Raw genomic sequence first — 55,331 nt, 5'->3', positions numbered from 1 at the left:
CGCGGTACTGACGCCACTGCCGCAGCAGCTCGTCGTGACGCCTGCCGGCCAGCACCCGCGACAGACCGATCTCCTCCCCGCTGCTCATCTGGAGCACATACAAGCTCACCGCCGCGTCCGGCGTCGCCTCACCCCGCTCCGCTTGGGCCTGCCGGAGAACAGCCCACGACACCGGCACCGCCACGATCCCGGTACACAGCACGGCTACGAGCGAGAGCACCACCCAAGGCCAATGGCGCGGCGATCGAACCAACGGCCTGCCCGGCGCCGCCCGGCGACCCGGCAGAACTGGTCCGTCTCCTGGCCCCATAGAAGGCAACATATGCCTCTCTTGGGTGCCTAGCTAGCGTCGGCAGCCGGTCGCCCCGAGAGCGGCGGCCCGGCCTATCGGGCGAGTGCGCTCTGTTCCATGTCTCCGTACCCTGACCGAATGGCCCAGCTCGTCGACACCGCCCGGCAGACGGCTCGCATCAAACTTGAGGTCGCGTTGCCGCGCCGGTGGGGCCACGTCCAGGCGGTGGCCGTCAAGGCCCGCCAGGTCGCCGCCGCCGTGCCCGAGGAGGACCGAGACATCCTGGTTGCTGCCGCCTGGCTGCACGATGTCGGCTACAGCCCAGACCTGGTCGACACCGGCTTTCACTCGCTGGATGGCGGCCGGTGGCTGAGGCGAGAGCACTTCGACGAGCGGATCGCGGCCTTGGTGGCGCATCACTCATGCGCCTGGTTGGAAGCCGAGGAACGGGGACTCGATGAGACCTTGGCGCAGGAGTTCCCCCGCGAGGAATCGGCGGTGGCCGACGCTCTCTGCTTTGCGGACATGACCACCGGGCCAGACGGTCAGGACTTCGAGGTGTTGGAAAGGCTGGAAGAGATCCGGTCACGGTACGGGCCGGACCACCTCGTCACGCGCTTCATCATTCGAGCGGAACCCGAGATGGTGGCGGCCGTGCGGCGCACGCAGTCGCGACTCCACGGCCGGGTTCCTCAGCCGATGTAGGGCTCTCGGCGGTCCTCGTAGCCGTGCTGAATGCGCAGCTGCGTCGACGGGTGAATCGAAAGCGCCGGCAGCTCGTCAGGGCTCAGCCACCGCACGTCGGATGACTCGTCACTCGTCGTCAGCGTGCCGCCGCGAGGCTTCGCCCGGAAGCAGAGGGAGAACTGCTGGCGCACCTCGCCGTTTGAGTACTCGATGACATGGCCCGGGTCGGAGTAGACGCCGACAATCCCTGTCACCTCGACGTCGACCCCGGTCTCTTCTCGGGTTTCCCTGACAGCTGTTTGCGCAACTGTCTCGCCGATCTCCTGGCCACCGCTGGGGAGCGACCACAGGCCGTTGTCCGTGCGGAGGATCAGCAGCACTCGTCCGCGGTCGTCCCGCACGAACACCGAGACGGCCACAACGATGCTGTTGGCCTTCGGTGCATTGGGGTCGTGGTAGTGCTCGATCCTCGCCACGGTTCTAGGCTGCCACCTCTTCACGCCCGATTGGGTACGAGACCATCACAGCCCGGTCGAAGCTGTCGGCGTAGGTGCTGAACAAGTCTCCGCCGGACAGCCGGCGGAGGTGCATCACGGGCGCGTGGGGTGCCGGGAACCCGAGGACATGCATATTGACCAGCATCTCGTCATCAAAGCGGTAGATCGAGTTGTACAGGGTGGTGTCGTGGTACCTGACCTCTACGCCCTGCGTGCCTTCGAGGCGGTCGTAGTACTGCCTCACCTGCCGAATTTTGGCGGCCATGACACCGGGGGCGCCCTCCTCGACGCTCTTCCGCTCAATTGCGGGCCTGTCGGGGTCCCCTAGCAGGATCCTGATGGACACCCCGTCGAGCGCCTTCTGCCGCAGGGTGTCGATGAGCCGTGGGTCCTGTTCGACGAGGAAGAGCCCCGCGTACGCGAGGATGTCGATCCTCTCCTGAGCCATGTCGATCATACGACGCCAGAGCTCGTAGGGCACCGACGACCTACGCGAGTAGAGCTGGACGACCTCGTTCTGACCGAGCCGCGATGCCTTCTCCGGAGTCACCGCACCCGGCCACAGGTACGACTCGCTCTCGCGAACGACAGCAGCAATGGCATGCCGGTGGCGTGGGTATGGCGTTCGGTCCTGCGTGATCCACCGCTCGACCGTTTTCGGATCAACTCCGATCTTCTCCGCTATGAGGGCCGGCGTCATGCCGTTGCGGAGGATGGCGTCACGCAGTCGGTCGTTAGGCATCAGCGCCTCCAAGGGACGGCTAGGACGCATTCAAGATAACAAAGACGTCCCTAGTTGTCCACCTCGTCGGGTGGCTTGTCCTGTCCATTGCGGAACCCTCATTGGCAGAGGTCACGAGCAAGAGTCCACCGGGGACGCGCTCAATCTGACCCGAGACACAGGAGGTCTGTTGTGAAGCTGTACGTGGACACCCAGAGCAAGCAGGTCCAGGTGACGAAGGACCCGGAGCCGAAGAACGACCAGAACGGCAACCAGCGGTCGGAGAAGAACACTGGCCGGCCCATGTGGTCCACCCAGGTCTTCGTTCTCGACGAGACTGGCGGCGAGATCATCACTGTCACCACGGCGGGTGAGAAGCCGGGCGTGACGGTGGGACAGCTCGTCGCTGTCGAGCAGTTGGAGGCCATTCCGTGGGCGACCAACGGGCGCAACGGCGTCGCGTTCCGCGCCATCTCGCTGAAGCCGAAGGCTGGTAACTCGGCGGCGAAGTAGGTCCCTCGCTCACCGCGCTGTGTGAGCCTCTGGTGTCCGATGAAGCGGCCTGATGGTCCGCTGACCTGAGATCCACCGGTCCGGGAGTGGTTCCGACTCCTACATTCCCGGCCCGCCGCCACGAACGGTGGTGGCATCCCCGCAAGAGCTGGCGCGGGGTCGGTCCGACTCCTACATCTGCCGACCCCGTGCCCTCCAACTCATCCACCCCAACTCGCGATTGGGAGGACTCGTCATGTCCAAGCCTACCCGCCCGAGCGGCCTGCCCACAGGGCTGCACCTGTTGCAGGCCGTTGCCGGGTACAAGTCCGCCTACACGTGGGCCGACCACGAGAAGGCCGGCCTGCCGATGGTCGTGGCCTGCACCGCCTGCCAGACGACCATGCTCGGCGCTTCCGCTCTCATCGATTCCAACGGCTACTGGTGGTACGCCGATTGCGGCGACATTCGGAGCGCGTCATGACCAAGCCGACTGCACGCCGCCCCTTCGGCGGAAGGTCCACCGGAACGGTCACGGTCATCGAGGCCAAGGTCCACCGTTCCTCGGCTCGGAACGCCCGGCTGGCGTTCATCCTGACGGCGGTCATCGTCGGCCTTCTCTCGGCCGTGGTGGCCGCTTCCTACATGCACCCGATCCTCGCTCTGTTCGTCGGCGCTCTCATCGGCGCACCGACCGGCGGCATCGTGTGGGTGCTGGTCCGGATCTGGCCGGTCCTGCGGCTGCTGTGGTGGTGGAGCACCGAGATCGTGCTCACCACCGGGGTAATCACCTTCTGGGTGCAGCTGGCCAACCACACTCCGCTGCCGGTGACCCTCGTGGTTGTCGCCCTGGTCGTCGGCGTCCCGGCTGCCCTGCCGGTCGCCCGCCGCGTCCTGATCGCCTGGACCTGGTGCCTCGTGGTCCGGCACCGGCTGCGCGTGTGCTTCGCACAGTTCATCATCGCCAACCAGTCCGGCAGCCTCCCGCTGATCCTGTGGGCCAAGCCCACCCCGGTCGGGGAGCGCGTCTGGGTCTACCTGCGCCCCGGCCTGTCCCTCGCGGACCTCGAAGGCCGTCTCGACCGCATCGCGGTCGCCTGCCACGCCGCCACCGCCCTCATCGAACTGGCCTCCGACGGCAACGCCGCCTACCTGCGGTTCGACATCAAACGCCGTGAGGTCCTGACCGCCACGGTCGCCTCTCCGCTGGTCGACGTCATCACCGGCGACACCCCGGCCACCGACCGGCCCACGCCGGTCATCCCGACGGCCCTGGACCTGCCCGACGTCGACGCACCCGTCATCACCCTGCCGGTGCAGAAGAAGCCGGCCAGCACCGCCAACGGCAGCAAGCCCGCGGCTTCGTCCTCCGCCCCTGAGGACGACGTTTCCGACTGGATCTGACCCACACCCAACCGGACGCGAGGAGCCCTGCGGGCTCGTTCGTGTGGCTCCTCGCGCCCACCAACGCCCAAGGAGGGCACCCATGACCACCACGACACCCGCCCCTGCTGCGGGGATTCCGGTGGGGCCTGGCCTGTCGATGTTCGACCCCATCTTCGTCGGCATCGACGAGTTCGGTCAGCCCGTCTACATCACCCTCGCCTACCGCAACCTCCTCGCCGGTGGCGAACCCGGCGGAGGCAAATCCGGCCTGCTCAACTGCATCGCCGCCCACGCCGCCCTCAGCGTGGATTCCCGCCTCGTGCTGCTGGACGGCAAGCTCGTCGAACTCGGCCAGTGGGAAGACTGCGCCGACGCGTTCATCGGCCCCGACATCACCGAAGCTCTGACCGTCCTTAGGCGGCTTCAGGTCGTGATGAACAACCGCTATGCCTGGCTGCGGGCTCATGGGCGCCGCAAGCTGACCGCCCTCGACCGGCTCTCGGTCATCACTGTCCTGGTCGACGAGATCGCCTTTTTCAGCGCGACGGTCGGCAGCAAGCAGGAGCAGGAAGAGTTCGTCGCTCTCCTGCGCGACCTGGTGGCTCGTGGCCGCGCTGCCGGCATCCCCGTCGTGGCCGCAACCCAGCGGCCTAGCTTCGACATCATCCCCACGAGCCTGCGGGACCTGTTCGGCTACCGGGCCGCGTTCCGGTGCACTACCCCGAACAGCTCGAACATCGTGCTCGGTCACGGCTGGGCCGAGCAGGGCTACTCCGCCACCGATATCCAGCCCACCAACCAGGGCGCGGCCTACCTCATCGCCGAAGGCGGCGTCCCGCGCCGCATCAAGGTCGCCTACCTGTCGGATGCCCAGATCGCCGGCATCGCCGACTACGCGGCCTGGATCCGCCGACCCGGCGGACTCACCAGCCCTACCGACGCCCCTGCCGACTTGGGGTTGGCGGCATGACCATCCCGGAGCACGACTGCGCCGATCACCTCGACGTCATCGACGCCGAAATCGACACCGTCACCGGCAACACCTGGAAGTCGCTGCGCTGCACGTCCTGCGGCCACCGCTCCCACCAATGCGACCAGGGCGGCTCCGACAGCCTCCAGCCGATCCCCGACACCGCCGTCTTCTACACCGACCCCGGATGGGAGCCCTCGTCATGACAACCCGAGAGCGCACCTACGCCCGCGCCAACAACCAGCGGATGGCGCAGTACGCCGAGCTGTGGATCATCGCCCGGCCGCAGGAGATCGAGGCCATGGTCCAGGCCGCTAGCGCCAGCGGCCGGCTCGTCTACCTGTCCCCACCCGCCCTGATGGGCGGCGACGACACCCGGCAGCGCCGCTACCTGCGGCTGCGCACCAACTAGCACGGCCGACAGGACCGGATCTGCCTCGCAAGCTCGCCGGTCCTGCCGACCACCAACCAACAGCCCTACCGAAAGGACGTGGCTGCCATGAAGGCTACCCAAGACCCGACCACCGAAGTCCAGGTCACCCCCGCTGACCTGCTGCGGATGGCTGCCCTCTACCTGCGCCGGCACGGCTGGCACCAGGGCACCTACTACTGCACCGACGTCCCCGCCGACTACCCCACGCCGCCGGCCTGCGCCGTCGGCGCGATCGGCATCGCCTGCGCCGGACACCGGGTCAACCACTTCTCCGACCTCAATCCCGACGACCGGCACGCCTACCTCGACGCCATCGCCGTCCTGACCGACTACCTCGACGACCACTACCCCATCCACCTGTTCGACGACGACGGCAACTACCTCGACGACCACACCTCCCCCTACTCCTGGAACGACGACCCGCTCTGCACCGCCGAGCACGTCATCACCGCCCTCGAAGGCGCGGCACAGGAATGGGACCGCCTCCACCACCAGGGAGGCGAAAACCGATGAGCACCGTCAAGAAGTCCTTGACGCCGTTCGGGCAACAACTGAAGCACCGGACGGTCGTGGAGAACGACGAGTTCGCGGCCTTCGCCCGCCGCATCATCCGCGCCCACGGCCGCCGCGTCGCCACCGGCGACGTCGAAGCCCTCCGCGACCTCGTCGCCCTCTCGACCAACCTCGACGACGCCATCGGCGACGCCGTCATCGGTCTTCGCGCCTTCGGCTACTCGTGGGCGGAGATCGGCCAGCGCCTCGGCATCACCCGGCAGGCCGCCCAGCAGCGCTGGGGAGGCCAGCAATGACCACCACCACCCAACCGACCGGGCTGGCCGTCGAGTTCTACGACCCGGCCGGCACCCGCTACGGGTTCCCCACCTTCCCCTACCTCGACGCCCCGCAAGGGCTGGCCACCCGCCGGCAACTCCGCGCCGCCGGCCTGCGCCCCGGAGGACATGACCCGGTCGCCCAGATTCTCTGGCGGCGTGGCAAGCGCGTCGCCTACCTCTACCGCCTCGACCTCGCTGCCCCCAAACGGGTCGCCACGCCCGCGCAGCGGGAGGCCATCGCCAAGGCGCTTCGCGCTCGCCGCACCTGCCGTTCCTGCGGCCTCGTCCAGCCCTACTACATCCCGCGCCGTACCGGTGCCTGTCTCGACTGCATCCCCGGAGGTGCCCGATGACCACCGCCATCACGAACCTCGCCGCTCAGGAGCGGATGACCGTGGATGACTACGCCGTCAGCGCCCTCGCCAGCTTCTTCGCCGCCCGCGGCCCCTTGTCCTTCGAGCGGTTCCTGTCCGGCTACTACGCCGAGTCGATCCGCCTTATCCAGGAAGCCCACCTGGCCGACTGCACCGTCGGCGACGGCGACCACTGCGCCACCTGCGACGGCATCCGTGTCGGCCTCGTCGGCCTGCTCGCCGAACAGCGCACCGTCATCTCCACTCCTGAGGAGGTGACCGGCCATGGCCAGCCCTGACCGGAACGCCACCGGCCCCCGGATCGAGGGCGTCGTCCTGGTCCTCATCCTGCTCACCGTCGCCGGCTTCGCCGGAGCGGCCTCCTTCACCCACGTCAAAGACTGGACCCTCGCCAACTCCCCTGCTGGCACCGGGGAATGGTTCGGCTGGGCCAACGCCGTTATCTCCGAACTCGTCCCCATCGCCTCCCTCCTGACCATCCGCCGACGCCGCCGTGCCGGCGCTCCGATCGGCTACCCGCTGTTCCTGCTCATCGCCGCCGCCGGCCTGTCCCTGGCCGCGCAACTCGCGGTCGCCAAGCCCAGCCCGTCCGGGTGGCTCCGCTCGGCCGTCCCGGCGCTGGCGTTCATGGCCCTGGTCAAGCTCGTCCTCGCCCCGGCACCGACGCCGGAGCACACGCCGGCCGCCGAGCCGGTGGAGCCGATCCACGTCCAGGTGGCCGAGCAGGTCACCACCCAGCCGGCACCGCCGGCCGCCATCACCCCGGCCCCCGAGCCGACCCCGGCTGCTGAGCCGGTCGACATTCCTACCCACCTGCTGCCCACCGCCCGCTTCGCCGCCGTGCAGCACGAACAGACCACCGGCCAACCCATCACCGCCACCGAGCTGGCCGACCGGCTGAGCATCGCCCCGACCGTGGCCGGGCAGCTCCTCACCACCATCGCCGGTGGTGCCCGATGACCATCGTCATCGTCGACATCGAACAGTTCACCCACACCTGCCCCAACCATCCCGAGGGGCACCCGTTCGACATCCGCCGGACCGTCGTCGACGTCATCCCCGGCGGACCCTGCCGGGCACCGGTCACCGTCCGCTGCGGCGCACAGACCGTCCAGGTTCCCTGCCACCAGCACGAGCCGGCCAAGCGCCAGTGCGGCGCCTGCCGGGTCATCGTCACCGAACGCACCATCACCACCCACCACCTCGACGCTGAGGTTGCGGCTTGATGGCCTCGACGCTGGACCTCACACCCCGAGCCACGGCCCGGGGTGTGGGCTCGAACGCCGACACCATCCCGCCCGTCTACGGCTACACCGCCGCCGGCTCCGCCTTCGAACGCGCCACCGGACCCGACTACTTCGGCTGGCTGGAACACGTGCGGGCCGCCGCCGGCTGCACCCGACCCATCCGCCTCGCCGGCAGCCTCTACACCGTCGAACCGCTGACCGGCCGGGTGCTCGACCAGCGGCACACCGACGCCATGCCTGACGCGGCCATCTACACCGCCTGCGGCAACCGGCGGGCCACCGTCTGCCCGTCCTGCGCCCAGACCTACCAACGCGACGCATACCAGCTGCTCCGCGCGGGCCTGGTCGGCGGTAAGGGTGTCCCCGAGTCGGTGTCCCGGCACCCGGCGGTGTTCCCTACCTTCACCGCCCCGTCCTTCGGCGCGGTCCACGTTCGGGCCGTCAAGCGGCACACCTGCCGGAATCGGAAGCGCTGCGACTGCCGACCCGACCCCTGCCACGCCCGCCGCGACACCGGCCTCTGCCAGCACGGCCGACCCGCCGTCTGCTGGGCTCGCCACGAAGCGGGGGACCAGGTCCTCGGGCAGCCGCTGTGTCTGGACTGCTACGACCACGACCACCAGGTCGTCTGGAACCTCTTCTCCGGCGAGTTGTGGCACCGCACCAAGCAAGCCGCGGAACGCCACCTCGCCAAGCTCGCCCGCCGGCGAGGCATCCCCCGCGTCCAGATCGTCACCGCCACCGGCAACACCCGCAAGGTGCCACCGGTCCGGCTGTCGCACGGCAAGGCCGCGGAGTTCCAGGCACGCGGGGCGGTCCACTTCCACGCCCTGGTCCGCCTCGACGGCGTCGACCCAACCGACCCCACCGCCGTCGTCCCCCCACCGGCCGGCTTCACGATCGCCGACCTGGAAGACGCCCTCCGGCACGCCGCCGAGCAGGTCCGATTCCACACCCCCGGCCACCCCGACCGGCCCGAGGGCTGGCCCATCACCTGGGGCGAGCAGGTCGACATCCGCCCCATCTCGCTCACCGGTCGCGGTGAAGTCACCGACAGCATGGTCGCCGGATACCTTGCCAAGTACGCCACCAAAAGCACCGAGGTAACCGGGCACCGCTCCGTCCGGCTCGACGCCGACACCATCGGCGACTACGCCGACCCCGACGGCGACCACACCGCCCGCCTCATCAACGCCTGCTGGCGCATCGGCCGACCCACCGGTACACCCGTCCCGCTCTCCCACCGGCCCCTGGACCACCGGCCCCGGCCGGGCTTCGTCGAGCCGTGGGAGTGCCCCGACTGTGGCACCCGCACCCGTTACGCCGCCTGCCCCGTCTGCGTCGCCCACCGTCAAGCCACCCTTGACGCCCAACCCACGAAACCGCCGACGGGCAACCCTTACGGCCGGCTGCGTCGGTGGGCGCACATGCTCGGCTTCGGTGGCCACTTTCTCACCAAGGCCCGCCGCTACACGGTGACCTTCCAGTTCCTGCGGGAGACGCGGGTCGCCTTCCGCCGGCACGAGAATCAGGGCGACGAGCACAGCGGCACCGTCCAAGCGGCCGACCACCTCGATGACGACACCACTCTCATCGTCAGGACCCTCACCTTCGCCGGGGTCGGCTGGCACACCAACGGAGATGCCCTCCTCGCCAACACCGCCGCCGCCCTCGCCCGCGAACGACGAACCACCGGCCGCGAAGAACTCGCCCACGAACTCGGAAGTACAGCTGCCGGCCCCGTGCCGGTAGCCGCGTAATCACAACGAGAAGAAGGGACCATTCGGTGTCAGAGAGGTACCTTTCCATCCCGGAAGTAGCAGAGAGGCTCGGAACAACAGAGCGTTTTCCTCGCCGCCTCATCGAGGAGCGCCGGATCGAGTTCAAGCGATTTGGCCGCCATGTGCGTATCGCCGAGAGTGTTCTCAACACCTACATCGATAGCTGCACGGTTACCCCCATTCAACGACCGAGCAGGAGGAGGGCAGCCTAGTTGGCAGGCAACGCAAAAGGACGAAAGCGCCGTTTCGGTAGCGTTCGCAAACTTCCGTCCGGCGCTTGGCAGGCGAGGTATACCGGCGCGGATGGTTTGCCACGGAAAGCGCCGACCACCTTCGACACGAAGCGGTCCGCCGAACAGTGGTTGGTGGAGATGGAGGCGGAGCTGCTTCGCGGCGAGTGGCTCGACCCCGACGCAGGAAAGGTCACACTGGCCGCCTACGCGGACCGCTGGGTGCGCGAACGTGACCTCAAGGCCCGCACGCGTGAGGAGTACGTGCGGCACCTACGGCTCCATGTCCAGCCGTACCTCGGCGAGCGGGCCCTCAATAAGGTGACCGCAGCGCACGTCCGCAGCTGGCGATCAGATCGGCTAGCAGCTGGCGTCGGCAAGCCCACCCTGGCCAAGACCTACCGCATCCTTCATGCCGTCTTTGCCACGGCCGTCGACGATGACCTGATCCGTCGTAACCCCTGCCGAATTAAGGGAGCCGGACAGGACAAGACGCCAGAACGTCCGACCGCAACTCTCGACCAGGTCTTCGCCATCGCCGACTCGATCCAGCCGCGTTACCGCCTACTCGTACTCCTCGCTGCCTTCGCGCAACTTCGGTTCGGCGAATTGGTGGCGCTTCGCCGAAGGGATGTGGATCTCGCGCAGATGGAACTGCGCGTCCACCGCGCCACCGCTGAAATGCAGGACGGAACACAATTGGACGACGATCCCAAATCGGCGGCGGGCACCCGCCCGATTAGCCTTCCACCGGGCCTTCGCGTCGACATAGAATCGCACCTTGCTCGCCACGCCCAAGCCGGCCCCAACGGACGCCTTTTCGTTGGTCCGCTCGGAGCGATCCCTCGTAGGCGCAATTTCAACCGAGTGTGGCGCGAGGCTCTACTCGTCGCTGGCATCCCGGACTCGCCCGGACTGCACCTGCACGACCTTCGGCACACAGGCAGCACCTGGTCGGCGCAGAGCGGGGCCACGCTCAAGGAACTCATGGCGCGCATCGGCCACTCCAGCACTCGGGCTGCAATGATCTACCAGCACGCGACGCGTGACCGAGACCACGCCATCGCCGCTGCCCTGGATGCGCTCATCGAGGAAGCGAGAGGACGCCCCGGCACATGATCTGGCATGGATCTGGCATCTCGACCGAGCAGAGGGCGAGACGACGAACGCCCTGGCCTTCACCGTATCGGTGTTGACCAGGGCGTTTGTATCGCCTGCTTCAAGGGTGGAGCCGAGGGGACTCGAACCCCTGACCCCCACACTGCCAGTGTGGTGCGCTACCAGCTGCGCCACGGCCCCTTGCTGTCGTCCCGGTCGCCCGGGCACGCAGAGAACTATACACACGCCGGTCGGCATGGTCATCTCGCGGGGGGCCCCTGCGTGGGGCTCAGTTGAGGGCCACGTCCGGGGGGAAGTGGGCCACCGCCGCCATCATGCCGCCCTGCCGGCGCAGCACCATCGGCCACAGGTCGTCCGGCCGGTCGACGAAGGCGTCGCCGGGCAGCGCGTCGAGCAGGAACCAGGAACCCTCCTCGATCTCCCGCTCCAGCTGGCCCGCGCCCCAGCCCGAGTAGCCGGCGAAGACCCGGATGCCGCCGACGGCGTCCCGCAGCCGCTCCGGGTCCACCGAGAGGTCGATCGTGCCCACCGCGCCGGAAACCCGGTGGAAGCCCTTCACCGGCTTGATCGGGTGCCGCATCCGGGCCAGGCAGATGGCCGAGTCCGGCTGCACCGGGCCGCCCTCGAAGAGCACTGCGGGGTGGCGGGCCAGGTCACTCCAGTCCCCGAGGACGTCGGCGACCGGCACCTCGGTGGCGCGGTTCAGCACCACACCGAGGGCGCCGCCGGGCTCGTGGGCGACCAGCAGCACGACCGTACGGTCGAAGTTCGGGTCCTTCAGCGTCGGAGTCGCGACCAGCAGCCGTCCGGTCATCGACTCCATGGCCCGACCACCGATCGCCTGCCCCTCCTGCATGTCGGACATTCGTCACCCGCACGCCGGGACAGGGGGCCCGACGCGGTGGACCGTCCGCGCTGTCAACGCCATGCCTGGCACCATAGCCTGCGCCCCGCACGCTGGCTAAGGTCTGACGGGCGGGTGATCGAACATGACTGAGGGAGTTTCGATGGGGCCGACGGCCGAGCTGGCGGTGATCGGTGGGTCGGGGCTCTACGCCCTGCTCGACGGCGCCACCGAACACGTGCTGGAGACGCCGTACGGGGCTCCGTCGGGCGCGATCACGATCGCCGAGGTGGGCGGTCGCCGGGTGGCCTTCCTGCCCCGGCACGGACGCGACCACCGCTACCCACCGCACCTGATCCCCTACCGGGCCAACCTCTGGGCGCTGCGTTCCCTCGGGGTACGCCAGGTGCTCGCCCCCTGCGCGGTCGGCGGCCTGCGGCCGGAGCTCGGCCCGGGCACCTTCGTGGTGCCGGATCAGCTCATCGACCGGACCAGCGGGCGCGCCCAGACCTACTACGACCGGGGGGCGGTGCACGTCTCGTTCGCCGACCCGTACTGCCCCACCGGCCGCCGCACCCTGCTGGACGCGGCGGCGGGCCGGGACGTGCCGGCGGTCGACGGGGGGACGGTGGTGGTGGTCGAGGGGCCGCGCTTCTCCACCCGGGCCGAGTCCCGCTGGTTCGCCGCGATCGGCGGGTCGGTGGTCAACATGACCGGCCACCCGGAGGCGGTGCTCGCCCGCGAGCTGGCCCTCTGCTACACCTCGATCGCGCTCGTCACCGACCTGGACGCGGGTGTGGAGAGCGGCGAGTCGGTCACCCAGGAGGAGGTGTTCCGGGTCTTCGCGGAGAACACCGACCGGCTGCGCGGGGTGCTGCTGGACGCGGTGGCCGCGCTCCCCGCCGAGCGGGACTGCCCCTGCGGCCACGCGCTGGACGGGATCAAGCTGCCGTTCCCGCTGCCCTGACGGCCGGTGCCCCCGCGAGACCTAGGAAGTGCCCGAAAAGACCGGCCCGCCCCGATAGATTCGGCTGGTCGGGGGACTGATCACGAGCCGTCTCCGGCGCCGCAACAACAGACGGAGGCAGCCGGCGATGGCAACGGTTCGCGACACCACGTACGACCTGCTGCGCGAGCTGGATCTGACCATCATCTTCGGCAACCCCGGCTCCACCGAGGAGCCCTTCCTGCAGGGCTTCCCGGCCGACTTCCGCTACGTGCACGCCCTGCACGAGGCGTCGGCGATGGCCATGGCCGACGGGTACGCGCAGGCCACCGGGAGGCCCGCCCACGTCAACCTGCACACCGCCCCGGGCACCGGCAACGGCATGGGCAACCTGGTCACCGCCTGGCACAACAAGACCCCGCTCATCGTCACGGCTGGCCAGCAGAACCGGGAGATGCTGCTGATCGAACCCCGGCTGGCCAGCCGCCGGGCGGCGGAGCTCACCCAGCCGTACGTGAAGTGGGGCTACGAGCCGGTCCGGGCGCAGGACATCCCGGCGGCGTTCATGCGGGCGTACGCGACTGCCGTGCAGCCCCCGGCCGGGCCGGTCTTCCTCTCGCTGCCGCTGGACGACTGGGACCGGCCGGCGGACCCGTCGCCGCAGGTGCGGGAGGTGGCCACCCGGTACGCGCCGGACCCGGTGCGGCTGCGCGACTTCGCCGCGGTGCTGGCGGCCAGCCGCTCCCCGGTGCTCGTGCTCGGCGCGGCGGTGGACCGGGCCGGCGCCTGGCCGGCGGCGGTCGCCCTGGCCGAACGACTGGCCGCGCCGGTCTGGTCCGCCCCGGCGCCGGAGCGGGCCGTCTTCCCCGAGGACCATCCGCACTACCGGGGCGTGCTGCCGTACGCGATCGGGCCGCTGGCGGAGGCGCTGCGCGGCCACGACACGGTGCTGGTGGTCGGCGCGCCGGTGTTCCGCTACTACCCGCACGTGCCGGGCGACTACCTGCCGGTCGACGCGCGGCTGCTGCACGTCACCGACGACCCGGACGAGTCGGCCCGGGCCCCGATCGGGGAGAGCCTGCTCGGCGACGCCGGGCTGGCCCTGGCGGGCCTGCTGGACCTGCTGCCGGCGACGGACCGCCCCGCCCCGGGCGCTCGCCCCGAGCCGGAGCCGCCCGCGGAGTCGAGCCCGCCGAACGCGGACGCCCTCTTCGCCGCGCTGGCCCGGCACTGGCCGGCCGACGGGGTGCTGGTGCAGGAGTCCCCGTCCAACCTCGCCGCGCTGCGCCGCCGGCTGCGGATCACCCGACCCGGGTCGTACTTCACGATGGCCAGCGGTGGGCTGGGGTTCGGGCTGCCGGCGGCGGTGGGGATCGCGCTGGCGGAGCGGGACACCGGGCGCGGCCGGCCGGTGGTGGCGGTGATCGGCGACGGCTCGCTCCACTACTCGGTGCAGGCGCTCTGGACCGCCGCCCAGCTGCGGCTGCCGCTGCCCGTGCTGGTCCCGGTCAACCACCAGTACGCGATTCTCAAGGCCTTCGCCGAGCTGAAGCACACGCCCGGGGTGCCCGCGCTCGACCTGCCCGGGCTGGACGTCGCCGCCGTGGCGCACGGCTACGGCTGCGCGGCGGAGGTGGTGGACCCGCTCGACCGGCTCGGCGACGCCCTGGGCGCGGCCCTCGCCGCCGACCGGCCGACGGTCCTGCCGGTGCCGATCAGCACCGAGGTGCCGCGCATCATGTAGCCGTCGCCGCCCTGGGGCGGGTCAGCGCGGGCCGACCACCAGCGGCGCGCCGGTGAGCACGTCGAGCACCGGTCGGACGCCCAGCGGGGCCCGCAGCGTGACGGTGACCGGATGGATGAGCAGCTGGTCGGTGCAGCCGCCGGTCGAGCGGGTGACGCCCCCGCCGACCACCACCACGTCGTCGCGCTCCAGCACCAGCGGGGTGATGCCGGTGTCGCAGGCGCCGACCCCGAGCCGGTAGGTCAGCCGCGCGCCCTCGGCGGGCGCCGCGAGGTCCTGCGTACCGACCACGCCGTCGGGCGCCGGCCGGGTCGGCGCCACCCCCTCCGGTACGGCGGCGACCGCGCTCGGCGCGACGGCGAGCCGGGCCACCGGGGCCTTCAGCTCCGTCACGGTGAAGAGCCAGGCGGGCACGTCGGCGACGCCCCGGCTGGTCCGGACGGGGGCGGTGCCCAGCCGTACGGCGGTCACGGTCAGCGGGATGCAGGCGCCCGGATCTGCGGGGCTGCTGACCGAGCCGTCCGGCCCGGGTTCGATGGTCGGTCCGTCCTTGGGCCGCCCGGGTTCCTTCGGCCGACCGTCGCAGGCCGGCGGATCGCCCTGGTCCAGCTGGGCGTACGCGACGGCGGCACTGACCAGCGGCACCCGTAGCGTCCCGTCCGGGAACCGGACGGTGCCGTCGCCCGGCTTCGCGGTGGGCAGCGCGATCTGGTCGCGGTACCAGCCCGCCCGGAACGCCGCCTCCGTGTCGGGGCCGAAGCCGGGGTCGCCGGTCAGCACCGTGGCGTCCTGCAGCGGGACGTACCCGGTACGCCACGCCGGGCCGGGGCGCCAGGCCTCGGCCACCTCGCCGGCCCGCTGGTCGAATGCCTCCCAGCGGTGGTCGGGGCTGCCGGCGGAGCGCCCGCCGCCGGCCGGGCCGGAGCCGGCCGGGGCGCAGCCGGCGGCGACCAGGAGGGGCAGCCCCAGCAGGGCGATCGTGCGACGCATGCCTCTTGGACGCCACGCCCGCCCCACCGGTTCCGCCCACGTCCCCGGGCATCGACGGGCCGGGCCGGCCCGGACCAGGCACAGCGAGGGACCCACGCTCAGGTCTCCCCGCCCAGGTCGGCCTCGTACGCCTCCCAGAGCAGGTCGGCGCCGCGCTGCCGGTGCCGGTGCAGCGCCCGCAGGAGCTGTCCCGCCCGCCCGCACAGCTCCTCGTCCGGCACCCCGGGCAGCTCGGCGACGTGCTGGAGGGCGGTGATCGCCGTGGCGATGGCGGCGTGCTCCCGGGTGAGCAGGCGGACTCCCCGGTCCAGGCGCGGGGCGTGGTGCAGCAGCTCCGCGTAGAAGCCGGTGGGTCCCTCGGTGACCCGGACGTGCTCGGCGAAGCCCTGCCGGACCGGGTCGAGGCGGGTGATCAGCCGCTCCCGCCAGCGGGGTTCTCCGGCCGGCGCGGCGAGCGCCCGGGCGAGGGCGTGGATGTCGCCGAGGTGGGTGGGCCGGTGCTGGCGCGCGGGCGGACGGGCCGCCGCGACAACGGTGGACGGCTGCTGGATCGGACCGGTGACCATGGGCACCTCCCGCACTGCTGCGCTACCGCGTACAGCGATGGTGAACCCGGCCGACGGCCCTGTCCAGGGCCGGGGAACGCCTCATCTGCCCCATCCGCCCCACCGGCCCCAGAAGTGCTCACAGGCCCAGCGGGTTGCCCGCCATGGTGCGGAGCTGGCCGGCGAGGACGTGCGCGTCGGCGTCCCGGCCGCCGGTCGGACGCCCTGCGGTGATCGCGTCGGCGAGCGCCCGCAGCTCGTACGGTGGGAGCGTGGCCAATCCCATGCCCTGCAGCGGGATGGTGACCCGGCGGCCGGTCCCCCGGTCGCGGGCGACCACGGTGGGCACGCGGACCACCGACTCGTCCCCGATTCGCTGGGCGACGGCCCCGGCGGTGACCTCGGCGGTGGCCAGGTCGACGGTGCGGGTGCCCAGGGCGCCGCGGACCGAGGCCCGGGTCTCCTCCAACCAGGCGGCGGTGCGCAGCACCCGCAGCACGAGGTAGAGCCCGAGCAGCACGAACGGGACGCCGCAGAGGCCGATGAGCCGGCCGGGTCCCGGCGTTTCGGTGCCGCCGGCGAGGTCCGGCGGGAGCATGCCGGGCGGCAGGTCCCGCGCCTCGTCGTACGACGGGAGCGGGTCGCCGAAGCCGGTGAGCCGGCCGAGCAGCCGGTCGGCGAGCACGGGCAGCAGCACGAAGACCGTGCCGAAGCCGGCGAAGAGGACGCCCACCACCGCCGCGAACACGCGTTGCCCGGGCGCGGCGCCCACCGACAGGCGGAGCTTCTCGTTCGTCACAGGGGGCAGCCTAGGCCGGCCGGGCAACGGGGGTGGACCGCCGGGGGTGGGGTCCGGAGACGACTGTGCGCCCCGGTCCAGGTGGACCGGGGCGCACAGTTCAGGTGGTGGAGGTGCCGGGAATCGAACCCGGGTCCTTCGCCGGTTTGTCAGGGCTTCTCCGAGCGCAGCTCGCTGTGCCTCTACTCGGCCCCACCGCTCACGCGAGCAAGTTGGTGTGACGGGCCCAGTCGCTGATTAATCTCGCCGCACGGACCCCGCGACCGGGTCCGGTTGGCCAGCCTTCTAGCTGATGCCGGCTAACTGGGTCGAAGGCGCTCCCAGGCCGACAGACTCACTACTCGCCTCAGGCGGCGAGAGCGAAGTCAGCGCGATTGTTCTTGGCGCTTATTGGTTTCCGACGAACGATTCTCGAGACGACGTCGGCTTCCTCGGCTCGCTTCCCCTGCCGCAACGTACGAAGTCGAAACCAGTCACCCCCTCGACGGGCCACCTTCGTGGTGGCACTGACAAGCCTAACGCCTGCCGCAACGGGTTTCATCCCGAGCCCCGGGCCGGGCGTGCCGACCGGGACATAGCGGACAAATCACTCATCCATTCCCTTGCCACGCCGGCCGGCCACCCGGGCGATCTCCCGGTCCGCGTCCCGCTTGGCGAGGTCCTGCCGCTTGTCGTACGACTTCTTACCCTTGGCCAGGGCGATCTCCACCTTGGCCCAGCCGTCCGAGAAGTAGACCTGCAACGGCACCATGGTCAGGCCGCCTTCGCGGGTCTTGCCGATCAGCCGGTCGATCTCCAGCCGGTTGAGCAGCAGCTTGCGGGTACGCCGGGGCTCGTGGTTGGTCCAGGTGCCCTGGGTGTACTCCGGGATGTGCATGGCGTGCAGGTAGAGCTCGCCGTTGCGCTCCTGGGCGAACGCGTCGACCAGCGACGCCCGCCCGGCCCGCAGCGACTTGACCTCGGTGCCGGTCAGCGCCATGCCCGCCTCGTACGTGTCGAGGATGGCGTAGTCGTGCCGCGCCTTCTTGTTGGAGGCGACCACCTTGCGACCCTTTTCCCGTGGCATCGGCGCCACCCCCTTCCGAATGACCCACGACCGGTGGCCGGCCGCGGGGCGGAGATCATGCTACCCGAATGACAAGGACCCTCCCGCGCCGTTTATTCCAGGCGCGGGAGGGTCCTCGGAGAGCCGGTGTGCGACTAGACGCGCAGGTAGAACCGGAGCGTGACCCAGGCGGTGATGGCGCTGACCAGACCACCGACGCCCGCCATGAACGGGAACATCAGGAAGATGTCCCCCCACGAGACCGGCGTGATCAGGCCCTCCAGGGCCTGCATCGACCCGCCGCTGGCGAAGACCTTCAGGGCGGCCAGCGCGACCAGGCCGAGGATCGAACCGATCAGGCCGGCGACCACGGCCTCCAGCACGAACGGCGCCTGGATGAACCAGTTGGAGGCGCCGACGAGCTTCATGACCGCGACCTCACGCCGCTTGCTGTAGGCGGCCACCTGGATGGTGTTGGCCACCAGGAGCAGCGCGGCGATCGCCATCACGATCGCGATGGCCAGCGCGAAGTTCTGGATCCCGGTGAGGACGCCGAAGACCTTGTCGAGCAGTTTGCTCTGGTCGACGATCTCGTCGACGCCCTCGGTGTCCTTGTACTGGTCGTAGATGTTCTTGTACTGCTCGGGGTTGTTCAGCTTGAGCCGGAACGACTCGGGCAGCTGGTCCGGCTTGACCGCGTTCACCAGGTCCGGAGCGTCGGCGTACATCTGTTGGAACCGCTTGTACGCCTCCTCCTTGTTGACGTACGTGGAGTCCTTGACCAGCGGATCGCTACTGAGCTTGGCGTCGAGCGCGTCAACTTGCGGCTTGCTGACGTCGGTCTTCAGGAAGATCGAGACCTCGATGTTCTCGTAGTAGAGGTCCTTCATGTCGCCGACCTTCTGGAACAGCAGACCGCTGCCGCCCAGCATGAACAGTGACACCGCCAGCGTGATGATCATGGCGATGGTCATTGTGACGTTGCGCCACAGTCCGACCAGTACCTCGGACAGGACGTATTTCACGCGCATCGGGAATTCCTCCGGCTCTCCGGCATGAGGTGTTCGTCGTCAGGGTCTACGGCTCGCGGCCGAGCGCCGGTTCAGCCGTAGACGCCGCGGGCCTGGTCGCGCACGATGCGGCCGCTCTCGATCTCGACGACGCGGCGGCGCATCTGGTTCACGATGTTCGAGTCGTGCGTGACCATCACGACGGTGGTGCCGGTGCGGTTGATCCGGTCCAGCAGGCGCATGATCTCGATCGAGGTGTCCGGGTCCAGGTTTCCGGTCGGCTCGTCCGCCAGCAGGATCAGCGGACGGTTCACGAACGCCCGGGCAACAGCGACCCGCTGCTGCTCACCACCGGAGAGCTCGTGCGGGTAGCGGTGCTCCTTGCCACCGAGCCCGACCAGCTCCAGCACCTCCGGCACGACCCGGCGGGCGACCGCCTTGGTCTTGCCGATCACCTCGAGGGCGAACGCCACGTTCTCGTACGCGGTGCGGTTGGGCAGCAGCCGGAAGTCCTGGAAGACACAGCCGATGGAACGCCGGAAGTGGGGTCGCTTCCAGGAACGCATCGAGGTGACGTCCTTGCCGTTCACGACGACGCGCCCCTTGTTGGGGCTGACCTCGTGGAGCAGCATCTTGATGATCGTGGACTTGCCGGAGCCGGATGGACCGATGAAGAAGACGAACTCGCCCTTCTCGATCGAGACGGACACGTTGTCGAGCGAAGGCCGCGACGCCTTCGGGTACGTCTTCGTCACTTGCTCAAGCTGAATCACGGGTCGAGAGTCTACGCGGTGTAACCGGAGAGCCAAGCCCCCCGCCCCCTCAGGAGCGAGCGCGTCATCCATTTACCGCCTGACATGGAGATCGATGACGCGCTCCGCCCTCAGGCGATCACGCAGTGTCGCCGGCCATCTGCTGCTGCTTGCGCCAGCGGATGCCCGCCTCGATGAAGCTGTCCAGCTCGCCGTCGAAGACCGAGGACGGATTGCCCGTCTCCTGCTCCGTACGCAGATCCTTCACCATCTGATACGGGTGCAGGACGTACGACCGCATCTGGTCGCCCCACGACCCGGCGGCCTCGGTCTTCAGGCCCGCCATCTTGGCCTGCTCCTCCTGGCGCTTGCGCTCCAGCAGTCGGGCCTGGAGCACCCGCAGCGCGGAGGCCTTGTTCTGCAGCTGGGACTTCTCGTTCTGGCAGGTGACCACGATGCCGGTCGGGATGTGGGTGATCCGCACCGCCGAGTCGGTGGTGTTGACGCTCTGCCCGCCGGGGCCCGAGGAGCGGTAAACGTCGATCCGCATCTCGTTCTCGGGGATCTCGATGTGGTCGGTCTGCTCCACCACCGGCAGCACCTCGACGCCCGCGAAGCTGGTCTGCCGGCGGCCCTGGTTGTCGAACGGGCTGATCCGGACCAGGCGGTGGGTGCCCGACTCGACGCTGAGCGTGCCGTAGGCGTAGGGCACCTTCACCGTGAAGGTGGCGGACTTGAGGCCGGCCTCCTCGGCGTACGAGGTCTCGTAGACCTCGGTCGGGTAGCCGTGCCGCTCGGCCCAGCGCAGGTACATCCGGAGCAGCATCTCGGCGAAGTCCGCCGCGTCCACGCCACCGGCGCCGGCCCGGATGGCGACCAGCGCCTCCCGCGAGTCGTACTCGCCGGAGAGCAGGGTGCGGACCTCCATCTCCTGGATGGCCTTGGTCAGCCCGGTGATCTCGCTCTCGACCTCGGAGAGCACCCCCGGGTCGGACTCCGCCTCCGCCAGCTCCAGCAGCACGCCGGCGTCGTCGAGCCGGGAGCGGAGGCTGCCCAGCTTGCTGATCTCGCCGTTGACGTACGACAGCTGCGAGGTCACGTGCTGGGCCTTGGCCTGGTCGTCCCAGAGGTCCGGCGCGGACGCCTGCTCCTCGAGCCGGGCCTTCTGCTCGTGCAGCCGGTCCAGGTTGAGGACGGCCTCGATGTTGCGGAGGGTGGCGTCGAGTTCCTTGAGCTGTTCGGCGTAATCGGCAGCGGTCACGACAGACAAGCGTACTTGGCTCCCGGCGGTCCGTTCACCTCAGCCGCCCGACCCGCCGGAGCAGGTCAGCCGACCGGGGCGCTCTTGAGCCAGGACAGGGCGGCCTTGTGGTAGGCGACGGCGAACTCCAGCGCGCTGGCGTCGTAGGTGTCGCCCTCCTTCTTGGCGTTCTTCACCTGTTCCCGGACCGCCGCGAGGGCCTCGGTGTGATACTCGTTCGCCGACGCGTACAGGTTCTTCAGCTGGCTCGCCGAGTGCAGGTTGCCGAAGGCGATCCGCAGCGCGATCGGGTTGCGGATGGTGTCCCGCCCCGGGTTCTCCGCCAGCCAGCGGGAAAATGTCCGTTTCCCGGCCGCGGTGATCGCGTACGGCTGACTCATCCGCGGCCCGGGCTTGCCGAGCCGCACGAAACCCCGCTCGGCCAGCACCGGCAACTCGCGGTAGACCTGACTGCGGGTCATCGACCAGTACGGCGCCAGCCGCCGTTCAGCGGCGGCCATCAGCTGGCCGCCTGTCATCGGGCCCTCGTGCAGCAGGCCGAGCAGGGCTGCCGCCGTGGGGTTGACTCCGGATTCCGCCATGCCCTCTAAGCTGCCACTTTGCCGACCCGGCGTCCAGGATTTGCCGTTTTCGCCACCCGATGGGGCTTCCAATGTGCACTGTCGGCGGACGACAGTCCGCCGAGGACCATCGATACCCTCCGCCGGACGTCGTCCCGGGGCCCGGCCGAGCCGCCGGTGACGCTCCGCGCGCCACCGGCGGCCGTCGCCGGTTCAGCCCATGTGCGGGTACGTGTGGTCGGTCGGCGGGACGAAGGTCTCCTTGATCGTCCGCGGCGACATCCAGCGCACCAGGTTGTGCCAGGAGCCGGCCTTGTCGTTGGTGCCGCTGGCCCGGGCACCGCCGAAGGGCTGCTGCCCGACCACCGCGCCGGTCGGCTTGTCGTTGATGTAGAAGTTGCCGGCCGCGTACCGCATCTTCTCCGCCACCGCGTCGACCACCCGGCGGTCGTTCGCGAAGATCGACCCGGTCAGCGCGTACGGCGCGATCGACTCGGCCTGGGCGACCGCGTCGTCGAAGCGGGCGTCGTCGAAGACGTGCACGCCGAGGATCGGGCCGAAGTACTCGGTGGTGAAGGTCTCGTGCGCGGCGTCGGAGCACTCGAAGAGCGTCGGCCGGACGAAGTACCCGACCGAGTCGTCGGCGGTGCCGCCGGCCAGGATCCGGCAGCTGGGGTCGTCGGAGATCAGCTCCAGCGCGGCGGTGTGCCGGCTGAACGCCTTGTCGTCGATGACCGCGCCGCCGAAGTTGCGGAAGTCGGTGACGTCGCCGTAGGTCAGCGAGTCGGTGGTGACGGCCAGCCGGTCGCGCAGGCCGCCCTCCCAGAGCGACCGCGGGACGTACGCCCGCGAGGCGGCCGAACACTTCTGGCCCTGGTACTCGTAGGCGCCGCGGATGAGCGCGGTGTGCAGGGCGTCCACGTCGGCGCTGGTGTGCGCGACCACGAAGTCCTTGCCGCCGGTCTCGCCGACCAGGCGCGGGTAGCCCCGGTAGCCGGCGATGTTCTCGCCAACGGTCCTCCACAGCTGGTGGAAGACCTTGGTGGAGCCGGTGAAGTGGATGCCGGCCAGGTCCGGGTCGGCCAGCACGACGTCGGAGACCTCCTCGCCGCGCCCGGTGACCATGTTGATCACGCCCGGGGGCAGGCCGGCCGCCTCGAAGAGCCGCATGGTGAAGTGCGCCGCGAACTGCTGGGTCGGGCCCGGCTTCCAGACCACGGTGTTGCCGAGCAGGGCCGGCGCCGAGGGCAGGTTGCCGGCGATCGCGGTGAAGTTGAACGGGGTGACCGCGTAGACGAAGCCCTCCAGCGGGCGGTGGTCGAAGCGGTTCCACACCCCCGGCGAGGACATCGGCTGCTCCTCCAGCAGCTTCCGGGCGAAGTGCACGTTGAACCGGAGGAAGTCGATGAACTCGCAGGCCGCGTCGATCTCGGCCTGGACGGCGGTCTTGGACTGGCCGAGCATGGTGGCCGCGTTCAGGGTGTCCCGCCAGGGGCCGGCGAGCAGCTCGGCGGCGCGCAGGAAGATCGCGGCCCGCTCCTCGAACGGCAGCGCGCGCCACATCGGGGCGGCGTCCTTGGCGGCCTTGACCGCGGCGCGGGCGTCGTCGTGGGTGGCGTGGCCGGTGACGCCGAGCACGTGCGCGTGCTTGTGCGGCTGGACCACCTTGATCGACTCGCCGGCGGCCATCCGCTGCTCGCCGGCGATGGTCATCGGCAGGTCGATCCGCTCGGCGGCCAGCTCGGTGAGCCGCCGCTGAAGCCGCTCCCGGTCGGCGCTGCCCGGCTCGTAGGTGCGTACCGGCTCGTTGCGCGGCTCGGGTACGGAGAACACGGCGTCCATCACAGGCTCCTGTGCGATCTCGACGGCGGTGGCGAAACCGGACCCGCAGGCACCGACCGGACGGCCGGACGCCGGGCACCGCGCGGTGGACCGGTCGCGGCGGCGGGACCTGCGCCGATTCTTCCATGCGACCCCCCTCAGCCAACCCCACCCCGGCTCCTCCCGACCCCGCCCGCCGCTCCTCCGGCGGATCATCCGGACGGACCACCGCACTCCGGACCGTAGGCCGGAACGGTCGCAGAGGCGGCGAACCGTCGGCGAGCAGCACAATGCCCCTGCGATCCTTCGGCAACCGCCGGAGGTGCCGAGATCGGGGCCGAGGGCGGAGCCGGGCGCGGAGGAGGGCGCGCGGCGGCGCGTACCCTGGATGGCCGGTGACCTGCCCGGCCGTTGCGGCCGATCCGGCGTCCGTCGAAGGGGAGACGATGAGCAACCAGCCCAGCAGCTCCACGGCCGCGGAACCGGACCAGCCCACGGCCGCCCCGGTCGAGGAGACCGCCCCGGTCGACCTGGCCGGCGCGGCGCCGGAGGGCACCGGACGGGTCACGTTCGCCCCCGGCGCGGTGGTGCTCGCGCTGGTGGCCGTCGGCTGGCTGGCGGCGATGCTCTGGTCGACCCGGGCCGCGATCCACTCGGCCGAGGCCGGCGTCACCGCGATCAGCCTCTCCGCGTACGCGCTGCCCGGCGTCATCTCGGCGGCGCTGGTCGCCGGCGCCGCGGTCGCCCTGGCGGCGACCAATCCGCTCACCCGGCGCACCGAGCGCGCCACCCTGCGCTTCCTCGCCGCCGTCGGCACCGGCCTGCTGGTCGGACTGGCCGCCGCGCTGGCGATCAACCTGACCTACGCCGACAACGCGACCACCAACACGATCGCCGGCACCACCGCGGCGGCGGCCATCATCGGCGGCGCCGTGGCCGGTGCCCGCAACGCCCGGGTGGTCGGCGCGAGCGCCGCCGCCGCGCTGACCGTGCTGATCTTCGTGGTGGCGTTCAGCCGCGCCCGGGACCCGCTCTCCGACCTGTTCGGCGCGGGCGACACCCAGGAGTCGGTGCTCAGCGCCGCGAAGTGGGTCTCCCGGACGGAGTCCCTGCTGGCCGGACTGCTCGCCGGACTCGTCGCCTTCGGCTACCTGACCTGGTCGCGCCGCCGGGCCCGGCGGGACCCGGCCGCGCCGCCGCGCTGGCCGGCCTACCTGGTCGCCGGAGCGGGACCGGGCCTGCTCCTGCTGCTCACCGAGGTGATCATCCGGGTCGGCGGCCGGACGCTGCTCGACCTGGCCGCCGCGCTCAGCGACGCGGACGAGGTCGCGCAGTCCGCGCTCGGCACCTCGCGGGTGGACAACGGCATCTGGGTGCTGTTCGTCGGGGCGCTGACCACGCTCATCGCCTTCGGTCGCACCCTCGGCCCGGCCGGCGTGGACGAGGCGGAGCCGGCCGAGGACGAGCCGGCCCGCTGAGTTCCCGCGGCCCGTCGCCGGGCCGGGGCAGCGGTCAGGAGACGGCGCGGAGCAACAGGTCCAGCTCGGTCACGTCGTACCACTCCAGCTCGTGGTCCTCCGCGCCGTCGACGGTGAACTGAGCGTCCGGGTCGCCGGCCTGCGCCTCGGCGACCACCTCGGCGGCGGCGGCCACGTCCTCCACCGCCTCCGCGCCGTCGACGTGGATCGCGGCGACCGCGGTCACCGGCACCGGGCCCGTCAGCCGGACGAGGCTGGACCCGAGCTCCCCGTCGACCCGACCGACCGACGCGGCCGGCACGTCCACCGAGACCACCACCCGCCGGCGGGGCGCGGCCGGGTCGGCCCGGAGCAGGAGCAGCGCGTCCTGGGCGGCCCGGGTGAAGGCGACGTACTCCAGCTCCTCCTCGTCACCCTCGGCGTACCACTCGCGCAGCAGGGGGGTGACCGCGTGCGCCTCGCCATCGGCGAGTCCCTGCTCGCGCAGCCGCGACAGCATCGGGACGGTCGCCGGCACGTACACCCGGACAAGCTCGTCGGTCACGGTGTCTCCCCTGCTCAGGCCCGGACCGGCGGACGCCGGCCCCGGGCGCCGATCATGCCGTACGCCGTGACCGTCATACACCTTGCGCCCGCCCGGGAGAAGTTTCCCGCCGGTGTGTCCCGTCAGCCGGTGCCGGACAGGACGGGGACGCGACTGGGTATGCGACGCCACTGATGGCAAACTGAGGCAAACGACGTCAACCCCGGGAGTTCGCCGTGGAGCCGAGGTTCCTGCTCCTGTCCGACGTGGCCGCGGAGCTCAACGTCTCGGACTCGCAGGTCTACCACATGGTGCGCAGCGGAGAGCTGCCCGCCGTCAAGATCGGCGGCCGGGGCCAGTGGCGGGTCGAGCGCGCCCGGCTGGAGGAGTACATCCAGCAGAAGTACGCCGAGACCGCCGAATGGGTTCGTGGAAACCCGCTCACCGACCGCGACGGCGAGTGACGCGGCATTGACGGCGAGACTTCTCTACCCGAAACTGGAGCCTGTCGGAGGCAAACGAAGGTAAACGCAACGAACAGGGGTTGAGGATGGTCGACACCCGCCGCCCACCGGCACCGCGCCCGCCGGTCCGCCTCCGTCCCGCGCCACCGATCGACCCGCCCTGCGCAGACGAGGGCGAGCCCTGGTTCCGCCCGAACGCCGACCAGCTCACCCTCGACCTCTTCGATCCGCGCCGGCGCGACCCCGGCCGCCCTGCGGGCCGGCACGTCGACGTCCGCCCGACCCCCGCCGGGCCCGGTCGCCGGGCCGGGACGCCACCGGCCGCCGCCCTGGTCACCGCCACGCCGGAGGCCACCCGGGCGGCACACCGGTTCGTCCGCACCTTCCTGGAGATCGTCAACGGCTACCGGCCGCCCGGCCAGCTCCGGCCGCTCAGCGACCCGGCCGTGGCGACGGAGGTCACGGCCGAACTCGCCCGCGCCGCCCACCGCGTCGGCCCGGTACGCCGTCGCTCGACCCGCCCGGTCCTCCGGCTCCGCCGGCTGCGCGTCTGTGAGCCGCGCGCCGGGGCGGTGGAGGCGGCCGCGGTGCTCGCCGGGGCCGGCGGCGCCAGCTGGGCGATCGCCCTCCGCCTGGAACACCGCCGCGGCAACTGGCTCTGCACCACCCTCCAGGTACTCTGACCGGCCCCGCCGTCGACCGTCACCGGCCCGCACGGCCCTCTGATCAACTCCAGATCGCCGACCCGGGGGCGGAGACGCGGACGGGCCCCGGCCGTTCCCGGCCGGGGCCCGTCGTCGCTGCGAGGTCGCTCAGGCGCCGCTGTTCGGCGCGCCGTGGCAGCGCTTGTACTTGCGGCCGGAGCCGCACGGGCAGGGCGCGTTACGGGACGGGCCACCCTCACCGCCGTCCACCTGACCGGGCGTCGCCCGACGCGCGGTGCTCGCCGCGACGGCCTGGCCGCTCATGCCGGCCGCCGCCGGGCGACGCGGCGAGGACGGGCTGGCCGGGGCGGCCGGCCGGGCCGTCTTCTCCGGGCGGCCCAGGCCGAGGGCCGGCGCCTGCTCCTCGGGCCGCTCGACGGCCACCGCGCCGGCGCCCGCCTCACCGTCGATGGTGGGCGCGGAGTACTGCAGGCCCTGCTGCTGCGGAGCGCGGTTGAGGCCCTTGGCGCGGATCTCCACCGGCTTCTCCAGCAGCTGCACCTCCTCGGCCTCCGGCTCGGGCTCCTCAACCTGAACCTCCAGGTTGTAGAGGAAGCCGACCGTCTCCTCCTTGATGCCGTCCATCATGGTGGCGAACATGTCGAAGCCCTCGCGCTGGTACTCGATGACCGGGTCGCGCTGGGCGTACGCCCGCAGGCTGATGCCCTCCTGCAGGTAGTCCATCTCGTAGAGGTGCTCACGCCACTTGCGGTCGATGACCTGCAGCAGCACCATCCGCTCGAGCTGGCGTACCGCCTCCTCGCCGAGCGTCTCCTCGCGCCGGTCGTACGCGGCGTGCGCGTCCTCCTTGAGCCGGGCGAGCAGGAAGTCCTGGTCGAGGCCGGCGCGGGAGCCGACCTCGTCCTCCAGCTCCTCGACGGTGACCCCGACCGGGTAGAGCTGCTTGAGGCTGGACCAGAGCTGGTCCAGGTCCCAGTCCTCGGCGTAGCCGTCGCTGGTGGCGCCCACGACGTACGCGGTGACCACGTCGTCGATCATGTTGCGGACCTGCTCGGAGAGGTCCTCGCCGTTGAGCACCCGGAGGCGCTCGGCGTAGATCACCTGGCGCTGCTTGTTGAGCACCTCGTCGTACTTGAGGACGTTCTTCCGGATCTCGGCGTTCTGGCCCTCGATCTGGGCCTGCGCGCTCTTGATCTGGCGGGTGACCATCTTCGACTCGATCGGCACGTCCTCCGGGATGTTGAAGCGCTCCATCACCGCCTCGACCGCGCCGGCCCGGAAGCGCTTCATCAGCTCGTCCTGGAGGGAGAGGTAGAAGCGGGACTCGCCCGGGTCACCCTGGCGGCCGGCCCGGCCGCGCAGCTGGTTGTCGATGCGCCGGGACTCGTGCCGCTCGGTGCCCAGCACGTAGAGGCCACCGGCGTCGGCGACCTCGTCCGCCTCGACGTCGCAGGCCTGCTTCCACTCGGGCAGGACCTCCTCCATCGCCTTGGCGTACTCCTCCGGCTGCTCGACCGGGTCGAGGCCGCGCTGGCGCAGCTCGTTGGCGGCGAGGAACTCGGGGTTGCCGCCGAGCAGGATGTCCGTACCGCGGCCGGCCATGTTGGTGGCGACGGTGACCGCGCCCTTGCGCCCGGCCTGGGCGACGATCTCCGCCTCCTTGGCGTGGAACTTGGCGTTCAGCACGGAGTGCGGGATGCCCCGGCGGCGCAGCAGCGTGGAGAGGATCTCCGAGTTCTCCACCGAGACGGTGCCGACCAGCACCGGCTGGCCGGCCTGGTGCCGCTCGGCGATGTCCTCGATGACGGCGTTGAACTTGGCCTTCTCGGTCTTGTAGATGACGTCGGCCCGGTCGAGCCGGACCATCGGCCGGTGCGTCGGGATGGTCACCACGCCGACCTTGTAGACCTTGTTGAACTCGCTCGCCTCGGTCTGGGCGGTGCCGGTCATGCCGGAGAGCTTCTCGTAGAGGCGGAAGTAGTTCTGGAGGGTGATGGTGGCCAGGGTCTGGTTCTCCTGCTTGATCTCCACCCCCTCCTTGGCCTCGATCGCCTGGTGCATGCCCTCGTTGTAGCGGCGGCCGTGCAGGATGCGGCCGGTGAACTCGTCGACGATCAGGACCTCACCTTCGCTGAGGATGTAGTCCTTGTCGCGCTTGTAGAGCTCCTTGGCCTTGATCGCGTTGTTCAGGTAGCCGACCAGGGGGGTGTTCACCGACTCGTAGAGGTTGTCGATGCCGAGCCGGTCCTCGACCTTGGCCACCCCGCGCTCGGTGATGGCGATGGTCCGCTTGGCGTAGTCGACCTCGTAGTCGCCCTCGCCGTCGGTGCCGGGCTGGAGCCGGGCCACCACGCCGGCGAACTCCTGGTACCAGCGGGCCGAGTGCTCGGCCGGGCCGGAGATGATCAGCGGGGTCCGGGCCTCGTCGATGAGGATCGAGTCGACCTCGTCGACCACGGCGAAGTTGTGGCCGCGCTGCACCAGCTCGTCCTTCGACCAGGCCATGTTGTCGCGCAGGTAGTCGAAGCCGAACTCGTTGTTGGTGCCGTAGGTGATGTCGCACTCGTACGCCGCGCGGTGCTCGCTGGCCGGCCGGTTCGGCAGGACGACACCCACGGTGAGGCCGAGGAACTCGTGCACCCGGCCCATCCAGGCGGCGTCGCGCTGGGCGAGGTAGTCGTTCACCGTGACCACGTGCACGCCCTTGCCGGAGAGCGCGTTGAGGTAGACCGCCATGACCGAGGTCAGGGTCTTGCCCTCACCGGTCTTCATCTCGGCGATGTTGCCGAAGTGCAGCGCCGCGCCGCCCATCACCTGGACGTCGTACGGCCGCTGGCCGAGCACCCGGGCGGCCGCCTCGCGCACCGTGGCGAAGGCCTCGGGCAGCAGGTCGTCGAGGGTCTCACCGTCGGCGAGCCGCTCGCGGTACTGCTCGGTCAGGCCGCGCAGCTCATCGTCGGTGAGGTTGACGTAGTCGTCCTCGATCGAGTTGACGGCGGCGGCGATGGCCTTGAGCCGGCGCACCATACGGCCCTCGCCAGCGCTAAGGACCTTTTCCAGAATCGACACGGATCAACGCTCCCCTAGACAGTCTCGAACCATCGTAGGCGCTCCGCCGCGGCGATGGTCACTGGTGGCGGCGGTCCGGGGCAGCGAAACCGACATAACGCGCGGCCCACGCCCTGACCGGCGGTTTATCGGGTTACGCCCAACGCGAACGATCCGGCACGATGGCTCGGGTGGAGCTTGTGGAGATCACCGAGGACGGCCTGCTGCTGCGACCCTGGCGGGCGGAGGACGCCGACGCGGTGCACCGCGCCTGCCAGGATCCGGACATCCAGCGCTGGACCACCGTACCCCGCCCGTACCTGCCCGAACACGCCCTGGGGTTCGTCACCGAGATCAGCGGCAGGGCCTGGGCGGACGGCACCGGGGCACCGTTCGCGGTCTGCGACGCGGCGACCGGTGAGCTGCTCGCCTCCTGCGGCCTGGTCTCCATCGACCGGGGCCTGGACTCCGCGGAGGTCGGCTACTGGACCGCACCCCGGGCGCGCGGCCGGGGGGTCGCGGTGCGGGCCACCCGGGCGGTCGCCCGCTGGGCGTTCGACGCGCTGAAGCTGCGCCGGATCATCTGGCAGGCCGAGGTCGGCAACCACGCCTCCCGGCTGGTGGCGCTCCGGGCCGGCTTCCGGGTCGAGGGCGAACTGCGGCTGGCCCATCCGGCGGTCGACGGTCGCCGGGAGGCCTGGGTCGGCTCGCTCTTCCCGGACGAACTGGCCGCGCCGGGCGAGCCCACGCCGGCCGGCCCGGAGACCCTCCCGGCCCGCCGGGCCGCCGTCTTCGGCCGGCCGCAGCCCGTCCTCTTCGCCACCGTCGGCGCCAGCGAGCTGCGGCTGCGCCCGATGGAGGAGCGCGACCTCGACGCCGTCGTGACGACCAGCCGGGACGAGGAGACCATCCGCTGGACCACGGTCCCCCACCCGTACCAGCGCTCGCACGCCGAGGGCTTCCTGCGGGACTTCGCCGAGGCCGCCTGGGCCCGGGGCACCGGCGCCTACTACGCCATCGCCGACGGCGACGACCGGTACGTCGGATCGGTGGACCTGCGGATCTCGCCCACCGACCCGCTGAACGGGGACGTCGGCTTCATGACCGCCCCGCACGCGCGGGGCCGCGGCTACATGCCCGCCGCGGTGGGCGCGCTGACCGCGTGGGGCTTCACCACGCTGGGCCTGGCCCGCATCGAGTGGCGGGCGTTGGCCGGCAACACCGCCTCCCGCCGGGTCGCCGAGAAGGCCGGCTTCGCCTTCGAAGGCACCGCCCGTGGCCTGCTGACCAGCCGGGACGGCCGGGGCGACGCCTGGGTCGCCGCTCTGCTCGCCGAGGACCTCACGGGAGAGCTGAGTTGACCCCGCGGGTGATCGAGTCCAACGGGGTCCGGCTGCGGTTGTTCCGCGACGACGACGTGGCGGACACCGCGGCCGGCTGCGCCGACCCGCTGACCCAGCGGTTCATCTCCGGCATGCCCGACCCGTACACCGAGGAGACCGCCCGCTGGTGGATCACCGAGGGCGCGCCCGCGGCCTGGACCAGCGGCGGCTGCGCGTACGCGATCGCGGATCCCGCCACCGACCGGCTGCTCGGCGGCATCGGCCTGAGCCAGGTCGTGCCCTACCGCGCGCAGGCGGAGATCGGCTACTGGGTGGCGCCGTGGGCGCGCGGCCGCGGCGTGGCGACCGCCGCCACCCGCGTCCTCGCCGGGCACGCCTTCGCCACCGGGACCGCCCGGCTGGAGCTGCTCACCCACCCGGAGAACACGGCCAGCCAGCGGATCGCGCTGGCCGCCGGCTTCCGGCACGAGGGGGTACGCCGCTCCGCGACCCCGGTCCGCGGCGGTGGCTGGCACGACCTGATCGCCTGGGTACGCCTCGCCGACGACCCGCCCGGGCCGGCCGCCCGGCTCCTGCCCGACCTGCCCGACGGCCGGCTCACCGACGGCGTGGTGACGCTGCGCCGGCTGGGCCCGGACGACGTGGCGGCGATGTACCGGCTGCACACCCGGCCCGAGGTGGTGGCGAACCGGGTACCGCCGGCGCCGCCCACCCGGGCGGCGATCGAGCGGCGCTGTCGACAGGCGGAGAGCCACTGGCTGGCCGGCGGTTCGGCCGACTTCGCCGTGCTGGACGCGGCGACCGGGGCGGTGGCCGGCGGCTGCGCGCTGGTCTATGACGAACCGTCGACCGGCCAGGCCATGCTCGGCTACAGCCTGCTGCCGGAGGCCCGCGGGCGGGGGCTGGCCACCCGGACGGTGCGGCTCCTCGCCGGTTGGGCGTTCGGCGTCGGGCTGGCCCGGCTCTGGGCCGGCACCCGGCCGGAGAACGTCGCCTCCCAGCGGGTGCTGGAGAAGGTCGGCTTCCGCCGGGAGGGGCTGGCCCGCGGCCGGCTCCCCGGCCCGGACGGCACCCGGGTCGACTCGGTCTGCTACGGCCTGCTCGCCGCCGACCTGCCGTCGGCGCGCTGAGGCCCGGAGACGCCGCGGAGCCGTGGTGGTGCCCACCACGGCTCCGCGGCCCGGTGTCTCAGGGGTGGTCAGGGTCAGGCGTCGAGCGAGATGATCCCGTAGTCGTAGGCGCGCCGACGGTAGACGACACTCGGCCGACCGGACTCCTTGTCCTGGAACAGGTAGAAGTCGTGGCCGACCAGCTCCATCTGGAACAGGGCGTCGTCGACGGTCATCGGATCGGCGGGGTGCACCTTCGCCCGCGCGATGTGCCACGGCTGGTCGTCGTCGTACTCCTCGTAGCTGTCCTCGGGTCGTTCGGCGACCGCGGTGGCCGCCCGGCCGCCGTCGGCGAGCGCGGCGGACACGGGGTCGCCGAGGCCGGCGACCGGCAGGTCCGCGGTGGCGGCGGCGACGGAGAGCGGCGCGTGCCGCCCCCGGTGGACCCGGCGCCGGTCGGCCGCCCGGCGGAACCGGGTGTCCAGCTTGGCGATGGCCGCGTCCAGCGCGCTGTAAAAGTCATTCGTGCAGGCCTCGGCCCGGATCACCGGGCCGCGTGAGACGCAGGTGATTTCCACCCGCTGGCAATGATCGGCCTGGCGCGGATTGCGCTCGTGGAACAACTCCACGTCGACCCGAATGAGCTTGTGGTCGTAGCGTTCGATCTTCGCGAGCTTCTCGGCTACGTGCACCCGGTAATGGTCCGGCACTTCGACGTTACGGCCCTTGACCACGATGTCCACGTGACCTCCCTTGTTCGGACGGTCGTTCGGTCCGGCACCCGGTCGGCACGCCTGGGAGATCCCCGTTCGGCGTCGACCGGTTCAGTACGGCTACGCCTCCTCTCACCGTCGGGAGCGGGTGGAAAGACCTCCTACCCCCGACACGAAAACGCTAACGCCTGTTCCTGCGACAGTCACCCCTGGTTGTCGAGACCGCCCAGGAATTTTCACAGCTCGTACACCATGGGGTGAAACGGAAACACGAAGCGTCACCAATGGCGTCGTTTTTGCGTTGCGGCAAGCACTGCCGCGACGTTTGGCGTCATTCCCGCCGCGCGCAAGACCCGACTCACCGCCGCCAGGGTCACCCGGTGGTGACGATGTCGTCGAGCACCACCACCGAAGTCCCCTCACCGACCGGCGGCGGGCCGCCGGGCCGGCGCAGCCGGAACGCCGACTCCGCCGCCGCGGCCCGGCCCGCGCTGTCCAGGGCGACCGAGTCCGGCCGGGGCAGCGCCCGCAGCGGCCGGAGCACCCGCACCGGCCAGCCGGCCCTGCGCAGCCGGGCCGCCGCGTGGCCGGCCAACCGGTCGAGGTGGTCGCCGTACCGGGCCCGGGCCGCCGGCGCGGAGTCCGGCACCGGCACCAGGACCACCGGCCGGGATCGGCCCACCGCCGCGGCGACCACCTCGGCGAGCAGCGCGCCCAGCGGCCGGGCCAGCCCGTGCCGGCCCCGCTCCTTGTACGCGAGCAGCCCCTCCCGCAGCGTCCCGGCGTACGGACCGATGGCCACGCAGGGCGGCAGGTCGGGCGGGGCCGGGGTGGGACGCACCGGGGCGGGGCGCAACGATTCCAGCTCCTGGACGCAGCCGGGGCAGAAGCCCTGCCGCGTGCCCGCCGCTCGTGCGCCGCAGCCGGCGCACCCGGCCGGCAGCACCAGGTCGGTCAGGTCCGACCAGAGCCCGCCCAGGTCCCGCACCGGCGGCTCAGTAGAGGAAGAAGGGGACGGTCGGGTTGGACGCCTTGACCCCCGCCGCGGGCGGCGTCACGTTCAGGACCCGGTCCCGTTTGATGGTGTCGAACGGGTTGTTCCGGTAGGCCACCCGGTTGGCCTCGTACATGTACGAGCCGGTGGGCAGCCCCCCGACCGGGCCGCCCGGATAGGCGGCCAGGTGGGTGACCGGGGCGCCGACGTCCAGCTTGAGCGCGGTGTCGAGCGCGCCGTCGACGGTGGTCTGGTAGATCGACCTCTCCGGCCGCCCCTCCGAGCGCAGCTCAGAGCCCGCGAAGACCAACTGGTTCTCGGCGTACCAGTCGACGGCGGTGACGCCGGTGAGCCGGGTGACCAGTCGACGGGGCTGGCCGACGGAGACCACACCGCCGTCGAGGCTGACCGCGGCGACGTAGAGGGCGCCGTCCACGATCAGCGCGATCCGGTGCCCGTCGAGCGAGGCGGCCACCGCGCTCACCGGCCCCTGCACGGGGAGCAAGATCTGTTTCAGGCCGGCCAGGTCGTCGAAGCGGTAGAGCCGGTTGTCGGCCACCACCAGCCCGTACTGGTGCTGGGGATCGAGCGAGCGGAGCCAGGTCGGGCGGCCGACCGAGGCGTACCAGCCGGTGCCGTTGGACGGCGTCACCGGGTCCGGCCCGGAGCCGACCATGAGCCGCTGCTTCCGGTCCGCCCGGGTGACCACCAGCGCGGCGAGGATGTCGTCGCCCGACCGGCTGAGCGCGGCCGAGACGACCCCCTTGTTCGCGGCGGCGGCCACCGGCACGGTGCCGCTCGGCTCGCCGACGAAGGAGAGCGGGTGGATCGCACCGTCGTAGACGCAGTACCGCTCCGGGCTTCCGCTCGTCGGGTACACCGGAATGTCCAGGCGTTCCTGCTTGAGGTCGACCGTCAGCCGGTTCTGGTTCTGGATCTTCAGATCCAGCCGACCCGTCAGCTCCGGCAGCGACCAGGCGAGCTGGGTGGCGAACCGGGCCAGCCGGTCGTCGTTGGCCCCCGGCATCTTCAGGTTGACCTCCCAGCGCCCGTCCGAGCCGGTGGCGTTGTTGATCGGGCTCGTGCCGTCCGGCAGCAGGGTGACCCCGGGGGCGAGCCAGTCGGACGGGCCGACGGTGAGCCACTTGACGACCTCGGTGACCCGCCGTTCGGCGGGCACCGCGGAGGGCAGGTAGCGCTGGTCGGGCACCAGCCGGCTCCGGTCCGAGTTCCAGAAGTAGATGGTGCGCTCACGGTAGTAGCTGCGCAGCGCGTCGTCGCTGAGCAGCAGCACGTTCGGCAGCTCGGTGAGGACCAACCCCGGCTGACCGGTGTCGGCCGGCCGCAGCTTGAACCGGTACTCGGGGTCGCTGGCCACCGGGGGCCGCAGGGTGCCGTCGGCGCGGAGCACGCCGAGCTGCTGCACCCGGACGGTGACATCGTAGGTGCCGTCGCTGTTCGACCGGGCCTCGGGATTTTCCCGCAGCCGGACCACGGTCAGCGCGATCTCGCTGCTCTGCTTCGTCGGGAGCAGGGGCTTCGCCTCCTGCGCGATGAACTGCTTGACCCGGCTGTACGCCTGGTCCCGCTCGCCCGCGGCCGCGGCCAGGTAGTTGCGGACGAACTCCTTCGGGTCGTCGCTGGCCGTCTGGGTGGGCGGCTGGGCTCCGCCGCCGTTGATGAAGCCCGCCTCGGCCGACGGCCCCGGGCCGTCCACCTGGATGTCGCCGTTGGCCGGGATGCCGCAACCCGCCAGCCCGGCGGGGAGGAGCACGCCGCCGAGCAGTACGGCCAGCAGCCGCCGCCTCACGACGTCACCTGGGCCCGGTCGCCGCCCGCCGGAGCGGGACCGACGGCCAGCGCGCCGGCGCTGCCCGGGCCGATGGCCAGCAGGCCACCGTCCCGGGGGCCGCCGAAGGGCAGCGCGGCGTCGGCCGGCACCAGCCGCAGCGGCGAGGTGGTCAGCCGGTCACCGGCCCGCGCCGGCAGGGTCAGCCGGAACTGGGCGCCCTGCCCCGGCGCGCCCCACGCCTCGAGCCAGCCGCCGTGCAGCCGGGCGTCCTCCAGGCTGATCGACAGCCCGAGCCCGGTCCCGCCGGTCTGCCGGGCCCGGGACGGGTCGGCCCGCCAGAACCGGTTGAAGACCAGCTTCTCCTCGCCGGGCTTGAGCCCGACGCCGTGGTCCCGGACGGTGATCGCCACCGCGTTCTCGTCCATGCCGAGGGTGATCAGCACCGGCTTGGCCTCGCCGTGCTCGACCGCGTTGCCGACCAGGTTGCGCAGCACCCGTTCGACCCGGCGCGGGTCCACCTCGGCGATCACCGGGGTGACCGGCACGTCCAGCTCGATGGTCACCCCCACCCGCTCGGCCAGGCCGGCGAGCCGGTCGGCCACCCGGTGCACCACCGGCACCAGGTCGGTCGGCTCCGAGTCCAGCACGGCGAAGCCGGCGTCGAACCGGCTGATCTCCAACAGGTCGGTGAGCAGCTCCTCGAACCGGTCCAGCTCGGCTTGGAGCAGCTCGGCACTGCGGGCCACGGCCGGGTCGAAGCCGTCCCGCTCGGCGAAGATCAGGTCGGCGGCCATCCGGACGGTGGTCAACGGCGTGCGCAGCTCGTGCGAGACGTCGGAGGTGAACCGGCGCTGCAACCGGGACATCTCCTCCAGCCGGAGGATCTGCCGTTGCAGGTTGGTCGCCATCTGGTTGAACGAGGCGGCGAGCAGGGCCAGGTCGTCCTCCCCGTTGACCGCCATCCGCTGGTCGAGCAGGCCGGCGGAGAGCCGTTGGGCCGTCCGGGCGGCCACCCGCACCGGGGTCACCACCAGCCGGGTGACCAGGGCGGCGAGCAGGCCCAGCAGGAGCACCAGGGCGACGCCGGTGGCGACCACGGTGGCCCGGGCGTCGGCGGCGGTGGCGTCCTGGCGGGCCAGCGGCACGAGGTAGTAGAGCTCCAGCTGGCCGAACCGGGTCGGCACCGGGGAGCCGTACACCAGGTACTTGGTGCGCTCGCCGGCCAGCTCGCCGGTGCGGATCTGGTGGGCGATGTGGCCGGCGGCGACGGAGGCCCGCAGCTCCCGGCTGATCAGCGGACGGACCTGGACGTCGGGCGAGGTGCGCGGCTCGATGACCCCGCTGTACCGGTCCGCGGTGATGGCGACCACCACCCCGCTGGTCTGCGCCGGGTCACCGCCGGCCAGGTAGTTGACCGTGCCGTCGATGGTGTCCTGGAGCTGGGCCTCCTGCGGCTGGCTGTAGAGGCCGAACTGCTTCGAGGCGTAGTCGCTGCCGTTGCGCAGCCGCAGCAGGACGTCGGTCTCCGCGCTCTCCAGCAGGATGCTGGTGATCTTGTCGGCGATCAGGTACGCGAACCCGCCGACCAGCAGGCTGGAGGCGACCAGGGTGATGGTCACCACCCGGACCTGCAACGACCGCCGCCAGGTCTGGTGCAGGCCGGCGACCAGCCCGGCCGACCAGGCGGCAAGGGCGCGCCAGAGCACCCGCGCGGTCTGGAGCCGGCGGGACGCGCTGGTTGGCGAGTCGGGGGGCGGGGAGGTCACCACAGTGCGACCAGGCTATCCGGTACCCGCCTTGTAGCCCACGCCCCGAACGGTGAGGATGATTTCCGGCCGCTCCGGATCCGGCTCGATCTTGGCGCGCAGGCGCTGCACGTGCACGTTGACCAGGCGGGTGTCCGCGGCGTGCCGGTAGCCCCAGACCTGCTCCAGCAGCACCTCACGGGTGAAGACCTGACGCGGCTTGCGGGCCAGCGCGACCAGCAGGTCGAACTCCAGCGGGGTCAGCTTCACCTCCTCGCCGTCCCGGCTGACCGTGTGCGCCGGCACGTCGATGGAGATCTGGTTGCCGGGCGGCCCGATGGTCAGCAGCTCCGGCGCGACGTCCTCGCCCCGCCGCAGCCGGGCCCGCATCCGGGCCACCAGCTCCTTGGGCTTGAACGGCTTGACCACGTAGTCGTCGGCCCCGGACTCCAGCCCGAGCACCACGTCCACCGTGTCGCTCTTGGCGGTCAGCATCACGATCGGCACACCCGACTCGGTCCGGATCGCCCGCGCCACGTCGATACCGCTCATCCCGGGCAGCATCAGGTCGAGCAGGACGATATCGGGCCGGTTGTCACGGAACGCGGCCAGTGCCCGTTCCCCGTCCGCGACGAAGGAGGGCACGAAGCCCTCGCTGCGCAGGACGATGCCGAGCATCTCGGCGAGCGCGGGGTCGTCGTCGACCACCAGTACCCGGGCTCTCATGGGGTTTATCGTTCCATCCCCGTTCGTTTCGGAGGGTTGGGCGTCACCACGGCACCGTACTGCGGCGGGACACCCGGCACCACAGCTGCCGGCTCACGGACGCGCGTGGCGCGCCGCCCGGCGTGCGGGTCGACCGGCGCGGGACCGGCCGTGCAACCATGATCCCCCGGGCGCGCCGTCGCCCGCCACCACCGCCCGTCCGCCAGGAGTACGCGTGCCCGACGTCGGCCCGACCGCCGTGCTGCCGCGCCGCCCGCTGACGGTGGGCGAGCTGCTGGACTCGGCGGTGCTGCTGCTGCGCGGCCAGGCCCGGCTGCTGGTCCCGCTCGCCGTCCCGCTGGCGCTCGGCGAGCAGCTGCTGCTGCAGCCGCTGCGGGTGCTGGCCGACGCGCGACCGCCGGAGTACTGGCTCGATGCCGGACGGTTCGGCTGGTACTGGCTGCTGCTCGCGGTGGGCGCGGCCATCGAGGCGTCGATCATCGCGCTGCTCGGCAACCCGGCCGCCCGGGGCGCCGGGGCGGCGCTGCTGGGCCGCCGGGCCGGGCCGCGCGAGCTGCTGCGGCCCGCCGGCGCCCGGTGGGGGGCCACCATCGGGCTCGCGCTGGCGGTCGGGCTCGGCGTACTGGTCGCGGCGCTGCTCGGGCCGGTCTGGTTCGTCGCGTACGGGCTGCTCGGCGCGGTCGTCCCCGCGCTGGTGGTGGACCGGCTCCCCGCGTACGGGGCACCGCTGCGCGCGCTGGCGCTGGCGGTCCGCTCCGGCGGGCGGGCGGCCGGCATCCGGCTGCTCGGCTACCTGGGCTGGTGGCTCATCCGGCTCGGCATCGGGCTCGGCGTCTTCTACGGCCTCCTGCTGCTGGCGCTGGTGGACCTGACCGACCCGGCGTGGGCCCTGCCGGTGGCCACGGCGGCGTGGGTCGGCGTGAACGCCGTCGCCTACCCGGCGCTGGCCTGCCTCGACGCGGTGCTGCACCTGGAGACCCGGATGCGGACCGAGGGCCTGGACATCCGGCTCTCTCGCGCCCCGGCCGGCGCGCCGGAGCCGCTCCTGTTGGCGGTGCGGCGATGAGCCGGTGGTGGACCGAGGCCGCGGCCACGCTCGGCGACCTCGTCCCGCTGCCGCTCGCCGCCCTGCTGCTGGTGCTCGCCGCCCTGCTCGCCGCGCTGGCCTGGTACTTCTTCCCGGCCTGGGTACCCCGCCGGCTCCCCCGGCTGCGGCTGCCCCGACCGCGGCTCCCCCGCTGGCGGCTGCCCCGGCTCCGGCTGCCCCGCCGCCGGCGTCGCCCCGCGCGGACCGCCGCGGCGGCCGCCGCCGTGCCCGCACCCCGGGCCGCCGAGCCGGAACGGGCCGCCGCCGGAGCCGCCTCGCTCGCCGACCGCCTCGCCGCCGAGGGCCGGTACGCCGAGTCGGTCCGGGAGCGGCTGCGCGACATGGTCCGCGAACTGGTCGCCCGGCGGGTGGTCGAGCACCGCCCCGGGATGACCGTCACCGAACTGACCGCGGCGGCGGCCCGGGGCCGACCCCGGGTGCACCCCGTCCTGCACGCCGCCGGGGCGATCTTCTCCGACCTCTGGTACGCCCAGCGCCCGGCCACCCCCGAGCACGACCGCCGGATGCGCGAACTCGCCGCCGACCTGCACCGGGAGCTGACCGCCGACATGGGGGGCGGTGATCGGCCGTGACCGACACCCTCGCGGCGCCGCCCACCGTCCAGCGACCGCCCCGCCGCGCCCGCCGCCGGCACCGGGTGCTGATCCCGCTCGGGCTGGCCCTGCTGCTGATCGTGGCCACCGTGGTGGCCCACGCCGTCGACCAGCCCGACCCCGCCGACCACGGGTTCCTCTCCCCGGTCGCCACCGGGGACGACGGGGGCAGCCGGCTCGCCGAGGCGCTGCGCGGGCAGGGCGTGACCGTACGCCGGGAGACCGACACCCTGCGGGCGCTGCTGGCCGCCCGGCCGGGTCCCGCCACCCTCTTCGTGCCGGCGCCGGAGCTGGTCCACGCGGACACCGTCGCCGCCCTGGACGACCTGCCCGCCGGCAGCCGCCTGGTGCTGGTCGACCCGTCCCGCCGGGTGCTGGAGGGGCTCGGCCTGCCAATGACGCCCGGCGACCGCCGCTGGGCCACCCGGGCCACCCCGCCGGACGCCGACGGTCACCCCTGCGCCCTGCCCGAGGTGACCCGCGCCGGCACCGCCGCCGCCGACCGGCAGCGGTACACGACCCCGGCCAGCTGGTCGGCCACCCGCTGCTATGGGGGCGGGCTGGTGTGGGTGCCCTGGCGTACCGAGGTCGTGGTGATCGGGGCCAGCGACCCGTTCCGCAACGACCGGATCGACGAGTACGGCAACCTGGCCCTCGCCACCGGCCTGCTCGGCGGGCCCCGCCCGCTGGTCTGGCTCGACCTGGACGGCCCGGCGCCCGCACCGACCGTCGGGGACGGCACCGACGGCGAGCCCGCCTGGTCGCCGTCGCCGGGCGGCGCCGCCGGGCCGAAGGGGGACGGCCAGCCGGGGAGCGGCGGCCGGCCGGGCCGGGACCCCGACCAGCAGGACGGCAGTCCGCCGGACGACGACCGGGCCGACGGCGGGCAGCAGCGGGAGAACCCGCTCTGGTCCGCCTTCCCGGTCTGGTTCTGGGCGCTGCTCGTCCAGCTCGCGCTCGCCGGCCTGCTGGTGGTGCTCTGGCGGGCCCGGCGGCTCGGCCCACCCGTGCCGGAGCCGCTGCCGGTGACCGTCCGCTCCGCCGAGACCGTGCTCGGGCGGGCCCGGCTCTACCGGCGCGCGGGCGCCCGCGGCCCGGCCGCCGAGACGCTGCGCGCCGCCGCGCGGGACCGTTTGCTGCCCCGGCTCAACCTGCCGCCCGACACGCCGGCCGCCGAGGTGGCCGCCCGGGTCGCCGCGCACACCGGCCTCGACCCCGACCGGGCGGCGGAGCTGCTCCACGGCGACGAACCGGCCACCGACCGGGAGCTGGCGGAGCTGGCCCGCGCGCTGGACCGGCTGACCCGTACGGTCGCCCCCCGACCCGACCATCCGACCGAAGGAGATCCCCGGTGACCGGACCCGTTACCGCCGCCGCGCCAGCCGGCGAACAGCACGACGCCCGCGCGGCCCTGCACCGGCTGCGGGCCGAGGTGGCCAAGGCGGTCGTCGGGCAGGACGCGGTGGTCACCGGCCTGGTGATCGCCCTGCTCTGCCGCGGACACGTGCTGCTGGAGGGGGTGCCCGGGGTGGCCAAGACCCTGCTCATCCGGACCGTGGCAACCGCCCTGGACCTGGACTCCAAGCGGGTCCAGTTCACCCCGGACCTGATGCCCGGCGACGTGACCGGGTCGCTGATCTTCGACCCGCACACCGCCGCGTTCACCTTCCGGGAGGGGCCGGTCTTCACCAACCTGCTGCTCGCCGACGAAATCAACCGGACTCCGCCGAAGACCCAGTCGGCGCTGCTGGAGGTGATGGAGGAGCGGCAGGTCTCCGTCGAGGGCGTGCGGCGGCCGCTGCCCGACCCGTTCATCGTCGCGGCCACCCAGAACCCGATCGAGTACGAGGGCACCTATCCCCTGCCCGAGGCGCAACTCGACCGGTTCCTGCTCAAGCTCACCGTGCCGCTGCCCAGCCGGGACGAAGAGCTGGGCGTGCTCCGCGCGCACCACGCCGGCTTCGACCCGCGCGACCTGCGGGCGGCCGGCGTACGCCCGGTGGCCACCGCGGCCGACCTGGCCGCCGCCCGCGAGGCGGTCCGCCGGGTGCACGTGGCCGAGCCGCTCTTCGGCTACCTCGTGGACCTCTGCCGGGCCACCCGGAACACCCCGGCGCTGGAGCTGGGCGCCTCGCCGCGCGGCGCCACCGCCCTGCTCAACACGGCGAAGGCGTGGTCCTGGCTGGCCGGCCGCGACCACGTCGTCCCCGACGACGTCAAGGCGGTCGCCCGGCCCACCCTGCGCCACCGGCTCCGGCTCCGCCCGGAGGTCGAGCTGGAGGGCGTGAGCGTCGACGCGGTGCTGGACACGGTGCTCGCCACCGTGCCGACGCCGCGATGACCTGGCGGGCGGCGCTGCTGCTCGGTGCGGGCGCGCTGACCCTGCCGGCCTGGCCGGCGCCGTTCCTGGGCGTGGCGGTGATGACCGGCCTGGTGCTGCTGCTGGTCGCCGCCGACTGGGCGCTGGCCGCGCCGCTGCACGCGGTCGGCGCCACCCGCTCCGGGGACCGGACGGTCCGGCTGGGTGGCACCGCCACCGTCACGCTGCACCTGGCGAACACCTCCGGCCGTACGCTGCGCGCCCAGGTGCGCGACGCCTGGGTGCCGTCGGCGGGCGCCCGGCCGGACGTACCGCCGCAGCGGGTGCTGCTTGTCGCGGCGGGCGACACCGCCGCGCTCCCCGTCCGGCTCACCCCGGCCCGGCGCGGCGACCGGCCGGCGGCGGCGCTGACCGTACGCTCCTTCGGGCCGCTGCGGCTGGCCTTCCGGCAGCGCGCCGGCCGCCCCGGCACGCCACCGTGGACGCTGCGCGTGCTGCCCCGCTTCGACTCCCGGCGGCACCTGCCCGAGAAGCTGGCCCGGCTGCGGATCATCGACGGCATCCAGGTCAGCCGGGGCCGCGGCCAGGGCACCGAGTTCGACACCCTGCGCGAGTACGTGGTCGGCGACGACGTGCGCTCGATCGACTGGCGGGCCAGCGCGCGCCGTGCCGACGTGCTGGTCCGCACCTGGCGGCCGGAGCGGGACCGGCGCCTGGTCTGCGTCCTGGACACCGGCCGGACCTCCGCCGTACGGGTCGGCGACGAGCCGCGGCTGGACACGGCCATCGACGCGGCCCTGCTGCTCACCGCGCTCGCCGCCCGGGCCGGTGACCGGGTCGACCTGATCGCGGCGGACGCGGCGGTCCGGGCGACGGTGACCGGCACCGGCCGCCCCGCCCTGCTCTCCCGGCTGGTCGACGCGGTCGCCCCGCTCCAGCCGGCGCTGGTGGAGACGAACTTCGAGCTGATCGCCGGTGAGGTGCTACGCCGGGAACGGCAGCGCAGCCTGGTGGTGCTCTTCACCGCACTGGAGGCCGGTGCGCTCGGCGAGGGGCTGCTGCCCGTGCTGCCCCGGCTCGCCGCCCGTCACCGGGTGGTGATCGCCGCGACCCACGACCCGGTGCTGACCGGGCTCACCACCGACCCGCCGAGCGGGCCGGACGGCGCGTACGCCGCCGCGGCGGCCTGGCGGGCGCTGGCCGAGCGGGACCGGGTCCGCGCCGCCCTGGCCCGGCACGGCGTGACCGTCGTGGACGCCCCCGCCGACCGGCTGGCCCCGACGGTCGCCGACACCTACCTGCGGCTCAAGGCGCTCGGCCAGCTCTGACTGTGAGGGTGGCGGGGTCGGTTCAGCAGTGGTGAGCTGACAGCTGGTGGTGGCGGGCGTGACTCTTGCTCTGACTGGCTTCGTGCCTTTGGCGGGACTTGTCCGCCTGCTGCTGCCGGCGCCGGCCCGGCGGGAGACGTTGGCCTGATCAGGAGCTTGACCGCCAGTTAGCGGCTGGCGTGTCTCATCACAGTCCTGCCATCTCCGCACCGGACCGGACCCTTGCGTCCCCACGGTGAGGAGAGAACGCATGTCCATGCTGGCAGATCTGGTCGAGGTCGTCATCGGCGTCGACACCCACAAAGACACCCACACCGCCGCGCTACTGGATACCCGCACCGGCGGGGTGCTGGCCAGGGCCACGGTCGCCACCGATCCGGATGGCTACGCGCAACTGGTGGCCCTGGCCGAGCAGCATTCGGGGCTGCGGGCCTGGGCGCTGGAAGGCTCCGGTGGCTACGGCGCCGGCCTGGCCCGGCACCTGGCCGACGCCGGTGAACTGGTCGTCGAACTGGACCGTCCGCTGCGCCCGGCCCGCCGCGCCGGGGCGAAGTCCGACCCGATCGACGCCGAACGCGCCGCTCGCGACGCCCTGGCCCGCACGCGGCTGGCTCAGCCCAAGACCGGGGCGCAACGAGCAGCGCTGCAGGTGCGGCTGACCGCCCGCCGGGCGGCCGTGGAAGCCAGCGCCGACGCCCAGCGGCAGCTGCACGCGTTGGTGATCACCGCTCCTGAGGTGGTGCGGGCCCGCTTCCGCGGCCAGAGCACCCGGATCATGCTCACCACCGCCACCCGACTGCGCCCTACCACCAGCGCAAATGTTGACGTGTTCACCTGCCTGACCGTGCTGCGGGACCTCGCCCGCCGCGTCCGCTTCCTCGAAGCCGAAGCCGCCGACCACGAAAAGGCGATCCGCGCGATCGTCCGCACCTGGCGACCGGACCTTCTCACCCTCACCGGCGTCGGACCGATCGTCGCCGCCACCGTGCTCACCGCCTGGTCCCACCCCGGGCGCTGCCGCGACGACGCCGCGTTCGCCATGCTCGCCGGCGCCGCGCCGATTCCCGCCTCGTCGGGAAAGACCGTCCGCTACCGGCTCAACCGCTCAGGCGACCGCCAACTCAACCGCGCCCTGCACACCATCGTCCTGACCCGGCTACAACGCGACGAACGCACCCGCGCCTACGCCGACCGCCGCCGCGCCCAAGGCAAAACCGACCGCGAGATTAAACGCTGCCTCAAACGCTACGTCGCCCGCGAAATCTACCGACGCCTGGAAACCCCGCCCCAACCACTTGACGCGGCATAGGAGCGTCCAGCCGCCTCGGCCGGCCCCGCCGCGGGGCGGGTGGCCGCGTACCGACCGAGCAGCAGCGCGTACGCCAGGAAGGCCAGCCACACGGCGGCGCCGATCGCGATGCGGACGGCGACCGGCACGGGCGCCGGGGTCACGAACGCCTCCAGCAGCGCCGACACGGCGAAGAGCCCGACCAGGCCGACGGCGACCACGATGGCGGAGCGGCCGGCGGCGGCGACCGCCCGACCGCGGCTGAGGTGGGCCGGCGGCGCGATCCACGCCCACCCGGTCCGCAGGCCGACCCCGGCGGCGACGAAGATCCCGGTCAGCTCCAGCAGCCCGTGCGGGGTGATCAGGCCGAAGAAGACGTCCGCCCGGTCGTAGGCGACCATCACCCCGCCGACCACGCCGAGGTTCAGCGCGTTCTGCCAGAGCAGGTAGAACACCGGCAGCACCAGCACCCCGGCGGCGAGGCACTGGGCGGCGATCCAGGCGTTGTGCGTCCAGAGGTGGAAGGCGAAGGTGGGCGCGGCGAACTCCGTGTAGTAACCGGCGAAGCCGGATTCCACCAGGTCGGCGGCGGCCTCATCGCCGATGAACGCGGCGGCGGTCTCCGGGTGCCCGGCGACGAACCAGATGAGGAAACCGCTGAGGGCGCTGAACGCGGTGGCCACTCCGCACCACCAGGGCCAGGCCCGGTAGAGGGCGGCCGGCAGGTCGGCGACGAGGAACCGGCGCACCGCCGCCCAGGAGGGCCGGGGCCGGCCGGTGATCCGGGCCCGGGCCGCCAGCACCAGGTGGGAGAGGCGGTTGACCAGCGCCGGGTCGGGTGAGCGGCTGCGCAGCACGGAGAGGTGGGTGGCCGCCCGCTGGTACAGCGCGACCAGCTCGTCGACCTCGGCGGCGTCGAGGCGGCGCCGGCCGGAGAGTTGTTCCAGCCGCCGCCACTCGGCGCCGTGCTCCGCCACGTACGCGTCGAGATCCACTCGTCCTCCCCCGTCCGGCGCCCATAGTGTTCACTGTCCGGGTGAGAGCGCAACCTCCCGCACCGGCGCGGTCCGCGGACCGGTGGGCCGACGCGGGCCTGGTCAGTGGCGAGGCGGTGGAGCTGGACGTCCGGGCGGCCCGGCTCGGCTCCCGGGTGCTCGCCCTGCTGATCGACCTGCTAGTCCAGGTGGTCCTGGCGGCGGCGCTCTCGGCCGGGCTGTCCCTGCTGTTGCTCTTCCTGCCCACCGCGATCGTGGACGCCGCCCTGACGGGCGCGTTGCAGACGGTGCTGCTGGTCCTGGTGCTGGTCGGGTATCCGGTGCTGATGGAACGCTTCGTCGGCGGCCGGACGATCGGCAAGCTGGCGGTGGGCCTGCGGGTGGTCCGCGCCGACGGCGGTCCGGTCGGGGTCGGGCAGTCGCTGACCCGGGCCCTGGTGGGCGTCGCGGTGGAGTGGCCGGGGCTGGTGCTGCCGCTGCTGAGCTGGGTGGCGAGCGTGACGGTGATGTTGACCGACCCGCGCGGGCGGCGGCTCGGCGACCTGGTGGCCGGCACGATGGTCGTGCACACCCGGGGCGCGGCGGTGTGGCGGCCGGTCCCGCTGGCCGTCCCGGCGCTGCTCGGCTGGGCGCACACCCTGGACCTGACCCGGTTGGACGACGGGCTGGCCCTGGCCGCCCGGCAGTACCTGGGCCGGGTGCACCAGCTGGTGGAGCCGGAGCGGGCCCGGCTGGGGCGCGAACTCTGGGCCGAGGTGGGCGCCGTGATCACCCCGCCGCCGCCGTGGGCCGCGCCGGAATCCGTCTACCTGGCCGCGGTGCTGGCCGAGCGGCACCGTCGGGCCGTGGACCGGCTGCGGCGTACCCGCGGGGTCGCCGCGATGCTCTGGCCCGAGCTGACCACGTCGCCGGTCGCGGCGCCGCCGCCGGCGGCGCCGCCGCCGGCGGCGACCGCGCCGGCGGCGACCGCGCCGGCGGCGACCGCGCCGGCGGCGACCGCGCCGGCGACGACCGCGCCGGCGGCGACCGCGCCGGCGCTCGCCGTCCCCACCCAGCCCGATCCGGTACGCGCGCAGCCCGCCCCGGTCGACGCCGAGCACCCGGCCGGCTGACCGGCCCCGGCCGGCGTCAGCCGAAGAGCGCGCGTCCCCAGTGGTCGGCGGCGTCGCGGACGCCCGGCGGGCAGGCGAACACGCCGCTGGAGACGTGGCGCAGGTACTCGTTCATCGCGTCGTGCCGGGACAGCCGGGTCTGAATCGGCACGAACTGCTTGCGCGGGTCCCGCTGGTAGGCGATGAAGAAGAGACCGGCGTCGAGCCGCCCCAGCCCGTCGGAGCCGTCCACGAAGTTGTAGCCGCGGCGCAGCAGGCGGGCGCCGTCGTTCTGGGTCGGGTGGGCGAGCCGGACGTGCGCGGCCTCGGCGATCACCGGCTCCCCGTCGTCGCCCTTCACGGCGAAGTCCGGCTCGTCGAACTCGGCGCGCTTGCCCAGCGGCGCGCCGCTGCCCTTGGTCCGGCCGACGATCTGCTCCTGCTCGACCAGCGAGGTTCGGTCCCAGGTCTCGATCAGCATCCGGATCTTGCGGGTGACCAGGTACGACCCGCCGGTCATCCAGTCCGGTCCGTCGCCCGGCTGGGCCCAGAGCTGCTCGCGCAGCAGCCCGGCGTCCTCGGCCTTGAGGTTGGCGGTGCCGTCCTTGAAGCCGAAGAGGTTGCGCGGGGTGGCCTGGTCCCGCGAGGTCGACGAGGTACGCCCAAAGCCGAGCTGCGACCAGCGGACGCTGACCACGCCCATGCCGATCCGGGCCAGGTTACGGATGGCGTGCACCGCCACCTGCGGGTCGTTGGAGCAGGCCTGGACACAGATGTCCCCGCCGGAGATCTCGGGGCGCAGCGCGTCCCCGGCGAAGTGCGGCAGGTCGGCCAGCGCGGCCGGCCGCTTGTCCGCGATGCCGAACCGGTCCTTGCCCTGGGCGTCGCGGAAGAGCGTCGGGCCGAAGCCGACGGTGAGGGTGAGCTGCGACGGGGGCAGCCCGAGCGCCTCGCCGGTGTCGTCCGGCGGCGCCTCCGGCATGCCACCGACCGCGCCGATCAGCCCGGCGTCCTTTCCGGCGGTCATCCGGGCGGCGGCGGCCGTCCACTCCTGCAGCAGCGAGACCAGCCGGGCCCGATCCTTGGTGATCACGTCGAACGCGACGAAGTGCAGCCGGTCCTGGGCCGGGGTGGTGATGCCGGCCTGGTGCGCGCCGAGGAACGGCACGGCACTGGCGGCGACGCCCTCGTTCGCCTCCGCGTGGTCCGAGCCCCGGACCAGCGCGCCCGCGCCGGCCGCGACGCCGGCCACTCCGGCGACCCCGACGCCGGCCAGGGTGATGGCCCGGCGCCGGGACAGCGTCGTCCCGCGCGGCGCGTCGGCGGACGGCGCCTCACCAGTGGTGTTCTGCTCGCTCATCGCTGCACCTCCGGGGTTGGTCGTCACCGGGCGACGACCGCGGCTACCTTGCTGATCGGCTCGGCAAGGGCGTTGATGCTGTCCGACAGTTCCTTCAGCTCGGTCTTGCTGAGCGCGGTGTGCAGCTTCCAGCCGTCGCCCGCGCGGTGCTTGCCGAGCGTCGCCTCGACGTTGGCGAACTCGGTGTCGAGCTGCTTGACCAGCTCGGGAGAGCGCTGCTCCAGAGCGGGGCGGAGTGCGGCGATGGCGGCCTTCGAGCCCTCCAGGTTGGCGCTGAAGTCCCAGAGGTCGGTGTGCGAGTAGCGGTCCTCCTCGCCAGTGATCTTGCCGCTGGCCACCTCGTCGAGGAGTTCCTTGGCGCCGTTGGCGAGCTGGAGCGGGTTGAGCTTCTCGGCGTTGGCCTTGGCCACGATCTCCTTGATGTCGGCCAGCAGCTGGTCGGCGATCGGGCCGTCCTTGCTGATGTCGCCGGTCGTCCAGAGGTCCTTCTCGATGCGGTGGAAGCCGGTGAACGCCATGCCCTCCTCGATGACCTCTTCCCGGCCGTCGATCTTCGGGTCCAGGTCGCCGAAGATCTCCGCTACCGGCTCGATCCGCTCCCAGTAGGTGCGGGCCACCGGGTACAGGGCCTTCGCCTTCGCCACGTCGCCGGCCTTGACCGCGGCCACGAACTCCTCGGTCTTCGTCAGCAGCGCGGCGGTCTGGCTGGTCACGTACCGCTGGTAGCTGGCGGTGGCCTGGCCCAGCGCGGCGTCCGGGGCGACGCTCGCGGCGGTGCCGCTGACCTTCAGAGCGCCGCGGATGCCGCGCCCGCTCATCCCCGGCTTGCAGGCGGTCTCGTACGTGCCGGCGGGCAGCTCGACGCGCAGCTCGCGGCTCAGCCCGGGGGCGATGTTCTCGACCTCGCCCATCACCCGGTCGCCGGCCGCGTAGACGTAGAACTCGTTGACCTTGCTGCCGGAGTTGGTCACCGAGAAGGTGGCCTGACCGGCGGCCAGCTCGGTGACGTCCACCTCGCAGGCGGTATCGGTGGCCTTGACCTTCACCGCGTTGCCGGCCTTGGCGGCCGACTTCCCCTCGGTGTCGTTGCTGCAGGCGGTGACGCCGGTGACGGCCAGCACGCCGGCGGCGGCGAGCACGGCGAAACGGGTGGTACGCATCAGAGCTGTCTCTCCTCGAGAAGGCGGATCAGGCGCGCTGGCGCGCGGAGGCCGGGGCGTCGGTGACGGGCTCGGCCGGGACGGCGGCCGTCGGCTCGCCGGTCGTCGCCGGGGCGGCGTCCGTCGGGGCGGCGGCGGGCGTGGCCGGGGTGGCAGTGGCCGGGGTGGCAGTGGCCGGGGCGGCGGTGGCCGGGGTGGCGGCGAGCTTGGTCGGGGCGGCCGGCTTGCGGAGGAAGAGCACCAGCACCGGCACCGCGTAGGCGACCCAGGCCGCCATCTCCAGCACGCTCGGGGTGGCGGTGATGTTGAACATGCCGCCGAGCAGCGCCGCGTACCAGGTGCTGGGGTCGAGCACCGAGGAGATGTCGAAGGCCAGGTTGTTCAGGCCGGGCAGCACGCCGGCCTCCTGGAAGTCGTGCACGCCGTACTTGAGGATGCCGGCGGCGACCAGGATGAGCAGCGCGCCGGTCCAGGTGAAGAACTTGCTCAGGTTGATCTTCAGAGCGCTGCGGTAGAGCAGGAAGCCGATCACCACCGCGGTGGCGATGCCGCCGAGCAGCGCGAGCAACGGTCCACGTCCGGCGCCGCCGGCGGCGCTCTGGGCGGCCGAGTAGAAGATCAGCGCCGTCTCCAGCCCTTCCCGGATCACCGCGAGGAAGGACATGCCGGCCACCGCGAGGGAGCCGACCGCGAGCGCCTCGGTGAGCTTGCCGCGCAGCTCACCGGCGATCGTCCGGGCGGCCTTGCGCATCCAGAAGATCATCCAGGTCACGAAGACGACGGCCGCGACCGAGGTGACCGCCTCGAACAGCTCACGGTCCTCGGAGCGGGCCAGCAGCGAGGTCGAGGTGTACTCGATCAGCCAGCCGAAGAAGACCGACAGCACCACGGCCAGTCCGACGCCGGCCCAGACCTGCGGCAGCCTGTCCCGTCGCTGCGACTTCACGAGGAACGCGACCAGGATGCTGACCACGAGGGTCGCTTCTAGGCCTTCCCGCAGGCCGATCAGGTACGTGGCGAACATCGGTACTCCGTGATCAGTTAGGCACGCCTCAGTTAACTTAGGGCAGCCATACCTTCCTACTGATCCGACCCGCCGTCAAGTCGTTCATGGCAACGTCACCCTGCACACGGGGCATCCGGCAGATGGCCGGCTGTGGCAGGATCCCGCCCAGCCCCTCAGACAGGAACGACCGTGGCCGATGACCTCTTCACCCCCACCATCACCCCCGCCGCGTACGCCGAGCGCCGCCCGCCCTGGCGGCCCGGCTCGCTGGTCTACCCCGCGGTCTTCGGCGGGGCACTCGCGGCCACCGTGCTGGCCCTGGTCAACGCCCGCCGGCTCCGCCTGCCCACCGGGGCCACCCTGGCGATCGCCGGCACCGGAGCGGCCGCCCTCGTCGCCCGGCTGGTGATCACCGTGGTGCTGCTCGACGGCCGCACGTCGGGGTCGGCCCGGCTGGTCGGGGCCCTCTCCGGCGTACTGGTCTGGGCGGTGGCCAACCTGACACAGAAGGGCCTGTTCCGCACGTACGAGATGCGCGGCGGCGCGCCGGCCTCGCTGGTGAAGCCGGGGATCGCGGCGGCGCTGGGGCTCGGCATCATCGAGGCGGTCCTCATCGTGGTCGCGGCGGCGCTCCGGTGACCGCAGAGGTGGACCAGCTCGCCCGGGTGGTCGGCCTGCTCGAGATGAACCGGCCGGAGCAGGCGCTGGAGGAGCTGGGCCGGCTGCCCGGGTCGGTGGCCACCGACCGGCACGCGTACCGGCTGCGGGCGCTGGCGCTCAGCACGCTGGACCGCTGGGACGAGGTGGCCGAGGTGGCCCGGCAGGGGCTGGCCGAGGTCGGGCCGGACGCCGAGCTGCTCGGCCGGCTGGGCGTCGCGCTCCGGAGTCAGGGCGCCTTCGCCCCGGCCGAGCGGGCGCTGCTCGACGCGCTGGCACTCGAACCGCAGGACCCGTGGCTGCTCTGCCAGTACGCCGACCTCTGCGTCACGGTCGGCCAGACCGACAAGGCGAGCCGCCTGCTCGCCCGCGCCGCCGAGCTGGCGCCCGAGAGCCCGGCCGTCTACGCCAGCCGCGTCCAGCTCGCGTACGCCCGCGGCGACGACCGGGCGGCCGAGCGGGTGGCCCGGGAGTTCCTCGGTCGGTATCCGGAACATCCGGTGGCGCTGGCCATGCACGGCGGGATCGCCGTGGAGCGCGGCCGGATCGTGGACGCACACCGCTCCTTCGGCCGGGCGGTCGCGCACGACCCGAACGACCCGGACTACGCCGACGCGGCCTGGGAGACCCGCGTCTACACCCATCCGCTGCTGCTCCCGCTGCGGCCGCTCTACCGGCTGGGCATCCGCATGTGGCTGATCGCGGTGGGCAGCATCGCCGTACTCAACCTGGCCAAGCTCTACATCCCCGCGCTCGTCGTGGCGCTCGGCTGGCTGCTCTACTGCCTCTGGTCCTGGATCGCCCCGCCCCTGGTCCGCCGCCTGGTACGCGGCCGGTGGCGGTCGTGAGCCACCCGGGACGGCGGCCGTGAGGGCCACCCCGGGAGGGCGGCCGTGAAGGGTCTGCTGCCCTGGCTGGCCGTGCTGGCCCTGGTGCTGCTGCTCAGCGCCCTGCGGCTGCGTCCGCTGGCCACCGCCGTCTCGCTGGCCTGGCTCGCCTGGTGCGTCTGGACCTGGATCCGCCCGACCCGCCGAGGCCCGGGCTGAGGCGGCCCGACCCGAGCTGACGCTCACCGTCCCAGGCCCGTGCAGCCGTCCCGCACCGGCCGCCGCTTTCCACCGCGCCAGACGCCAGCGCCAAACGGCTCGCGGCCCCCGGGAGCATATGGCCGACGAGCGATATACCTGAGAGTCATATTTATGCCTCTCAGGTATATCGCTGCCGAAGACACATGCCCTCGCCCTAGTAGCCGTCCGCACACCGCCGGCCCGCACACCGCCGGCCGGCCGACAGGCCGGAAAGACGGAACCGGGTCGGCCGCGCGTGCGGCCGACCCGGTTCCGGGTGTCGATCAGTAGCGGTAGTGCTCCGGCTTGAACGGGCCCTCCTGGGACACGCCCAGGTAGGCGGCCTGCTCCTTGGTGAGGGTGCTCAGCTTGGCGCCGAGCGCCCCCAGGTGCAGCCGGGCGACCTTCTCGTCCAGGTGCTTGGGGAGCACGTAGACACCGATCGGGTACTCCTCGGTCTTCGTGAAGAGCTCGATCTGGGCGATCGTCTGGTTGGCGAACGAGTTCGACATCACGAAGCTCGGGTGGCCGGTGGCGTTGCCCAGGTTCAGCAGGCGACCCTCGGAGAGCACGATGATCGCGTGACCGTCGGCGAACTTCCAGAGGTCGACCTGCGGCTTGATGTTGATCCGCTCGACGTCGGAGCGCTTGGCCAGGCCGGCCATGTCGATCTCGTTGTCGAAGTGGCCGATGTTGCCGACGATGGCCTGGTGCTTCATCCGGGCCATGTGCTCGTTGGTGATGACGTCGAAGCAGCCGGTCGCGGTGATGAAGATGTCGGCCTGCTCCACCACGTCGTCCAGGGTGGCGACCTGGTAGCCGTCCATCGCCGCCTGGAGCGCGCAGATCGGGTCGACCTCGGTCACCACGACCCGGGCGCCCTGGCCGCGCAGCGACTCGGCGCAGCCCTTGCCCACGTCGCCGTAGCCCATGACGACGGCCATCTTGCCGCCGATCAGCACGTCGGTGGCCCGGTTGATGCCGTCGATCAGCGAGTGGCGGCAGCCGTACTTGTTGTCGAACTTGCTCTTGGTCACCGAGTCGTTGACGTTGATGGCCGGGAAGAGCAGGGTGCCGGCGCGGTGCATCTCGTAGAGCCGGTGCACGCCGGTGGTGGTCTCCTCGGTGACGCCCTTGATGCCGGCGGCGATCCGGGTCCAGCGCTGACCGTCCTCGGCGAGCGAGCGGTGCAGCAGCCCGAGGATGACCGCGTACTCCTCGGAGTCGGCGGACTCGACCGGCGGGACGACCCCGGCCTTCTCGAACTCGGCACCCTTGTGGACGAGCAGCGTGGCGTCGCCGCCGTCGTCGAGGATCATGTTGGGGCCGTGGCCGTCGGGCCAGGTGAGCACCTGCTCGGTGCACCACCAGTACTCCTCCAGGCTCTCGCCCTTCCAGGCGTACACGGGAACGCCGGCCGGCGCCTCGGGGGTGCCGTTCGGGCCGACCACGATCGCGGCGGCAGCGTGGTCCTGGGTGGAGAAGATGTTGCAGGACGCCCAGCGGACCTGCGCGCCGAGCGCGACCAGGGTCTCGATCAGGACGGCGGTCTGGATGGTCATGTGCAGCGAGCCGGTGATCCGGGCGCCGGCGAGCGGCTGCGCCTCGGCGAACTCACGCCGGATGGCCATCAGGCCGGGCATCTCGTGCTCGGCGAGCTGGATCTCCTTGCGCCCGAACTCGGCGAGCGACAGATCCGCCACCTTGTAGTCGCCCTCGGCGAGGGTGCTCGGCCGGGCCTCGGACGGCGTGCCGCTGGGGGCAGCCGGGAGGGTGCTGGTCATGGAAGCTCCTGTCGAACGATGTGCTGCGCAGCCTTCCACCTTACGCTCGCAGCCGGATGGAGCACCGCCCGGTCGGCGGACAGCGCACGGGGCGGTCGGTCGTGGACGGACTTTCCATCCACCAGCCGGCCGCCCCGTGCATCCCCCCGGTTTGGTTCCCCCGCGCGTTACCGGACCTTCGTCGCGACAACGCTGCGTACCCATAGAGTCACACCGAGCGAGGGTCGCGTCAAGCTATTTCGGGAAAGTCGGACTTGCGCCGAGCGCGGAGCGGGGGTGGATCAGCAGAGGCCGCAGGTGGCGACGTACGCCTCGCCCCCGCCGCCGATGACCAGCGGCCCGCCGGCCGCGGTCCCGATCGCCGCCTGCCCCGCCCCGAGGGTTACCGTGCCCACCCCGTCGTCCACGACGAGCTTGCCGGCCCGGCAGAGCACCACCCGCGGCCCGGGCACCGCCAGCCGCACCTCCGGGGTGCCCGCGTCCACCTGCACCCGGTGCAGCGCGAAGTCGTCCACCGGCACCGGCCAGGTGACCACCCCGGGGGCCACCGGGACCGCCGGAAAGACCGGCTCGTCGAGCACCTCGAAGCGCAGCACCCGCAGCAGCTCGTCCACGTCGACCCGCTTGGGCGTCAACCCGCCGCGCAGCACGTTGTCGCTGGCCGCCATGATCTCCACGCCGGTGCCGCGCAGGTAGGCGTGCAGGTTGCCGGCCGGCATCCAGATCGCCTCGCCCGGGGCCAGCCGCACGTGGTGCAGCAGCAGCGCCACCAGCACGCCCGGGTCGGCCGGGTAGTCGACGGCCAGCGCACGGGCCAGCACCGCGTCCGGGCCGCCGGTCTCCGCCGTCAGCACGGCCGCGACCAGCCCGGCGCGCTCCGCCTGAGGCCAGCTCAACAGCAGGCGTACGGCCTCCCGCAGCCCCGCCGGCCCCTCGCGCAGCGCGGCCACGACCGGCTCCAGCACAGGTACGCCGAACGCGGCGATCGCCGCGGCCGACTCCGCCGGGTCGCGGAACCCGCACAGCGCCTCGAACGGCGAGAGCGCGACCAGCAGCTCCGGCTTGTGGAACGGGTCGACGTAGTTGACCCGTTCCACGTCGGCGGCGTGCCCGGCCCGGGCCTGCTCGGCGTCCGGGTGGGCCTGCAGGCTCAGCGGGGCGTCCGCGGCGAGCACCTTGAGCAGGAACGGCAGCCGGATGCCGAACCGGCCGACCAGCCGCTCGCCCAGCCAGTTCTCCGGCTCGGCGACCAGCAGGTCGGTCAGGTCGACCGGGGCACCGTCCCGGTCGACGGTGGCCGGGGCGTTCGGGTGGGCGCCCAGCCACAGCTCGGCCTCCGGGCCCTCGCTCGGCACCGGGCGGCCCTGCAGCTCGGCGATGGCGGTGCGGGAGCCCCAGGCGTAGTCCCGGATCCGACCCTGCAGCAGTTCCACGCTCAACTCCCGGGGTGATCGGCCTGTTCGCCGGTCTCCGACTGGGGCACCGCGGTGTGCGACGCGGCGCCGGTGCCGGCCTGGTCCGCCGCCGCGCTGTAGATGTCCGGCTCCAGGTAGATGACCCGGGCGATCGGCACGGCCGTACGGATCCGCGCCTCC

59 protein-coding genes, 1 tRNA gene, 1 other RNA gene and 1 pseudogene (2 of these 62 only partly in view) are annotated in these 55,331 nt (G+C 72.3%); 33 read left to right on the top strand and 29 right to left on the bottom strand.

Annotated elements, in window-relative coordinates; genetic code table 11:
- Positions 1–220, bottom strand: the 5' end (the start) of a protein-coding gene (locus tag EV384_RS34740; RefSeq protein WP_165439893.1) for a hypothetical protein. The gene continues 284 nt to the left of window position 1, outside the view; the window shows 220 of its 504 coding nt (coding positions 1–220); its start codon is at positions 218–220; the stop codon falls past the left edge of the window.
- Between the two features lie 210 nt (positions 221–430).
- Here EV384_RS34740 and EV384_RS09340 point away from each other — a divergent pair, with 210 nt between their 5' ends.
- Positions 431–997, top strand: coding sequence for an HD domain-containing protein (locus EV384_RS09340; RefSeq protein ID WP_130332024.1), 567 nt, complete (start codon positions 431–433; stop codon positions 995–997).
- On the opposite strand, the gene EV384_RS09335 is transcribed toward EV384_RS09340, so the two are convergent.
- Both EV384_RS09335 and EV384_RS09330 read right to left on the bottom strand, forming a co-directional pair.
- Positions 985–1,455, bottom strand: a complete 471-nt coding sequence (locus EV384_RS09335; protein ID WP_130332022.1) for an NUDIX domain-containing protein — start codon at positions 1,453–1,455, stop codon at positions 985–987. The two genes, EV384_RS09340 and EV384_RS09335, sit on opposite strands and share 13 nt — an antisense overlap.
- Before the next feature lie 4 nt (positions 1,456–1,459).
- Complete coding sequence (locus EV384_RS09330) at positions 1,460–2,218, bottom strand: XRE family transcriptional regulator (RefSeq protein ID WP_130332020.1); 759 nt, start codon at positions 2,216–2,218, stop codon at positions 1,460–1,462.
- A 171-nt stretch (positions 2,219–2,389) separates the two neighbouring features.
- Between EV384_RS09330 and EV384_RS09325 the strand changes: the two genes are divergently transcribed.
- The 15 genes from EV384_RS09325 (at position 2,390) to EV384_RS09255 (ending at position 11,062) form a co-directional block, all read left to right on the top strand.
- The gene (locus EV384_RS09325) at positions 2,390–2,710 is read left to right on the top strand and encodes a hypothetical protein (protein WP_109948309.1); all 321 of its coding nucleotides are present in this window, start codon (positions 2,390–2,392) and stop codon (positions 2,708–2,710) included.
- A gap of 235 nt (positions 2,711–2,945) precedes the next feature.
- Entirely contained in the window at positions 2,946–3,173 is a 228-nt protein-coding gene (locus tag EV384_RS09320; RefSeq protein ID WP_130332018.1) for a hypothetical protein, read from the top strand.
- Complete coding sequence (locus tag EV384_RS09315; protein ID WP_130332016.1) at positions 3,170–4,093, top strand: hypothetical protein; 924 nt, start codon at positions 3,170–3,172, stop codon at positions 4,091–4,093. Before EV384_RS09320 ends, EV384_RS09315 begins: the two co-directional genes overlap by 4 nt.
- Positions 4,094–4,175: 82 nt before the next feature.
- A complete protein-coding gene (locus EV384_RS09310) occupies positions 4,176–5,045 on the top strand; it encodes an FtsK/SpoIIIE domain-containing protein (protein ID WP_130332014.1) in 870 nt (289 codons plus the stop codon).
- Entirely contained in the window at positions 5,042–5,251 is a 210-nt protein-coding gene (locus tag EV384_RS09305; RefSeq protein WP_130332012.1) for a hypothetical protein, read from the top strand. The genes EV384_RS09310 and EV384_RS09305 overlap by 4 nt, the downstream gene beginning before the upstream one ends.
- Positions 5,248–5,457, top strand: coding sequence for a hypothetical protein (locus tag EV384_RS09300; RefSeq protein ID WP_130332010.1), 210 nt, complete (start codon positions 5,248–5,250; stop codon positions 5,455–5,457). The genes EV384_RS09305 and EV384_RS09300 overlap by 4 nt, the downstream gene beginning before the upstream one ends.
- Positions 5,458–5,544: 87 nt before the next feature.
- On the top strand, positions 5,545–5,991 hold the full coding sequence (locus tag EV384_RS09295; protein ID WP_130332008.1) for a DUF6197 family protein: 447 nt from the start codon (positions 5,545–5,547) through the stop codon (positions 5,989–5,991).
- Positions 5,988–6,287, top strand: a complete 300-nt coding sequence (locus tag EV384_RS09290) for a hypothetical protein (RefSeq protein WP_130332006.1) — start codon at positions 5,988–5,990, stop codon at positions 6,285–6,287. Before EV384_RS09295 ends, EV384_RS09290 begins: the two co-directional genes overlap by 4 nt.
- Positions 6,284–6,664 (top strand): RRQRL motif-containing zinc-binding protein, encoded by a 381-nt coding sequence (locus tag EV384_RS09285; protein WP_130332004.1) that lies wholly within the window; start codon positions 6,284–6,286, stop codon positions 6,662–6,664. Before EV384_RS09290 ends, EV384_RS09285 begins: the two co-directional genes overlap by 4 nt.
- Complete coding sequence (locus tag EV384_RS09280; protein WP_130332002.1) at positions 6,661–6,963, top strand: hypothetical protein; 303 nt, start codon at positions 6,661–6,663, stop codon at positions 6,961–6,963. The genes EV384_RS09285 and EV384_RS09280 overlap by 4 nt, the downstream gene beginning before the upstream one ends.
- The gene (locus EV384_RS35860; protein ID WP_130332000.1) at positions 6,950–7,645 is read left to right on the top strand and encodes a hypothetical protein; all 696 of its coding nucleotides are present in this window, start codon (positions 6,950–6,952) and stop codon (positions 7,643–7,645) included. The genes EV384_RS09280 and EV384_RS35860 overlap by 14 nt, the downstream gene beginning before the upstream one ends.
- Positions 7,642–7,911, top strand: coding sequence for a hypothetical protein (locus tag EV384_RS09270; protein WP_130331998.1), 270 nt, complete (start codon positions 7,642–7,644; stop codon positions 7,909–7,911). The genes EV384_RS35860 and EV384_RS09270 overlap by 4 nt, the downstream gene beginning before the upstream one ends.
- Entirely contained in the window at positions 7,911–9,692 is a 1,782-nt protein-coding gene (locus EV384_RS09265) for a replication initiator (RefSeq protein ID WP_130331996.1), read from the top strand. Before EV384_RS09270 ends, EV384_RS09265 begins: the two co-directional genes overlap by 1 nt.
- Positions 9,693–9,718: 26 nt before the next feature.
- Positions 9,719–9,925: an excisionase family DNA-binding protein gene (locus EV384_RS09260; protein WP_130331994.1), complete on the top strand. Its 207-nt coding sequence runs from the start codon at positions 9,719–9,721 to the stop codon at positions 9,923–9,925.
- On the top strand, positions 9,926–11,062 hold the full coding sequence (locus tag EV384_RS09255) for a tyrosine-type recombinase/integrase (protein WP_130331992.1): 1,137 nt from the start codon (positions 9,926–9,928) through the stop codon (positions 11,060–11,062).
- Positions 11,063–11,169: 107 nt separating this feature from the next.
- Here the strand turns inward: EV384_RS09255 and EV384_RS09250 are convergent.
- Positions 11,170–11,242 (bottom strand) — tRNA-Ala (locus EV384_RS09250).
- A gap of 88 nt (positions 11,243–11,330) precedes the next feature.
- The gene (locus EV384_RS09245) at positions 11,331–11,927 is read right to left on the bottom strand and encodes a YqgE/AlgH family protein (protein ID WP_423202894.1); all 597 of its coding nucleotides are present in this window, start codon (positions 11,925–11,927) and stop codon (positions 11,331–11,333) included.
- Between the two features lie 142 nt (positions 11,928–12,069).
- On the opposite strand from EV384_RS09245, the gene EV384_RS09240 reads away from it, so the two are divergent.
- Positions 12,070–12,873: an S-methyl-5'-thioadenosine phosphorylase gene (locus EV384_RS09240; protein WP_130340380.1), complete on the top strand. Its 804-nt coding sequence runs from the start codon at positions 12,070–12,072 to the stop codon at positions 12,871–12,873.
- A gap of 127 nt (positions 12,874–13,000) precedes the next feature.
- Positions 13,001–14,596 (top strand): benzoylformate decarboxylase, encoded by a 1,596-nt coding sequence (gene mdlC, locus EV384_RS09235; RefSeq protein WP_130331990.1) that lies wholly within the window; start codon positions 13,001–13,003, stop codon positions 14,594–14,596.
- Between the two features lie 21 nt (positions 14,597–14,617).
- On the opposite strand, the gene EV384_RS09230 is transcribed toward mdlC, so the two are convergent.
- The 10 genes from EV384_RS09230 to pruA form a co-directional block, all read right to left on the bottom strand.
- Positions 14,618–15,586: a hypothetical protein gene (locus EV384_RS09230; protein ID WP_130331988.1), complete on the bottom strand. Its 969-nt coding sequence runs from the start codon at positions 15,584–15,586 to the stop codon at positions 14,618–14,620.
- Between the two features lie 98 nt (positions 15,587–15,684).
- Positions 15,685–16,152, bottom strand: a complete 468-nt coding sequence (locus EV384_RS09225; protein WP_130331986.1) for a hypothetical protein — start codon at positions 16,150–16,152, stop codon at positions 15,685–15,687.
- Between the two features lie 118 nt (positions 16,153–16,270).
- Positions 16,271–16,930: a hypothetical protein gene (locus EV384_RS09220; protein WP_130331984.1), complete on the bottom strand. Its 660-nt coding sequence runs from the start codon at positions 16,928–16,930 to the stop codon at positions 16,271–16,273.
- Positions 16,931–17,035: 105 nt separating this feature from the next.
- Positions 17,036–17,411, bottom strand: a transfer-messenger RNA (tmRNA) gene (gene ssrA / locus EV384_RS09215).
- Between the two features lie 105 nt (positions 17,412–17,516).
- Positions 17,517–17,996, bottom strand: coding sequence for an SsrA-binding protein SmpB (gene smpB / locus EV384_RS09210; protein ID WP_130331982.1), 480 nt, complete (start codon positions 17,994–17,996; stop codon positions 17,517–17,519).
- Positions 17,997–18,130: 134 nt separating this feature from the next.
- Positions 18,131–19,006 carry a permease-like cell division protein FtsX gene (gene ftsX, locus EV384_RS09205; RefSeq protein WP_130331980.1) on the bottom strand — a complete coding sequence of 292 codons (876 nt, stop codon included), beginning with the start codon at positions 19,004–19,006 and terminating at the stop codon, positions 18,131–18,133.
- A 71-nt stretch (positions 19,007–19,077) separates the two neighbouring features.
- Positions 19,078–19,758, bottom strand: a complete 681-nt coding sequence (ftsE, locus tag EV384_RS09200; protein WP_109802316.1) for a cell division ATP-binding protein FtsE — start codon at positions 19,756–19,758, stop codon at positions 19,078–19,080.
- A gap of 118 nt (positions 19,759–19,876) precedes the next feature.
- Positions 19,877–20,998: a peptide chain release factor 2 gene (prfB, locus tag EV384_RS09195; RefSeq protein WP_130331978.1), complete on the bottom strand. Its 1,122-nt coding sequence runs from the start codon at positions 20,996–20,998 to the stop codon at positions 19,877–19,879.
- 65 nt (positions 20,999–21,063) lie between these two features.
- Entirely contained in the window at positions 21,064–21,579 is a 516-nt protein-coding gene (locus tag EV384_RS09190; protein WP_130331976.1) for a PadR family transcriptional regulator, read from the bottom strand.
- A gap of 192 nt (positions 21,580–21,771) precedes the next feature.
- Positions 21,772–23,400, bottom strand: a complete 1,629-nt coding sequence (pruA, locus tag EV384_RS09185; RefSeq protein ID WP_130331974.1) for an L-glutamate gamma-semialdehyde dehydrogenase — start codon at positions 23,398–23,400, stop codon at positions 21,772–21,774.
- A gap of 425 nt (positions 23,401–23,825) precedes the next feature.
- Here pruA and EV384_RS09180 point away from each other — a divergent pair, with 425 nt between their 5' ends.
- Positions 23,826–24,857 carry a hypothetical protein gene (locus EV384_RS09180; RefSeq protein ID WP_130331972.1) on the top strand — a complete coding sequence of 344 codons (1,032 nt, stop codon included), beginning with the start codon at positions 23,826–23,828 and terminating at the stop codon, positions 24,855–24,857.
- Between the two features lie 34 nt (positions 24,858–24,891).
- Here the strand turns inward: EV384_RS09180 and EV384_RS09175 are convergent, their stop codons facing one another.
- Positions 24,892–25,401, bottom strand: coding sequence for a DUF6912 family protein (locus EV384_RS09175; RefSeq protein WP_130331970.1), 510 nt, complete (start codon positions 25,399–25,401; stop codon positions 24,892–24,894).
- Between the two features lie 215 nt (positions 25,402–25,616).
- Between EV384_RS09175 and EV384_RS09170 the strand changes: the two genes are divergently transcribed.
- A complete protein-coding gene (locus EV384_RS09170; protein ID WP_130331968.1) occupies positions 25,617–25,844 on the top strand; it encodes a helix-turn-helix transcriptional regulator in 228 nt (75 codons plus the stop codon).
- A gap of 86 nt (positions 25,845–25,930) precedes the next feature.
- Positions 25,931–26,527 carry an Rv3235 family protein gene (locus EV384_RS09165; protein ID WP_130331966.1) on the top strand — a complete coding sequence of 199 codons (597 nt, stop codon included), beginning with the start codon at positions 25,931–25,933 and terminating at the stop codon, positions 26,525–26,527.
- A 129-nt stretch (positions 26,528–26,656) separates the two neighbouring features.
- On the opposite strand, the gene secA is transcribed toward EV384_RS09165, so the two are convergent.
- Positions 26,657–29,578 (bottom strand): preprotein translocase subunit SecA, encoded by a 2,922-nt coding sequence (gene secA / locus EV384_RS09160; RefSeq protein WP_130331964.1) that lies wholly within the window; start codon positions 29,576–29,578, stop codon positions 26,657–26,659.
- Positions 29,579–29,739: 161 nt separating this feature from the next.
- Here secA and EV384_RS09155 point away from each other — a divergent pair, with 161 nt between their 5' ends.
- Both EV384_RS09155 and EV384_RS09150 read left to right on the top strand, forming a co-directional pair.
- Positions 29,740–30,918 carry a GNAT family N-acetyltransferase gene (locus EV384_RS09155; RefSeq protein ID WP_242623991.1) on the top strand — a complete coding sequence of 393 codons (1,179 nt, stop codon included), beginning with the start codon at positions 29,740–29,742 and terminating at the stop codon, positions 30,916–30,918.
- Positions 30,915–32,030, top strand: a complete 1,116-nt coding sequence (locus tag EV384_RS09150; protein ID WP_130331960.1) for a GNAT family N-acetyltransferase — start codon at positions 30,915–30,917, stop codon at positions 32,028–32,030. The genes EV384_RS09155 and EV384_RS09150 overlap by 4 nt, the downstream gene beginning before the upstream one ends.
- Positions 32,031–32,104: 74 nt before the next feature.
- Here the strand turns inward: EV384_RS09150 and hpf are convergent, their stop codons facing one another.
- The 5 genes and pseudogenes from hpf to mtrA form a co-directional block, all read right to left on the bottom strand.
- Positions 32,105–32,752 carry a ribosome hibernation-promoting factor, HPF/YfiA family gene (gene hpf / locus EV384_RS09145; protein ID WP_130331958.1) on the bottom strand — a complete coding sequence of 216 codons (648 nt, stop codon included), beginning with the start codon at positions 32,750–32,752 and terminating at the stop codon, positions 32,105–32,107.
- Positions 32,753–33,000: 248 nt separating this feature from the next.
- A pseudogene (locus EV384_RS09140) lies at positions 33,001–33,710 on the bottom strand (ComF family protein).
- A 7-nt stretch (positions 33,711–33,717) separates the two neighbouring features.
- Positions 33,718–35,526, bottom strand: coding sequence for an LpqB family beta-propeller domain-containing protein (locus tag EV384_RS09135; RefSeq protein WP_130331956.1), 1,809 nt, complete (start codon positions 35,524–35,526; stop codon positions 33,718–33,720).
- Complete coding sequence (gene mtrB / locus EV384_RS09130) at positions 35,523–37,277, bottom strand: MtrAB system histidine kinase MtrB (RefSeq protein WP_423202893.1); 1,755 nt, start codon at positions 37,275–37,277, stop codon at positions 35,523–35,525. The genes EV384_RS09135 and mtrB overlap by 4 nt, the downstream gene beginning before the upstream one ends.
- Positions 37,278–37,289: 12 nt before the next feature.
- Positions 37,290–37,979, bottom strand: coding sequence for an MtrAB system response regulator MtrA (gene mtrA / locus EV384_RS09125; protein ID WP_109800655.1), 690 nt, complete (start codon positions 37,977–37,979; stop codon positions 37,290–37,292).
- A 214-nt stretch (positions 37,980–38,193) separates the two neighbouring features.
- Between mtrA and EV384_RS09120 the strand changes: the two genes are divergently transcribed.
- The 6 genes from EV384_RS09120 (at position 38,194) to EV384_RS09095 (ending at position 44,637) form a co-directional block, all read left to right on the top strand.
- On the top strand, positions 38,194–39,045 hold the full coding sequence (locus tag EV384_RS09120) for a hypothetical protein (protein WP_130331954.1): 852 nt from the start codon (positions 38,194–38,196) through the stop codon (positions 39,043–39,045).
- Positions 39,042–39,659, top strand: a complete 618-nt coding sequence (locus tag EV384_RS09115; protein WP_130331952.1) for a DUF4129 domain-containing protein — start codon at positions 39,042–39,044, stop codon at positions 39,657–39,659. The genes EV384_RS09120 and EV384_RS09115 overlap by 4 nt, the downstream gene beginning before the upstream one ends.
- Complete coding sequence (locus EV384_RS09110) at positions 39,656–41,035, top strand: DUF4350 domain-containing protein (RefSeq protein ID WP_130331950.1); 1,380 nt, start codon at positions 39,656–39,658, stop codon at positions 41,033–41,035. Before EV384_RS09115 ends, EV384_RS09110 begins: the two co-directional genes overlap by 4 nt.
- Positions 41,032–42,021, top strand: a complete 990-nt coding sequence (locus EV384_RS09105) for an AAA family ATPase (RefSeq protein ID WP_130331948.1) — start codon at positions 41,032–41,034, stop codon at positions 42,019–42,021. The genes EV384_RS09110 and EV384_RS09105 overlap by 4 nt, the downstream gene beginning before the upstream one ends.
- Positions 42,018–43,328, top strand: coding sequence for a DUF58 domain-containing protein (locus EV384_RS09100; RefSeq protein WP_130331946.1), 1,311 nt, complete (start codon positions 42,018–42,020; stop codon positions 43,326–43,328). The genes EV384_RS09105 and EV384_RS09100 overlap by 4 nt, the downstream gene beginning before the upstream one ends.
- Positions 43,329–43,578: 250 nt before the next feature.
- Complete coding sequence (locus tag EV384_RS09095) at positions 43,579–44,637, top strand: IS110 family RNA-guided transposase (protein ID WP_130330084.1); 1,059 nt, start codon at positions 43,579–43,581, stop codon at positions 44,635–44,637.
- Here EV384_RS09095 and EV384_RS09090 read toward each other — a convergent pair.
- Positions 44,592–45,611 carry a stage II sporulation protein M gene (locus EV384_RS09090; RefSeq protein ID WP_130331944.1) on the bottom strand — a complete coding sequence of 340 codons (1,020 nt, stop codon included), beginning with the start codon at positions 45,609–45,611 and terminating at the stop codon, positions 44,592–44,594. The two genes, EV384_RS09095 and EV384_RS09090, sit on opposite strands and share 46 nt — an antisense overlap.
- Before the next feature lie 41 nt (positions 45,612–45,652).
- Here EV384_RS09090 and EV384_RS09085 point away from each other — a divergent pair, with 41 nt between their 5' ends.
- Complete coding sequence (locus tag EV384_RS09085) at positions 45,653–46,723, top strand: RDD family protein (protein WP_278045590.1); 1,071 nt, start codon at positions 45,653–45,655, stop codon at positions 46,721–46,723.
- A 16-nt stretch (positions 46,724–46,739) separates the two neighbouring features.
- On the opposite strand, the gene efeB is transcribed toward EV384_RS09085, so the two are convergent.
- The 3 genes from efeB to efeU are packed head-to-tail and all read right to left on the bottom strand — an operon-like array spanning position 46,740 to position 50,246.
- Positions 46,740–48,062, bottom strand: coding sequence for an iron uptake transporter deferrochelatase/peroxidase subunit (gene efeB / locus EV384_RS09080; protein ID WP_130331942.1), 1,323 nt, complete (start codon positions 48,060–48,062; stop codon positions 46,740–46,742).
- Between the two features lie 23 nt (positions 48,063–48,085).
- Positions 48,086–49,222, bottom strand: a complete 1,137-nt coding sequence (gene efeO / locus EV384_RS09075) for an iron uptake system protein EfeO (RefSeq protein WP_130331940.1) — start codon at positions 49,220–49,222, stop codon at positions 48,086–48,088.
- A gap of 28 nt (positions 49,223–49,250) precedes the next feature.
- A complete protein-coding gene (efeU, locus tag EV384_RS09070) occupies positions 49,251–50,246 on the bottom strand; it encodes an iron uptake transporter permease EfeU (RefSeq protein WP_130331939.1) in 996 nt (331 codons plus the stop codon).
- A 171-nt stretch (positions 50,247–50,417) separates the two neighbouring features.
- On the opposite strand from efeU, the gene EV384_RS09065 reads away from it, so the two are divergent.
- From EV384_RS09065 to EV384_RS34735, 3 genes are read left to right on the top strand one after another with little or no spacing between them, the layout of a single operon-like run.
- Positions 50,418–50,867, top strand: coding sequence for a hypothetical protein (locus tag EV384_RS09065; protein ID WP_130331937.1), 450 nt, complete (start codon positions 50,418–50,420; stop codon positions 50,865–50,867).
- On the top strand, positions 50,864–51,733 hold the full coding sequence (locus EV384_RS09060) for a tetratricopeptide repeat protein (RefSeq protein WP_130331935.1): 870 nt from the start codon (positions 50,864–50,866) through the stop codon (positions 51,731–51,733). Before EV384_RS09065 ends, EV384_RS09060 begins: the two co-directional genes overlap by 4 nt.
- Positions 51,734–51,778: 45 nt before the next feature.
- Complete coding sequence (locus EV384_RS34735; RefSeq protein ID WP_165439892.1) at positions 51,779–51,931, top strand: hypothetical protein; 153 nt, start codon at positions 51,779–51,781, stop codon at positions 51,929–51,931.
- A 305-nt stretch (positions 51,932–52,236) separates the two neighbouring features.
- Here EV384_RS34735 and ahcY read toward each other — a convergent pair whose 3' ends face one another.
- From ahcY to EV384_RS09045, 3 genes are all read right to left on the bottom strand, one after another.
- The gene (gene ahcY, locus EV384_RS09055) at positions 52,237–53,736 is read right to left on the bottom strand and encodes an adenosylhomocysteinase (RefSeq protein WP_130331933.1); all 1,500 of its coding nucleotides are present in this window, start codon (positions 53,734–53,736) and stop codon (positions 52,237–52,239) included.
- A 281-nt stretch (positions 53,737–54,017) separates the two neighbouring features.
- On the bottom strand, positions 54,018–55,169 hold the full coding sequence (gene manA / locus EV384_RS09050; protein ID WP_130331931.1) for a mannose-6-phosphate isomerase, class I: 1,152 nt from the start codon (positions 55,167–55,169) through the stop codon (positions 54,018–54,020).
- A 2-nt stretch (positions 55,170–55,171) separates the two neighbouring features.
- Positions 55,172–55,331: the 3' end of a cation diffusion facilitator family transporter gene (locus tag EV384_RS09045; protein WP_130331929.1), read on the bottom strand. Its footprint extends 842 nt past the window's final position; only the last 160 of its 1,002 coding nucleotides appear in the window; the start codon falls outside the window, past its right edge; the stop codon is at positions 55,172–55,174.

It is taken from the genome of Micromonospora kangleipakensis (assembly GCF_004217615.1).
Lineage (GTDB): Bacteria > Actinomycetota > Actinomycetes > Mycobacteriales > Micromonosporaceae > Micromonospora > Micromonospora kangleipakensis.
Note: the sequence above shows the minus strand (reverse complement) of the source record. Positions and strands in the feature narration are given on the sequence as shown.

What these genes read in the sequence shown, in the direction of transcription:
- efeB (WP_130331942.1), bottom strand. Translation starts at nt 48,062, where the DNA reads ATGAGCGAGCAGAACACCACTGGTGAGGCGCCGTCCGCCGACGCGCCG.
- EV384_RS09100 (WP_130331946.1), top strand. Translation starts at nt 42,018, where the DNA reads ATGACCTGGCGGGCGGCGCTGCTGCTCGGTGCGGGCGCGCTGACCCTG.
- mdlC (WP_130331990.1), top strand. Translation starts at nt 13,001, where the DNA reads ATGGCAACGGTTCGCGACACCACGTACGACCTGCTGCGCGAGCTGGAT.
- EV384_RS09225 (WP_130331986.1), bottom strand. Translation starts at nt 16,152, where the DNA reads ATGGTCACCGGTCCGATCCAGCAGCCGTCCACCGTTGTCGCGGCGGCC.
- EV384_RS09245 (WP_423202894.1), bottom strand. Translation starts at nt 11,927, where the DNA reads ATGTCCGACATGCAGGAGGGGCAGGCGATCGGTGGTCGGGCCATGGAG.
- EV384_RS09165 (WP_130331966.1), top strand. Translation starts at nt 25,931, where the DNA reads ATGGTCGACACCCGCCGCCCACCGGCACCGCGCCCGCCGGTCCGCCTC.
- EV384_RS09300 (WP_130332010.1), top strand. Translation starts at nt 5,248, where the DNA reads ATGACAACCCGAGAGCGCACCTACGCCCGCGCCAACAACCAGCGGATG.
- EV384_RS09315 (WP_130332016.1), top strand. Translation starts at nt 3,170, where the DNA reads ATGACCAAGCCGACTGCACGCCGCCCCTTCGGCGGAAGGTCCACCGGA.
- EV384_RS09295 (WP_130332008.1), top strand. Translation starts at nt 5,545, where the DNA reads ATGAAGGCTACCCAAGACCCGACCACCGAAGTCCAGGTCACCCCCGCT.
- ahcY (WP_130331933.1), bottom strand. Translation starts at nt 53,736, where the DNA reads ATGACCAGCACCCTCCCGGCTGCCCCCAGCGGCACGCCGTCCGAGGCC.
- EV384_RS09190 (WP_130331976.1), bottom strand. Translation starts at nt 21,579, where the DNA reads ATGGCGGAATCCGGAGTCAACCCCACGGCGGCAGCCCTGCTCGGCCTG.
- EV384_RS09285 (WP_130332004.1), top strand. Translation starts at nt 6,284, where the DNA reads ATGACCACCACCACCCAACCGACCGGGCTGGCCGTCGAGTTCTACGAC.
- EV384_RS09320 (WP_130332018.1), top strand. Translation starts at nt 2,946, where the DNA reads ATGTCCAAGCCTACCCGCCCGAGCGGCCTGCCCACAGGGCTGCACCTG.
- EV384_RS09180 (WP_130331972.1), top strand. Translation starts at nt 23,826, where the DNA reads ATGAGCAACCAGCCCAGCAGCTCCACGGCCGCGGAACCGGACCAGCCC.
- EV384_RS09265 (WP_130331996.1), top strand. Translation starts at nt 7,911, where the DNA reads ATGGCCTCGACGCTGGACCTCACACCCCGAGCCACGGCCCGGGGTGTG.
- efeU (WP_130331939.1), bottom strand. Translation starts at nt 50,246, where the DNA reads ATGTTCGCCACGTACCTGATCGGCCTGCGGGAAGGCCTAGAAGCGACC.
- smpB (WP_130331982.1), bottom strand. Translation starts at nt 17,996, where the DNA reads ATGCCACGGGAAAAGGGTCGCAAGGTGGTCGCCTCCAACAAGAAGGCG.
- EV384_RS09305 (WP_130332012.1), top strand. Translation starts at nt 5,042, where the DNA reads ATGACCATCCCGGAGCACGACTGCGCCGATCACCTCGACGTCATCGAC.
- EV384_RS09330 (WP_130332020.1), bottom strand. Translation starts at nt 2,218, where the DNA reads ATGCCTAACGACCGACTGCGTGACGCCATCCTCCGCAACGGCATGACG.
- EV384_RS09280 (WP_130332002.1), top strand. Translation starts at nt 6,661, where the DNA reads ATGACCACCGCCATCACGAACCTCGCCGCTCAGGAGCGGATGACCGTG.
- mtrA (WP_109800655.1), bottom strand. Translation starts at nt 37,979, where the DNA reads ATGAGAGCCCGGGTACTGGTGGTCGACGACGACCCCGCGCTCGCCGAG.
- EV384_RS09115 (WP_130331952.1), top strand. Translation starts at nt 39,042, where the DNA reads ATGAGCCGGTGGTGGACCGAGGCCGCGGCCACGCTCGGCGACCTCGTC.
- ftsX (WP_130331980.1), bottom strand. Translation starts at nt 19,006, where the DNA reads ATGCGCGTGAAATACGTCCTGTCCGAGGTACTGGTCGGACTGTGGCGC.
- pruA (WP_130331974.1), bottom strand. Translation starts at nt 23,400, where the DNA reads ATGGACGCCGTGTTCTCCGTACCCGAGCCGCGCAACGAGCCGGTACGC.
- EV384_RS09230 (WP_130331988.1), bottom strand. Translation starts at nt 15,586, where the DNA reads ATGCGTCGCACGATCGCCCTGCTGGGGCTGCCCCTCCTGGTCGCCGCC.
- EV384_RS09155 (WP_242623991.1), top strand. Translation starts at nt 29,740, where the DNA reads ATGGCTCGGGTGGAGCTTGTGGAGATCACCGAGGACGGCCTGCTGCTG.
- EV384_RS09095 (WP_130330084.1), top strand. Translation starts at nt 43,579, where the DNA reads ATGTCCATGCTGGCAGATCTGGTCGAGGTCGTCATCGGCGTCGACACC.
- EV384_RS09270 (WP_130331998.1), top strand. Translation starts at nt 7,642, where the DNA reads ATGACCATCGTCATCGTCGACATCGAACAGTTCACCCACACCTGCCCC.
- EV384_RS09310 (WP_130332014.1), top strand. Translation starts at nt 4,176, where the DNA reads ATGACCACCACGACACCCGCCCCTGCTGCGGGGATTCCGGTGGGGCCT.
- EV384_RS35860 (WP_130332000.1), top strand. Translation starts at nt 6,950, where the DNA reads ATGGCCAGCCCTGACCGGAACGCCACCGGCCCCCGGATCGAGGGCGTC.
- EV384_RS09340 (WP_130332024.1), top strand. Translation starts at nt 431, where the DNA reads ATGGCCCAGCTCGTCGACACCGCCCGGCAGACGGCTCGCATCAAACTT.
- EV384_RS09240 (WP_130340380.1), top strand. Translation starts at nt 12,070, where the DNA reads ATGGGGCCGACGGCCGAGCTGGCGGTGATCGGTGGGTCGGGGCTCTAC.
- efeO (WP_130331940.1), bottom strand. Translation starts at nt 49,222, where the DNA reads ATGCGTACCACCCGTTTCGCCGTGCTCGCCGCCGCCGGCGTGCTGGCC.
- EV384_RS09290 (WP_130332006.1), top strand. Translation starts at nt 5,988, where the DNA reads ATGAGCACCGTCAAGAAGTCCTTGACGCCGTTCGGGCAACAACTGAAG.